Origin of the sequence: Azospirillum sp. TSH58 (assembly GCF_003119115.1) — a bacterium.
Classification (GTDB): domain Bacteria; phylum Pseudomonadota; class Alphaproteobacteria; order Azospirillales; family Azospirillaceae; genus Azospirillum.
Genome location: NZ_CP022367.1, coordinates 973,320 through 1,029,296, shown reverse-complemented (window position 1 = coordinate 1,029,296; position 55,977 = coordinate 973,320). Strand labels below are relative to the sequence as shown.

At 69.8% G+C, this 55,977-nt stretch carries 52 protein-coding genes, 1 tRNA gene and 1 riboswitch (2 of these 54 running past the window's edge); of the genes, 16 read left to right on the top strand and 37 right to left on the bottom strand.

The annotated features are described in order from the left end of the window. A protein-coding gene (locus TSH58p_RS26145) for a methyl-accepting chemotaxis protein (RefSeq protein ID WP_109469559.1) crosses the window boundary here: on the top strand, positions 1-143 show its 3' portion. It extends 1,945 nt beyond the left edge of the window; 143 of the gene's 2,088 nt are visible here — the last part of the coding sequence; the start codon falls outside the window, past its left edge; it ends in the stop codon at positions 141-143. A gap of 112 nt (positions 144-255) precedes the next feature. Here the strand turns inward: TSH58p_RS26145 and TSH58p_RS26140 are convergent, their stop codons facing one another. The 3 genes from TSH58p_RS26140 to TSH58p_RS26130 all read right to left on the bottom strand — a co-directional run bounded on the left by TSH58p_RS26140 (position 256) and on the right by TSH58p_RS26130 (position 1,926). Beyond that, complete coding sequence (locus TSH58p_RS26140; protein WP_109069134.1) at positions 256-717, bottom strand: SH3 domain-containing protein; 462 nt, start codon at positions 715-717, stop codon at positions 256-258. A 145-nt stretch (positions 718-862) separates the two neighbouring features. Beyond that, positions 863-1,186, bottom strand: coding sequence for an AzlD domain-containing protein (locus TSH58p_RS26135; protein WP_109069212.1), 324 nt, complete (start codon positions 1,184-1,186; stop codon positions 863-865). Positions 1,187-1,197: 11 nt separating this feature from the next. After that, entirely contained in the window at positions 1,198-1,926 is a 729-nt protein-coding gene (locus TSH58p_RS26130; protein WP_109069135.1) for an AzlC family ABC transporter permease, read from the bottom strand. Between the two features lie 225 nt (positions 1,927-2,151). On the opposite strand from TSH58p_RS26130, the gene TSH58p_RS26125 reads away from it, so the two are divergent. Further along, positions 2,152-3,039: a phytanoyl-CoA dioxygenase family protein gene (locus tag TSH58p_RS26125; protein ID WP_109069136.1), complete on the top strand. Its 888-nt coding sequence runs from the start codon at positions 2,152-2,154 to the stop codon at positions 3,037-3,039. Between the two features lie 70 nt (positions 3,040-3,109). Further along, positions 3,110-3,766, top strand: a complete 657-nt coding sequence (locus TSH58p_RS26120) for a hemolysin III family protein (RefSeq protein WP_109069137.1) — start codon at positions 3,110-3,112, stop codon at positions 3,764-3,766. A gap of 52 nt (positions 3,767-3,818) precedes the next feature. On the opposite strand, the gene clpB is transcribed toward TSH58p_RS26120, so the two are convergent. After that, entirely contained in the window at positions 3,819-6,449 is a 2,631-nt protein-coding gene (clpB, locus tag TSH58p_RS26115; protein WP_109069138.1) for an ATP-dependent chaperone ClpB, read from the bottom strand. A gap of 238 nt (positions 6,450-6,687) precedes the next feature. On the opposite strand from clpB, the gene TSH58p_RS26110 reads away from it, so the two are divergent. Together TSH58p_RS26110 and TSH58p_RS26105 are read left to right on the top strand one after the other, a co-directional pair. Continuing rightward, positions 6,688-7,242 carry an NUDIX domain-containing protein gene (locus TSH58p_RS26110; protein ID WP_109069139.1) on the top strand — a complete coding sequence of 185 codons (555 nt, stop codon included), beginning with the start codon at positions 6,688-6,690 and terminating at the stop codon, positions 7,240-7,242. Between the two features lie 57 nt (positions 7,243-7,299). Beyond that, positions 7,300-8,094, top strand: a complete 795-nt coding sequence (locus TSH58p_RS26105; protein WP_109069140.1) for an MOSC domain-containing protein — start codon at positions 7,300-7,302, stop codon at positions 8,092-8,094. A 111-nt stretch (positions 8,095-8,205) separates the two neighbouring features. Here TSH58p_RS26105 and TSH58p_RS26100 read toward each other — a convergent pair whose 3' ends face one another. Next, positions 8,206-8,637 (bottom strand): DUF4167 domain-containing protein, encoded by a 432-nt coding sequence (locus TSH58p_RS26100; RefSeq protein ID WP_109069141.1) that lies wholly within the window; start codon positions 8,635-8,637, stop codon positions 8,206-8,208. A 287-nt stretch (positions 8,638-8,924) separates the two neighbouring features. Next, the gene (prmC, locus tag TSH58p_RS26095; RefSeq protein WP_109069142.1) at positions 8,925-9,779 is read right to left on the bottom strand and encodes a peptide chain release factor N(5)-glutamine methyltransferase; all 855 of its coding nucleotides are present in this window, start codon (positions 9,777-9,779) and stop codon (positions 8,925-8,927) included. 119 nt (positions 9,780-9,898) lie between these two features. Between prmC and TSH58p_RS26090 the strand changes: the two genes are divergently transcribed. Beyond that, complete coding sequence (locus tag TSH58p_RS26090) at positions 9,899-10,261, top strand: endonuclease domain-containing protein (RefSeq protein WP_109069143.1); 363 nt, start codon at positions 9,899-9,901, stop codon at positions 10,259-10,261. Positions 10,262-10,271: 10 nt separating this feature from the next. Here TSH58p_RS26090 and prfA read toward each other — a convergent pair whose 3' ends face one another. The 7 genes from prfA to TSH58p_RS26055 all read right to left on the bottom strand — a co-directional run bounded on the left by prfA (position 10,272) and on the right by TSH58p_RS26055 (position 20,322). Next, on the bottom strand, positions 10,272-11,345 hold the full coding sequence (gene prfA, locus TSH58p_RS26085) for a peptide chain release factor 1 (protein ID WP_094305560.1): 1,074 nt from the start codon (positions 11,343-11,345) through the stop codon (positions 10,272-10,274). Then, on the bottom strand, positions 11,320-12,675 hold the full coding sequence (gene hemA / locus TSH58p_RS26080) for a glutamyl-tRNA reductase (RefSeq protein WP_109069144.1): 1,356 nt from the start codon (positions 12,673-12,675) through the stop codon (positions 11,320-11,322). The genes prfA and hemA overlap by 26 nt, the downstream gene beginning before the upstream one ends. Positions 12,676-12,789: 114 nt before the next feature. Then, the gene (gene ispG, locus TSH58p_RS26075) at positions 12,790-13,941 is read right to left on the bottom strand and encodes a flavodoxin-dependent (E)-4-hydroxy-3-methylbut-2-enyl-diphosphate synthase (RefSeq protein WP_109069145.1); all 1,152 of its coding nucleotides are present in this window, start codon (positions 13,939-13,941) and stop codon (positions 12,790-12,792) included. A gap of 118 nt (positions 13,942-14,059) precedes the next feature. Beyond that, positions 14,060-15,403, bottom strand: coding sequence for a helix-turn-helix domain-containing protein (locus TSH58p_RS26070; protein ID WP_247873929.1), 1,344 nt, complete (start codon positions 15,401-15,403; stop codon positions 14,060-14,062). Positions 15,404-15,619: 216 nt separating this feature from the next. After that, positions 15,620-17,920, bottom strand: a complete 2,301-nt coding sequence (gene ptsP, locus TSH58p_RS26065; protein ID WP_109069146.1) for a phosphoenolpyruvate--protein phosphotransferase — start codon at positions 17,918-17,920, stop codon at positions 15,620-15,622. Position 17,921: 1 nt separating this feature from the next. After that, positions 17,922-19,061, bottom strand: a complete 1,140-nt coding sequence (locus tag TSH58p_RS26060) for a nitronate monooxygenase family protein (RefSeq protein WP_247873930.1) — start codon at positions 19,059-19,061, stop codon at positions 17,922-17,924. 25 nt (positions 19,062-19,086) lie between these two features. After that, positions 19,087-20,322: an aspartate kinase gene (locus TSH58p_RS26055; RefSeq protein ID WP_109069147.1), complete on the bottom strand. Its 1,236-nt coding sequence runs from the start codon at positions 20,320-20,322 to the stop codon at positions 19,087-19,089. A gap of 156 nt (positions 20,323-20,478) precedes the next feature. On the opposite strand from TSH58p_RS26055, the gene ubiG reads away from it, so the two are divergent. Continuing rightward, positions 20,479-21,240: a bifunctional 2-polyprenyl-6-hydroxyphenol methylase/3-demethylubiquinol 3-O-methyltransferase UbiG gene (ubiG, locus tag TSH58p_RS26050; RefSeq protein WP_109069148.1), complete on the top strand. Its 762-nt coding sequence runs from the start codon at positions 20,479-20,481 to the stop codon at positions 21,238-21,240. 160 nt (positions 21,241-21,400) lie between these two features. Here the strand turns inward: ubiG and ptsN are convergent, their stop codons facing one another. The 9 genes from ptsN to TSH58p_RS26005 form a co-directional block, all read right to left on the bottom strand. Further along, on the bottom strand, positions 21,401-21,859 hold the full coding sequence (ptsN, locus tag TSH58p_RS26045) for a PTS IIA-like nitrogen regulatory protein PtsN (RefSeq protein WP_014198055.1): 459 nt from the start codon (positions 21,857-21,859) through the stop codon (positions 21,401-21,403). 34 nt (positions 21,860-21,893) lie between these two features. Then, on the bottom strand, positions 21,894-22,490 hold the full coding sequence (hpf, locus tag TSH58p_RS26040; protein ID WP_109069149.1) for a ribosome hibernation-promoting factor, HPF/YfiA family: 597 nt from the start codon (positions 22,488-22,490) through the stop codon (positions 21,894-21,896). Between the two features lie 123 nt (positions 22,491-22,613). Then, a complete protein-coding gene (gene rpoN, locus TSH58p_RS26035; protein ID WP_109069150.1) occupies positions 22,614-24,191 on the bottom strand; it encodes an RNA polymerase factor sigma-54 in 1,578 nt (525 codons plus the stop codon). 16 nt (positions 24,192-24,207) lie between these two features. Then, positions 24,208-25,032, bottom strand: coding sequence for an LPS export ABC transporter ATP-binding protein (gene lptB, locus TSH58p_RS26030; RefSeq protein WP_109069151.1), 825 nt, complete (start codon positions 25,030-25,032; stop codon positions 24,208-24,210). Positions 25,033-25,051: 19 nt separating this feature from the next. Then, positions 25,052-25,951 (bottom strand): LptA/OstA family protein, encoded by a 900-nt coding sequence (locus TSH58p_RS26025; protein WP_109069152.1) that lies wholly within the window; start codon positions 25,949-25,951, stop codon positions 25,052-25,054. After that, positions 25,948-26,685: an LPS export ABC transporter periplasmic protein LptC gene (gene lptC / locus TSH58p_RS26020; protein WP_109069153.1), complete on the bottom strand. Its 738-nt coding sequence runs from the start codon at positions 26,683-26,685 to the stop codon at positions 25,948-25,950. The genes TSH58p_RS26025 and lptC overlap by 4 nt, the downstream gene beginning before the upstream one ends. Before the next feature lie 25 nt (positions 26,686-26,710). Next, the gene (locus TSH58p_RS26015; RefSeq protein ID WP_109069154.1) at positions 26,711-27,727 is read right to left on the bottom strand and encodes an SIS domain-containing protein; all 1,017 of its coding nucleotides are present in this window, start codon (positions 27,725-27,727) and stop codon (positions 26,711-26,713) included. Positions 27,728-27,931: 204 nt separating this feature from the next. Continuing rightward, positions 27,932-28,558 (bottom strand): ribonuclease D, encoded by a 627-nt coding sequence (locus TSH58p_RS26010; protein ID WP_109069155.1) that lies wholly within the window; start codon positions 28,556-28,558, stop codon positions 27,932-27,934. Between the two features lie 123 nt (positions 28,559-28,681). After that, positions 28,682-28,768, bottom strand: a tRNA-Leu gene (locus TSH58p_RS26005). A gap of 228 nt (positions 28,769-28,996) precedes the next feature. On the opposite strand from TSH58p_RS26005, the gene TSH58p_RS26000 reads away from it, so the two are divergent. After that, complete coding sequence (locus TSH58p_RS26000; RefSeq protein ID WP_109069156.1) at positions 28,997-29,986, top strand: complex I NDUFA9 subunit family protein; 990 nt, start codon at positions 28,997-28,999, stop codon at positions 29,984-29,986. 185 nt (positions 29,987-30,171) lie between these two features. Beyond that, positions 30,172-31,347, top strand: a complete 1,176-nt coding sequence (locus TSH58p_RS25995; RefSeq protein ID WP_109069157.1) for an MFS transporter — start codon at positions 30,172-30,174, stop codon at positions 31,345-31,347. A gap of 21 nt (positions 31,348-31,368) precedes the next feature. On the opposite strand, the gene TSH58p_RS25990 is transcribed toward TSH58p_RS25995, so the two are convergent. After that, on the bottom strand, positions 31,369-32,169 hold the full coding sequence (locus TSH58p_RS25990) for an undecaprenyl-diphosphate phosphatase (RefSeq protein ID WP_109069214.1): 801 nt from the start codon (positions 32,167-32,169) through the stop codon (positions 31,369-31,371). A 391-nt stretch (positions 32,170-32,560) separates the two neighbouring features. On the opposite strand from TSH58p_RS25990, the gene TSH58p_RS25985 reads away from it, so the two are divergent. The 5 genes from TSH58p_RS25985 (at position 32,561) to TSH58p_RS33700 (ending at position 40,411) form a co-directional block, all read left to right on the top strand. Next, on the top strand, positions 32,561-34,024 hold the full coding sequence (locus TSH58p_RS25985) for an NAD(P)-dependent oxidoreductase (protein ID WP_109069158.1): 1,464 nt from the start codon (positions 32,561-32,563) through the stop codon (positions 34,022-34,024). A gap of 108 nt (positions 34,025-34,132) precedes the next feature. Then, complete coding sequence (gene gltB, locus TSH58p_RS25980; protein ID WP_109069159.1) at positions 34,133-38,680, top strand: glutamate synthase large subunit; 4,548 nt, start codon at positions 34,133-34,135, stop codon at positions 38,678-38,680. Between the two features lie 187 nt (positions 38,681-38,867). Then, on the top strand, positions 38,868-39,323 hold the full coding sequence (locus TSH58p_RS25975) for a GNAT family N-acetyltransferase (protein ID WP_109069160.1): 456 nt from the start codon (positions 38,868-38,870) through the stop codon (positions 39,321-39,323). A gap of 101 nt (positions 39,324-39,424) precedes the next feature. Then, positions 39,425-40,093 (top strand): glutathione S-transferase family protein, encoded by a 669-nt coding sequence (locus TSH58p_RS25970; RefSeq protein ID WP_109069161.1) that lies wholly within the window; start codon positions 39,425-39,427, stop codon positions 40,091-40,093. A 147-nt stretch (positions 40,094-40,240) separates the two neighbouring features. Next, complete coding sequence (locus TSH58p_RS33700) at positions 40,241-40,411, top strand: hypothetical protein (protein WP_199230076.1); 171 nt, start codon at positions 40,241-40,243, stop codon at positions 40,409-40,411. A gap of 36 nt (positions 40,412-40,447) precedes the next feature. On the opposite strand, the gene chrA is transcribed toward TSH58p_RS33700, so the two are convergent. The 4 genes from chrA to TSH58p_RS25950 form a co-directional block, all read right to left on the bottom strand. Beyond that, positions 40,448-41,839: a chromate efflux transporter gene (gene chrA / locus TSH58p_RS25965; protein ID WP_109069162.1), complete on the bottom strand. Its 1,392-nt coding sequence runs from the start codon at positions 41,837-41,839 to the stop codon at positions 40,448-40,450. 94 nt (positions 41,840-41,933) lie between these two features. Next, positions 41,934-43,307: a sensor histidine kinase gene (locus tag TSH58p_RS25960; protein ID WP_199230077.1), complete on the bottom strand. Its 1,374-nt coding sequence runs from the start codon at positions 43,305-43,307 to the stop codon at positions 41,934-41,936. Further along, positions 43,304-43,963 (bottom strand): response regulator transcription factor, encoded by a 660-nt coding sequence (locus TSH58p_RS25955; protein ID WP_109069163.1) that lies wholly within the window; start codon positions 43,961-43,963, stop codon positions 43,304-43,306. Before TSH58p_RS25955 ends, TSH58p_RS25960 begins: the two co-directional genes overlap by 4 nt. A gap of 5 nt (positions 43,964-43,968) precedes the next feature. Beyond that, positions 43,969-44,349 (bottom strand): PepSY domain-containing protein, encoded by a 381-nt coding sequence (locus tag TSH58p_RS25950; RefSeq protein ID WP_247895547.1) that lies wholly within the window; start codon positions 44,347-44,349, stop codon positions 43,969-43,971. A 151-nt stretch (positions 44,350-44,500) separates the two neighbouring features. On the opposite strand from TSH58p_RS25950, the gene TSH58p_RS25945 reads away from it, so the two are divergent. Next, positions 44,501-44,707: a DUF6494 family protein gene (locus TSH58p_RS25945; RefSeq protein ID WP_109069165.1), complete on the top strand. Its 207-nt coding sequence runs from the start codon at positions 44,501-44,503 to the stop codon at positions 44,705-44,707. Positions 44,708-44,827: 120 nt separating this feature from the next. Here TSH58p_RS25945 and TSH58p_RS25940 read toward each other — a convergent pair whose 3' ends face one another. The 6 genes from TSH58p_RS25940 to TSH58p_RS25915 are packed head-to-tail and all read right to left on the bottom strand — an operon-like array spanning position 44,828 to position 50,664. After that, positions 44,828-45,595 carry a 3-oxoacyl-ACP reductase gene (locus tag TSH58p_RS25940; protein ID WP_109069166.1) on the bottom strand — a complete coding sequence of 256 codons (768 nt, stop codon included), beginning with the start codon at positions 45,593-45,595 and terminating at the stop codon, positions 44,828-44,830. A 17-nt stretch (positions 45,596-45,612) separates the two neighbouring features. Beyond that, positions 45,613-46,590 (bottom strand): ABC transporter substrate-binding protein, encoded by a 978-nt coding sequence (locus TSH58p_RS25935; RefSeq protein WP_109069167.1) that lies wholly within the window; start codon positions 46,588-46,590, stop codon positions 45,613-45,615. Between the two features lie 7 nt (positions 46,591-46,597). Further along, positions 46,598-47,347: an ABC transporter permease gene (locus TSH58p_RS25930; protein ID WP_109069168.1), complete on the bottom strand. Its 750-nt coding sequence runs from the start codon at positions 47,345-47,347 to the stop codon at positions 46,598-46,600. Further along, positions 47,344-48,114, bottom strand: a complete 771-nt coding sequence (locus tag TSH58p_RS25925) for an ABC transporter ATP-binding protein (RefSeq protein WP_204165724.1) — start codon at positions 48,112-48,114, stop codon at positions 47,344-47,346. The genes TSH58p_RS25930 and TSH58p_RS25925 overlap by 4 nt, the downstream gene beginning before the upstream one ends. A 10-nt stretch (positions 48,115-48,124) precedes the next feature. Further along, positions 48,125-49,588, bottom strand: coding sequence for an acyl-CoA reductase (locus TSH58p_RS25920; protein ID WP_247873931.1), 1,464 nt, complete (start codon positions 49,586-49,588; stop codon positions 48,125-48,127). Continuing rightward, complete coding sequence (locus TSH58p_RS25915) at positions 49,585-50,664, bottom strand: long-chain fatty acid--CoA ligase (RefSeq protein ID WP_109069216.1); 1,080 nt, start codon at positions 50,662-50,664, stop codon at positions 49,585-49,587. Before TSH58p_RS25915 ends, TSH58p_RS25920 begins: the two co-directional genes overlap by 4 nt. 76 nt (positions 50,665-50,740) lie before the next feature. Beyond that, a riboswitch (TPP riboswitch) is annotated at positions 50,741-50,870 on the bottom strand. A 127-nt stretch (positions 50,871-50,997) separates the two neighbouring features. On the opposite strand from TSH58p_RS25915, the gene TSH58p_RS25910 reads away from it, so the two are divergent. Next, a complete protein-coding gene (locus TSH58p_RS25910) occupies positions 50,998-52,722 on the top strand; it encodes a DUF5672 family protein (protein WP_109069171.1) in 1,725 nt (574 codons plus the stop codon). Between the two features lie 16 nt (positions 52,723-52,738). Here TSH58p_RS25910 and TSH58p_RS25905 read toward each other — a convergent pair whose 3' ends face one another. The 4 genes from TSH58p_RS25905 to TSH58p_RS25890 all read right to left on the bottom strand — a co-directional run. Continuing rightward, positions 52,739-54,022 carry an acetylornithine deacetylase/succinyl-diaminopimelate desuccinylase family protein gene (locus TSH58p_RS25905; RefSeq protein WP_109069172.1) on the bottom strand — a complete coding sequence of 428 codons (1,284 nt, stop codon included), beginning with the start codon at positions 54,020-54,022 and terminating at the stop codon, positions 52,739-52,741. Positions 54,023-54,095: 73 nt separating this feature from the next. Continuing rightward, entirely contained in the window at positions 54,096-55,100 is a 1,005-nt protein-coding gene (locus TSH58p_RS25900) for a formate dehydrogenase subunit gamma (protein ID WP_109069173.1), read from the bottom strand. 170 nt (positions 55,101-55,270) lie between these two features. Next, complete coding sequence (gene fdh3B, locus TSH58p_RS25895; RefSeq protein ID WP_109069174.1) at positions 55,271-55,906, bottom strand: formate dehydrogenase FDH3 subunit beta; 636 nt, start codon at positions 55,904-55,906, stop codon at positions 55,271-55,273. Between the two features lie 25 nt (positions 55,907-55,931). Then, a protein-coding gene (locus TSH58p_RS25890) for a formate dehydrogenase subunit alpha (RefSeq protein WP_109069175.1) crosses the window boundary here: on the bottom strand, positions 55,932-55,977 show its final stretch. Its footprint extends 2,873 nt past the window's final position; 46 of the gene's 2,919 nt are visible here — the last part of the coding sequence; its start codon lies beyond the right edge, outside the window; it ends in the stop codon at positions 55,932-55,934.

Sequence of the window (55,977 nt, the reverse complement as noted above, 5' to 3'; positions counted from 1 at the left end):
GGCAGGTCGCGCCGGTGCGTTCGGCCGCGCCGACGCCCCGCCCGGCCCGCGCCGCGGCAAAGCCGGCGGCCCGCACGGTTGCCCATTCGGGCGCCGCGCTCAAGCGCAACGTCAGCGAGGACGACGACTGGAAGGAGTTCTGAGGGGCGGGGCGGCCTTGCCCCCACCCTAACCCTCCCCCGCTTTCGCAGGGGAGGGGACTTTTCTCCCTCCCCCGCCCAGCGGGGGAGGGCCGGGGTGGGGGCAATCCCCGCCTCAGTTCGCGATCGGCGTCGCCTCGATCTTGCGGCGCGGGGCGGCCTTGATCGAGGGGCCGGCGTTGTCCTCCGGCTTGGCGACGGTGGTCGTCGTGCCGCGGGCGGCCTGGATGGGGGCGCTGCCGCGCAGGCGCAGCAGATGCATCCGCACATAGGCGGTCGACCCCGCCGCCTGCACCGCCACCCAGTCGGTGCCGCGGGCGCGGCCCAGGACCTTCAGGGGCTGGCCGGGCGGGAAGGTGGCGATGATGGGCGCGCTGTTGCTCGGCTGCGAGCGCAGCGCGGTGGCCTTGTCGGTTTCCCACTCGCCGGAGACGGTGTCGAGCCCGGCCGGGGATGCGGTGGCGGTCCCCTGCACCACGGGCGCGCGGTTGGTCCGCTCGCCCGTCTGGCAGGCGGTCAGCATCACCGTGCAGGCCACGGCGAGAGAGACGGGAACGAGGCGCAGGCGTCTGGTCATCACGGACCCTGTTGGGTAGCCCTTTCGATCGGGCGACCATACAGGATGCGCCCCCGCCCGCGCCACCGCGCCGCGGCAGAACGGCTATGCACTGTTTGTGGCAGGAAAGTGGCGCCGCCAGCTCCGGTCCCCAGGCCTCCAGCCCTCAGGCCAGGACGCCCAGCTGCCAAGCGAAGAAGACGCCCAGCGCCACGGCGATGGTGAGGAGCTGCTTGCCCGTCACCACGCAGGCCAGGACGGCGGCCAGCGCGCCGACCAGCTGCGGGTTCCTCCAGGTCAGCTCCAGCCCCTCGCCGTTCGGGGACAGGATCATCGGCACGATGATGGCGGTCAGCACGGTCACCGGGACGAAGCCCAGCGCCTGCTTCAGCAGCGGCGGGAAGACCACCCGGTCGCCCAGCACGAACAGCGCCGCCTTCACGAAGACGGTCACCGCCGCCATGCCCAGGATCATGACGGTGTTGGTCAGGACGGTCCCGGTCATGCCGCTTCCTCCTCCCGCCGTCCGGCCTCCAGCCCGCCGGAACGCCAGCGCTGCAGGGCCATCCCGACGGCGACGCCGGCCACCACGGCGGCCATCAGCCCCAGCTTGTAGGGCACGTCCTGCCCCAGATAGGCCACGGCCCCCGCCGCCACCGCCGCCGCGAAGTTGGGCAGGCTGGCGAGCTGCGGGACGACGATGGCGATGAAGGTGGCGACCATCGCGAAGTCGAGCCCCAGCGACTGGAGCTGCGGAAAGGCCGCGCCGAACAGCAGGCCGACCAGGGTCCAGAACTGCCAGTTCGCGTACATCGACAGGCAGGAGCCCAGGAAGTACCAGTGACCGAGCGGCGCCCGCGGATGCCGGGCGTAATAGCCGGCCATCACCGCGAAGGTCTCGTCCGTCAGGAAGAAGCCCAGCGTCCAGCGCCAGCGCGCCGGCAGATGGGCGACGTGCGGCAGCAGCGTGGCGGCGTAGAGGGCGTGGCGCAGGTTCACGATGAGCGTGGTCAGCCAGATCACCGCCAGCCCGGCGTGCCCGGCCACCAGCCCCAGCGCGATGAACTGGCTGGACCCCGCATAGACCGACAGGGACATGAGCTGCCCCTGCCACGCCGCCAGCGGCCCGGCGGCCACCAGCGTGCCGAAGATTATCCCGAAGGGCGCCGCGCCGATGACCATCGGCAGGGTGTCGCGGGCGCCGGCGGCGAAGCTGGATCGTCTGGTCATGATCGTTCTGAAGCGTCTTGTCGGACCGTTCCATGGAACAGCGTCGGGTTGCGGACCATAGCGCTGCGACGGGTCGTCCGCTCCCCTTTTATTGTCCGGGAGACAAGTCCTTCCGCCCCGCCCCGCGCAATATGCCGCAAGCGAAGCATCTGTGAATATTTCCCGTTTTTAGTGTAATAACCTGATCATCTCGCACCCATTGCGCTTGCCGGGGAGCTTGTTCGCGTGAAGGTACCGTTCAACAACAAGGCCCGTTGGATCGACGACGTCGTCTGGCATCACATCCCGCGCCTGAAGATCGAGCCGCGGCGCAAGCTCGCCGCCTCCCTGCTGGCGCCCTTCCGGCCCCGCACCCCCGGCTTCAAGCCGTCCGAACAGGCGTTGAGCTTCAAGACGCAACTGGAGACGCGCGGCTACACCGACGCCTTCCGCCTGCTGACCGACGAACAGGTCGCGGCGATGCGGCGCTACTTCGAGGAACAGCCCGGCTTCGACGGCGGCCACCGGCAATATGGCTCCTTCACCATCGACAAGGTGCCGTCGCCGGACATACAGATGGCCCGCTATGTGGAGGAGCAGTTCCTGGCCGCTCCCCACCTGCTGGACACCATCAACCACCCCCTCGTCCTGGAGGTCGCAGAAGCCTTCCACGGCTGCAAGCCGACCATCGACGGCATGTCGGTGTGGTGGTCGCTGGCCCGGCCCAACCCGCGGATCAGCACGCAGAACTACCACCGGGACTACAATCAGATCCGTCATTTCAAGATGTTCCTGTACCTGACGGACACCGACATGGGCGGCGGGCCGCACATCTACGTCCCGGCCTCCCAGCACGGGCAGGAGCTTCTGGAGCGGCGCAATCATTCCGACGCCGAGGTCGAGGCGGTCTACGGCGCGTCGGCGCCCGTCGCGCTGACCGGACGGGCGGGCGACTGCTTCCTGGCCGACAACATCGGGATGCACAAGGCTCTCCAGCCGACGCACAGCGACCGGCTGATCGTCGTCACCGAATACACGCTGCTGCGCAACCGCTTCGGCCCGCTCCAGCCGGTGCTGCCGAATCCGGACCGCCGTTACGACCCCTACATCAACCGGGTCTATCTGCGGAGTTAACGATTCCGGTGGGGCCGGACTGCCGGGGGGAGGGCTTTCCATCCGTCCGCCTTTCCGGCAGGCTGGTCCCATGAAACCCGATTCCTGCTTCGAGTTTCCCGTCCACACGGCGGGGGAGCGTGCGGCGGACGCGGTTGTCCACGCCATCGGCCTGATCGCCGGCCTGATCGGCGCATTCTGGCTGCTGGCGGTGACGGCGGGCCATGCTTCCGCGACCGAGATGGTGTCGCTAGCCGCTTACGGCGCCGGGCTGGTCGGCATGCTGAGCGCGTCGGCCGCCTACAACCTGTCCCCGCCGGGGCGGCGCAAGGCGGTGCTGCGGCGGCTCGACCACGCGATGATCTATGTGATGATCGCCGGCAGCTACACCCCCTTCACCCTGAACCGGCTGGACGGCGCCGCCGGGCTCGCGCTGGGGATCGGGGTGTGGGTGGTCGCGCTCGGCGGGGTGGCGCTGAAGCTGTTCGCCTCCTGGCGGTACGAACGGCTGGGCTTCGTGCTCTATCTCGGGCTCGGCTGGGCCATCCTGTCGGTGGCCGAACCGCTGTGGCGGTCGCTGTCCCCGGCGACTTTGCTGCTGCTGGCGGTGGGCGGGATCGTCTACACGGTCGGCGCCTTCATCCACACGCTCGACCGCCTGCCCTACAACATTCCGGTCTGGCACGGGCTGGTCGTCATCGCGGCCGCCTGCCACTTCGCCGCGGTGGCGCGGGAGTTCGTGACCTGACGGGGGAGGGGCCTCGCGAAAGGCCCCTCCCCCGCAGCGTCAATAAACGGCATCAGTGAACCGTCGTCACCGGCTGGGTCGCCGCGCTGCGCACCTGGGCGGAGACGGGCAGGCCGTTGATGGTCAGCTCGCCGCCTTCCGCCCCCACCTTGACCGTCTGGCCGTCGGCGACGCGGCCCTCCAGGATCATGGTGGCCAGCGGGTTCTGCAGCTCCCGCTGGATCACCCGCTTCAGCGGACGCGCGCCGTAGACCGGGTCGTAGCCGGCCTCGGCCAGCCATTGCGTCGCCGCCTCGTCGACCTCCAGCGTGATGTCGCGGTCGGCCAGCATGCGGATCAGCCGGCCGAGCTGGATCTTGACGATCCCGCCCATGTGGCTGCGGTCCAGGCGGTGGAACAGCAGGATCTCGTCCAGCCGGTTCAGGAACTCCGGCCGGAAGTGGGCGCGCACCACCTCCATCACCTCGTCGCGCACGGCGCCGCTGTCCTGGCCTTCCGGCTGGGCCGCCAGCACCTCGGAGCCGAGGTTCGAGGTCATGATGATGACCACGTTGCGGAAGTCCACCGTCCGCCCCTGCCCGTCGGTCAGGCGCCCGTCGTCGAGCACCTGGAGCAGCACGTTGAAGACGTCCGGATGGGCCTTCTCCACCTCGTCGAACAGGACGACCTGATAGGGCCGGCGGCGCACCGCCTCGGTCAGCGCCCCGCCCTCCTCATAGCCGACATAGCCCGGAGGAGCGCCGATCATGCGGGCGACGGAGTGCTTCTCCATGTATTCCGACATGTCGAGCCGGACCATCGCCGTCTCGTCGTCGAACAGGAATTCGGCCAGCGCCTTGGTCAGCTCGGTCTTGCCGACGCCGGTCGGACCGAGGAACAGGAAGGAGCCGATCGGCCGGTTGGGGTCCTGCAGGCCGGCGCGGGCGCGGCGGACGGCGTTGGAGACCGCCACGATGGCCTCGTCCTGGCCGATCACGCGGGACTTCAGGCGGGTTTCCATCGCCAGCAGCTTCTCCCGCTCGCCGGCCAGCATCTTGTCCACCGGCACGCCGGTCCAGCGGCTGACCACGGCGGCGATGTCGCTGTCGCGCACCTCCTCGTTCAGCATGCGGTTGGCGGCGTGGGCCTCCGCGTCCTTCAGCCGCTTCTCCAGGTCGGGGATGACCCCGTAGGCGAGTTCACCGGCCCGGCCCCAGTTGCCGTCGCGCTGGACCTGCTCCAGCTCGGTGCGGGCCTTCTCCAGATCCTCCTTGATCTTCTGGGCGCCCTGGAGCTGGTCCTTCTCGGCCTGCCACTTGGCGGTCAGCTCGGCGGATTCCTGCTCAAGGTCGGCCAGCTCGCCTTCCAGGTTGGCGAGCCGGGCGCGCGAGGCGTCGTCGGACTCGCGCTTCAGCGCCTCCCGCTCGATCTTGAGCTGGATGATGCGGCGGTCCAGCTCGTCGATGTTCTCCGGCTTGCTGTCCACCGCCATGCGCAGGCGGCTGGCCGCCTCGTCGATCAGGTCGATGGCCTTGTCGGGCAGGAAGCGGTCGGTGATGTAGCGGTTCGACAGGGTCGCCGCCGACACGATGGCCGCGTCGGTGATGCGCACGCCGTGGTGCACCTCGTAGCGCTCCTTCAGGCCGCGCAGGATGGAGATGGTGTCCTCCACCGTCGGTTCCGGCACGAAGACGGGCTGGAAGCGCCGGGCGAGTGCGGCGTCCTTCTCGATGTGCTTGCGGTATTCGTCCAGCGTGGTGGCGCCGACGCAATGCAGCTCGCCGCGCGCCAGCGCCGGCTTCAGCATGTTGGAGGCGTCCATGGCGCCGTCCGCCTTGCCGGCCCCGACCAGCGTGTGCAGCTCGTCGATGAAGACGATGATCTCGCCCGCCGCCGCCTGGATTTCCTGGAGCACGGCCTTCAGCCGCTCCTCGAACTCGCCGCGGTACTTGGCGCCGGCCACCATGCCGGCGAGGTCGAGCGACAGCAGCTTCTTGTTCTTCAGCCCTTCCGGCACGTCGCCCTTGACGATGCGCTGGGCGAGACCCTCGACGATGGCGGTCTTGCCGACGCCCGGCTCGCCGATCAGGACGGGGTTGTTCTTGGTGCGCCGCGCCAGCACCTGGATGGTGCGGCGGATCTCCTCGTCGCGCCCGATCACCGGGTCGAGCTTGCCCTCGCGCGCCGACTCGGTCAGGTCGCGGGTGTATTTCTTCAGCGCGTCGTAGCCCTGCTCGGCGCTGGCGGTGTCGGCGGTGCGGCCCTTGCGCACCTCGTTGATCGCGGTGTTGAGCGCCTGCGGGGTGACGCCCGCGCGCTTCAGCACCGCGGCGGACGGCGTGCCGTCGGCCATGGCGAGCGCCAGCAGGATGCGTTCCGCGGTGACGTAGCTGTCGCCGGCCTTCTTGGCGACCGCCTCGGCCTGCTCGAACACGCGCGACAGTTCCGGGGTCAGATACACCTGCCCGGCGCCGGCACCCTCCACCTTGGGCTGCTTGTCCAGCTCGGCGTCCACGCCCGACAGCGACAGGGCGGGGTCGCCGCCGGCCGCACGGATCAGGTTGGAGGCCAGCCCTTCCTTGTCGTCCAGAAGGGTCTTCAGCAGGTGTTCCGGCGTCAGCCGCTGGTGGCCGCGCCGCAGGGCCAGGGTCTGCGCCGCCTGCACGAAGCCACGGCTGCGCTCGGTGTATTTTTCGAAGTCCATGTTGTGCTCCCTTCATCGCCGACCGTCCGCGAGGCAGCCCGGTCAGTCCGATCCACGTTACCAGTGCGATCCGCAAGGATGCATGCGTCGCCGTAGATGTGGGAGAGGCCCATCCGTATGCAAGACCCCCCGGTATGCGTGGTTATTGCTTTTGTCGGACCCGCGCCGAAAGGGTGGCTTTCCGCGGCCCGACGGAAAAGGCTAGGGTTTTGCGCCAATGCCACGGACTCCCGCCTTCATGACGGCCACGCCCACCAGCACCCCGCCCGGCACCCCGCGCGACCCTTCGCCCAAGGCCCTGCGGCCCGCCCTGACCACCCCCCTGATGCGGCTGGCCTGGCACGGCCGCAACATGTGGCATTGGGTGGCGCGCCCGCTGACCATGGGGGTGCGGGGGATCATCCTGGACGACTCGGGGGCCGGGGGCGGTCCGGCCTCGGTCCTGCTGATCCGCCACAGCTATATCGGCGGCTGGCATTTTCCGGGCGGCGGAGTCGGAAAAGGGGAGTCCCTGGTGGAGGCCATGAAGCGCGAGGTGCGCGAGGAGGTCGGGTTGACCGTGGAGAGCGGCCCGCAGCCCTTCGGCGTCTACGCCCGCTTCCGGCACGGGGCGAGCGACCATGTGGCCGTCTTCGTCGCGCAGGGATGGTCGGGGACGCTGCGGGCCGACGGGGTGGAGATCCTGGAGGCGCGCTTCTTCCCGCTGGACCGGCTGCCGGAGGACACCTCCCCCGCGACGCGGCGGCGAATCGCCGAGTTCCAGGGTCGGGAGCCTTTGGCCGAGCGGTGGTGACGGTTTTCGATTGCGACGGTTGACAGAAGCGAACCGGTCCCACCATTGTGCGATGCAATGCCCGCGACCGTCGCCGCCATACGCCGCTACCCCGTGAAGGGGCTGAGCGGCCAGGATCTTCCCGCCGTTGACCTCGTCACCGGCCAACCCATTCCTTTTGACCGGCGCTTCGGCCTGCTGCACGGCCCGGCGGCCCTGACCCCGGATGTCGAGGGCTGGCGCCCGAACGAGGATTTCTTCACGCTCGACCGGAACGAGAAGCTGGCGCTGCTCGACACCGAGTTCGACGAAGCCACCCAGTCGCTGATCATCCGGCGCGGCGGCAAGCAGGTGTCGCGCGGGCGCCTGGACCAGCCGATGGGCCGGATGCTGGTGGAGCAGTTCTTCGCCGCCTATCTGGCCGGCGCGGCTCCCGGCCTGCCCAAGCTGGCCGAGGCCAGGCATCCGGCGCAGGGCGGCGGCTTTTCCTTCACCGACCGGGAAGAGGCCGCGGTCTCCATCCTCAATCTCGCCAGCGTGCGCGATCTGGAGGAGCGGGTGGCCAAGCAGCCGGTCGATCCGCGGCGCTTCCGCGCCAACCTGATGATCGACGGGCTGGAGCCCTGGGTGGAACGCCAGTGGATCGGCGCGCTGCTGACCATCGGCGAGGTCACCCTGCGCATCTGCGACCACAAGGACTGCCGCCCCTCCAGCGAGGTCAACCCGGCGACCGGGGCGCGGGACCTCAACACGCTTCCCATTCTGGAGCGCGGTTACGACCACACGCAGTGCGGCGTCTATGCCCGCGTGGTGCATGGGGGCCGGATCGCGGTGGGCGACCCGGTGGCGCTGGCCGAAGACCTGCCAGCCTGAAAACTCATCCGGCCTGAAGACTTGCGGCCTGAAAACCTGCAGCCGGAAACCGGCCAGTCCTGAAACCGGGAGTCGCCGGCTTCAGGACTGGCGGACGTCGGACATTCCGTATCAGGCGCTCATCGGGGTGCGTTCGTCGGCAGCGGCCTCGGACTCGTCGCCCATCTCGCCGCCGTCCTCGTCCTCCGCCGAACCGCCCATGCTGGGCTGCGGGCCGAGGCCGGCGGCGCCGGCGTTGCCGCGCTGGCGGTTCTCGGATTCCTGGATCTGGTTGATGATGCGGAAATAGTGCTCCGCATGCTGAAGGTAGTTTTCCGCCTGGACGCGGTCGCCGGACGAGGAGGCGTCGCGGGCCAGCGCCAGATACTTTTCATGGACCTGCCACGCGTTGCCGCGGATGCGCACGTCCGGACCATTGCTGTCGAAGGTCTGGTGACGCAGCGGAACGTTCTGCCGGCGGTTGCCACCGCCGCCCCCGCCGCCGCCACCTCCGCCGCCGTTGCCACGACCGCGCGAGCGCCTGGAGTTCGGTCCTTGTCTCATTTGGCTCTTATGGCCCCATGTAAGAGAAGTGCAATCCCGCGAACGCCCTGGCTGACCATCCGGTCGCCGGGCCCGCCGCGGAACCAACCGCGGATGGGTCGCAGGGATCAAATCGACGCGCCCAACCGATCAACCGGTCTGCCTTCTCGGACGTCCGCCCAACCGCGCGGGGTTTCCGGAGGCCATGGGTACACCCTGGGATGATCGTCCCCGGGCCATCGTCGTCCTTGCACCCTACTGGGGACCGCGCGTCAATCCAACCTTTTTTTTGGGGGGATGGGGCGAAATCACGCCCTCTTCCGCCCCAGGACACAGCGTTCCACGCCGCCCAGATCGCGGAAGACGCCCGCCGGCTCCAGCCCGGCGGCGGCCAGCAGCCCCGCCACGTCCGCCGCCTGCCCCTGCCCGACCTCCAGCCCGGCCAGACCGCCCGGCAGGAGCAGGTGCGGCGTCTGCGCGGCGATGATCCGGTAGGCGTCCAGCCCGTCCGCCCCGCCGTCCAGCGCGCGCAGCGGGTCGTGCTCGCGCACCTCCGGATCGAGCGCGGCGATGTCCGCGCTGGGGATGTAGGGCGGGTTGGAGACGACGACGGCGAACCGCTCGGCCAGCCCGGCGCCCCAGTTGCCGGTCTGGAAGCGCGCCCGCTCCGCCAGCCCGTTGCGCGCCGCGTTCTCCGTGGCGGCGGCCACCGCGCCGGGGCTGAGATCGACGCCGAGGCCGGTGGCGTTGGGCAGTTCCGCCAGCAGGGCCAGCAGGATGCAGCCGGTCCCGGTGCCGAGGTCGAGCAGCCGCAGCGGAGCGGTCCGGTCCGGCAGCGCCTTCAGCACCGCCTCGACCAGCGTCTCGGTATCCGGCCGGGGTTCCAGGGTATCGGGGTTGAGGGCGAGGTCGATCGTCCAGAACTCGCGATGGCCGAGGATGCGTCCCACCGGCTCCCGCGCCGCCCGCCGCTCGACCAGGGCGCGGAGGCGGGCCGCGTCGGGCTCCGGAACGGGATCGTTGGCCCGGGCGAACAGGTCGGAGCGGGTGAGGCCCAGCGCGTGCTCGACGAGCAGGCGCGCGTCGAGGTCGGGCGTGTCCACCCCGGCCTCGCGCAGGCGGGCCTCGGCGGCGCGGCGGAGTTGGTGAAGCGTGATGGTCATGGTTCCCCCACCCCGACCCTCCCCCGCTGGGCGGGGGAGGGAGATCGATGCGGCCCCTTGTCCCCTCCCCCGCCCAGCGGGGGAGGGTTAGGGTGGGGGTCTACGGTAACAGGCGCATCATGGCCAGAAACCCGACCCTCAAACGTCACGCCCGCGACATGCGCACCCAGCCCACGGATGCCGAAAGGACGCTGTGGCGCTATCTGCGCCACGGCCAATTGGGCGGGTGGAAATTCCGCCGGCAACATCCGCTGCCTCCCTACATTCTCGATTTCGCCTGCCTTGATGTGTGTGTCGCCATCGAAGTCGACGGCGGCCAGCACGCCGACTCCGCCTACGATTCCGCCCGGGATGAGCATTTGCGGCAACACGGCTGGAGAATCCTGCGCTTCTGGAACAACGACGTGCTGAACAACCCGGAGGGCGTGGCGGCGACGATCCTCGCCGCCATCGGCGGCCCGAAACTCCCCGAAGGAGATTGACGGAACCGCCCTACTGCAGCTCCGACAGCCGCGCCGCCTCGTCCTCCGCCGTCAGCGCGTCGATCAGCTCGTCCAGCGCTTCCCCCGCCATCACCTTTTCGATCTTGTAGAGCGTCAGGTTGATGCGGTGGTCGGTCACCCGCCCTTGCGGGAAGTTGTAGGTGCGGATGCGCTCCGAGCGGTCGCCGGAGCCCACCTGGCTCTTGCGGTCGGCGGCGCGGGCCTTGTCCTTCTCGGCGCGCTCCCGTTCGTAGAGGCGGGCGCGCAGCACCTTCAGGGCCTTGGCCTTGTTCTTGTGCTGGCTCTTCTCGTCCTGCTGGCTGACCACCAGGCCGGTCGGCAGGTGGGTGATGCGCACCGCGCTGTCCGTCGTGTTCACCGACTGGCCGCCGGGACCGCTGGAGCGGAACACGTCGATGCGCAGGTCCTTCTCGTCGATGTGGATGTCCACCTCCTCCGCCTCGGGCAGCACCGCGACGGTGGCGGCGGAGGTGTGGATGCGCCCCTGGGTCTCGGTCGCCGGGACGCGCTGCACGCGGTGGACCCCCGATTCGAACTTCAGCCGGGCGAACACGTTGCGGCCGGTGATGTTGGCGATGGCCTCCTTGTAGCCGCCGATGCCGGTCTCGCTGACCTCCATCGTCTCGAACCGCCAGCCCTGGAGCCCGGCGTAGCGGCGGTACATCTCGAACAGCTCCGCGGCGAACAGGGCCGCCTCGTCGCCGCCGGTGCCGGCCCGCACCTCCAGGATGGCGTTCTTCTCGTCCGCCTCGTCCTTGGGCAGCAGGGAAATCTGCACCCGCCGCTCCAGGGCGGGAATGCGGCGGGTGAGGTCGGCGAACTCCTCCTCGGCCAGCGCCTTCATGTCGGCGTCGCCCGCCGGGTCGGCGATCATGCCGGCGAGGTCGGCGGCCTCGGCCTTCGCCTTCTTCAGCTCCGCGATGGCCTCGGCCACCGGGGTCAGGTCGGCGTATTCCTTCGACAGCCGGGCGAAGTCCGCCGGGTCCACCGTCCCCGCCGCCATCGCGTCCCGCAGCTCGTCATGGCGGGCCACGACCCTATTGAACTTCTCGTCCAGGCTCACGTCGCTCGTCCTTATCCAAATCACTCCCGGCGCCAAGGCCGGCACCCGGGCCAGCGCCCAGACCGGCTCCGCCGGACTCGTCCAGCCGGAACAGCCGGAACAGCAGCCGTTCCGCCGCCGCCCGCTCCGCCATCCCGGCCCCGTCCGGGTCCGCCGCCATGGCGCGCAGCGCCTCCGACGGGCCGTGCAGCAGCCGGTTGACCAGCAGCCGCGTCGCCGACGCCGCGTCCAGCCCCCGCTGCTCGTCCAGCAGGCGCCGCCGCTCCGTCTCGAAATGCGTCCGCAGCGCCGCCACGGCGGGCACCGCGGCGCGCTCGGCCCGGTGGCGGGCGAAGGCCGCCAGGGCCTCGTCCACGATGGTCCAGGCCGCCTGGGTCGCCGCCTCGCGCCCGACCCGCCCCTGCAGCGCCACGCGCTCCAGATCGGCGAGGTCGTAGACGAAGGCCTCGTCCAGCCCGGCGACGTCCGGGTCCACGTCGGCGGGGATCGCCGCGTCCACCACGAACACCGGGCGCCGGCGGCGGCGCTTCAACGCCGCCCCCAACTGCGGCGCGGAGAGGATATAGCGCCCCAGACCCGCCGCGGTCACCACGATATCCGCGCTGGTCAGCGCCGAATCGAGATCGGCCCAGGGCGCGAAGTGGCTGTCCATGCGCCGCGCCGCCGCTTCGGCCCGGCGGTCCACCGGGGCGGCGACGATCAGCCGGCCCAGCCCCGCCTCGCGCAGGCCCTCCAGCACCAGGGCGCCCATGTCGCCCAGCCCCATCAGCAGGCCGGTGCAGCGCCTCAGGTCGCCGTGCAGGTCGCGCGCCACCTGGACCGCCGCGGCGACCAGCGAGGTGGCGCCCTCCGCGATCGGCGTCTCGCGGCGCACCCGCTTGGCCGCACCATAGGCGGCCTGGAGAAGCACTTCCAGCTCCGGGCCGGACAGGCCGGCGGCGGCGGCGTGGCGGTGGGCGGCCTTGACCTGCCCCAGGATGTGCGGTTCGCCGATGATCTGGCTGTCGAGCGAGCAGGCGACGGCGAAGACGTGGCGCACCGCCGCCGCGCCGGTCAGGGTGTAGAGCTGCCCGGCGAGGTCGGTCTCGGTCAGCCCCACCCGCTCCGCCATGATGCCGGCGATGGTCAGCGCGGCCTCGTTCGGGCGCTCGTGGACCGCCTGCACCTCGACCCGGTCGCAGGTGCTGAGCCACATCGCCTGGGCGATGCCGGCGGCGCTCAGCCGCTCCAGCATCGCCGGCACCTCCGCCTCCTCCGTCGTCAGACGGTCGCGGATCGCGCCGGAGCAGGACCGGTGGCTGGCGCCGATGACGAAATAGGAAGCGGTCACTCTGACTCTGGCCCAGGCCGCGGCACGGCCGACAAGGATGGTACGGTTGCCGCGGATTTAAGCACGGATGGCGCGGGGCGTCCTCATTTCAATCGTCCGCCCGCGCCGCTTCCGTCACTCGGCGGCCGTCTCCGCCGCCTTTTCGGCGGCCTTGGCCTCTTCGATCTTGGCTGCCTCGATCTCGGCGGCCTTCTTCTCGACCAGCCCGACGAGGTGGTCCACGATGTTCTGGTCCTTCAGCCGGTGGTCGGTGACGCCGGACAGATAGACCTGATGGGTGTTGTTGCCGCCGCCGGTCAGGCCGATGTCGGTCTCGCGCGCCTCACCGGGGCCGTTGACCACGCAGCCGATGACCGACAGGGTCAGCGGCGTGGTGATGTGGGCCAGCCGCGCCTCCAGCGTCTCCACCGTCTTGATGACGTTGAAGTTCTGCCGCGCGCAGCTCGGGCAGGAGATGACCGTGACGCCGCGCCGCCGCAGGCCCAGCGACTTCAGCATCTCGTAGCCGACCTGGACCTCCTCCGCCGGCTCCGCCGACAGGGACACGCGGATGGTGTCGCCGATGCCCGACCACAGCAGCATGCCCAGCCCGATGGACGACTTCACCGTCCCGGCGCGCAGGCCGCCGGCCTCGGTGATGCCGATGTGAAGCGGATAGTCGCAGGCCTCGGCCAGGCCCTGGTAGGCGGCGACCGCCAGGAACACGTCGGAGGCCTTCACCGAGATCTTGAACTCGGTGAAGTCATGGTCCTCCAGGATCTTCGCGTGGTTGAGCGCGCTCTCGACCAGCGCCTCCGGGCAGGGCTCGCCGTACTTCTCCAGCAGGTCCTGCTCCAGCGAGCCGGCGTTGACGCCGATGCGCATGGAGCAGCCGTAGTCCTTGGCCGCCTTCACCACCTCGCGCACCCGTTCCGCCGAGCCGATGTTGCCGGGGTTGATGCGCAGGCAGGCCGCCCCGCTCTGCGCCGCCTCGATGGCGCGCTTGTAGTGGAAATGGATGTCCGCGACGATCGGCACCGAGACCTGCGGGACGATCTGCTTCAGCGCCAGCGCCGATTCCTGGTCGGGACAGGAGACGCGCACGATGTCGGCGCCCACCCGCTCCGCCGCCTGGATCTGCGCCACCGTCGCCGCCACGTCGGCGGTCGGCGTGTTGGTCATCGTCTGCACCGAGATCGGCGCGTCGCCGCCGACGAGCACGTTGCCCACCCGGATCTGGCGGGACTTGCGGCGAAGGATCTGGCGGTAGGCGCGCACGCTGCTCATGGGCTGTGGCCTCGGGGCATGAATCGGGTCCGGCGCGTCTTATAGCGCAGCCGGCGTCACGCCTGAAGTGCGGTCCGCCGCGCCGGATTCAAGGGAAAAAGCCGTGAATACCCCGTCCTCAATGGGCGGGGGCGGCGCCGCGCAGGGTCGGCGCGTGCTGGTCCAGCGACACGTCGCGCAGCACCTGCCCGACCGCACCCATCGGCGCGCCGTCCACCCCGTCGGTGACGACGACCAAGCCGCCGGCGTTGCCGGTGCGCACGCGGATGCCCGAGCGGTCGGGAACGCGGTAGACGTCGCCCGGCTTCAGCACGCGGGTGAAGATGATCTCGCCGCTGTTGTCGCGCACCTGGATCCAGCTGTCCTGCGTGGCGCGGAGCTGGATGCGCGAAGCGGCGTTCTGCGTGCCGTAGACCTTCGACGGCAGAGCCCCGTCCGCGGCGGGCGGCGGCGCCGCGGGAGCGGCGGGCGGCAGGCTGGCGATGGCCGGGGCGGCGGGGGTGAGCGGGGTCGGCTCCTGCGTGGCGCCTTCGGACTCGTCGTCCTCGGCCGGAGGCGGCGGAACGTTCACCATGGCCGATGGAGCGGCGGACGGAGCGGGCGTTGGCGCCGCCGCGGGAGCGTTCGGCTTGGCGGGAGCGGCCGGAGCCGGCTGGGCGACCACCGCAGCGGGGGCCGGGGCGGGCTTGGCCGGAGTTGCGGGAGCCTGGGCGGTTGGCGGTTGGGCGGCCGGCGGTTGAACGGCCGGCGGTTGAACGGTCGGGGTCGGAGCGGCGGGAGCCGGTGCCGCCGGGGCGGGCACCGCCGTGGACGCGCCACCGGCCGCGGGCGGGGCGGCCAACGGGGGAACCGCCGGGGCGGGCGGAGCCTCCGCCATCACGGTCGGGACGGAGGCCGGGGCGGCGGGCGTTTCGGTCGGCGCCGGCACCGCGCCGTTCTGGCCACCCGTCTGGCTGGCGTTGAAAGGCAGCGTGTCGAGCAGCGAGACCAGCCGGTCGGGCAGGGTCGGGACCAGATCGACCATCGACCGGTCGGTCGCCGACAGATAGTACCAGCCGCCATAGACGATGCCGGCCAGCACCATCGTGCCGAGCAGGACCGTGCCGCCGGGGATGCGGCCTTCCGGCACCGGGGTCGGGAAATAGAGCTGCTGGCTGCGCGTGCGGCCCGCCGCCTCGTCCTTGTAGCGGGTGAGGATGGTGTCGGGGTCGAGCCCCAGGCATTCCGCGTAGGAGCGCAGGAAGCCGGCGGCGTAGGTGGTGCCCGGCAGGTCCTCGAACCGGCCGGCCTCGATGGCCTGCAGGTAGGGGTAGCGGATGCGCAGCATCGTCGCGACCTCGCGCAGGTCGTAGCCGAGGCTCTCGCGCGTCTCGCGCAGGGTGTCGGACACGCTGGGGCCGGTCTGCGCCGGGCCGTCCTGCGCGGGGTCGTAGGAGCCGAAAACCTTGCGCTTGGCCATCATCTCAACCGTACCGTCGCCTCGGATGACTTGTGGTCGCACCCCCGGCATGGGTACGCCAGCCGCGGGGGCGGCGCAACCGGGAAAGACCGTGATCCTGCCATCTTGTATACGCCCTTCGCCCGAACCGCTGTAACAAAACGCCGCCGCGGCGGGCGGCGGCGCCGGATATGTCTCCAGGGTGGAGGAAGCGGCCTTGGAGGCGCCTCGGGCGGGGCCTCAGATGAGGACGCCGTGGTCCTTGGCGAAGCTGCGCAGCTTGTCGCGCAGGCTGTGGTCGCCGCGCAGGTAGAGCCCGTTCATGTACTGGCGCAGCGCCGCCACGTCGAGCGAGCGCAGCATCGTCTTCACCGGCCCGACCGAGGGCGGCGACATCGACAGGGTGCGGAAGCCGATGCCGATCAGCGCCATGGCGTCGAGCGGCCGGCCGGCCATCTCGCCGCAGATGCTGACCGGGACGTTGGCGTCGCCGCAGGCCTCGACCAGCCGGCGCAGCAGGCTGAGCATGGCCGGCGACAGCGGGTCGTAGCGGCCGGAGGTGCGCGGGTTGCCACGGTCGCTGGCGAAGATGTACTGGGTCAGGTCGTTGGAGCCGACCGACAGGAAATCCACCCGCGGCAGCAGGGCGGGCAGCTGCCAGAGCAGCGCCGGCACCTCGATCATCGTGCCGACGCGCACGCGGCTGGGCGGCTCGCCGCCCTGGCTCGCCAGCCGGGTGATCTCCAGGTCGAGCAGGCGGCGGGCGGCGTCGAATTCCGCCACCTCCGCGATCATCGGGAACATCACCGACAGCGGACGCCCGGCGGACGCCCGCAGCAGGGCGCGCAACTGCTGGCGCAGCAGCGACGGGTGGTCCAGCCCGATGCGGATGGCCCGCCAGCCGAGCGCCGGATTCTCCTCCCCCTCGCTGGCCGCGATGTAGGGCAGCATCTTGTCGCCGCCGACGTCGAGCGTGCGGAAGACCACCGGCTTGTCGTCGGTCTGGTCGAGGATGCGGGAATAGAGGTCGGTCTGCGCGTGGACGTCCGGGTAGGTGGAGCGCACCATGAAGGGGATTTCGGTGCGGTAGAGGCCGATCCCCTCCGCCCCGCTGGCCTTCAGATGCGGCAGGTCGATCAGCAGGCCGCAGTTCAGCTGGATCGAGATCGGCACCCCGTCACGCGTCACCGAGGGCAGCGCGCGGATCGCCTCGTACATCTGCTCCTTGCGGGCGCGCAGGGCCACGGCCTCCGCGAAGGCCATCTGGATGTCCTCCGCCGGGCGGACGAAGGCCTGCCCGTGGTCGCCGTCGACGATCACCGGGTCCAGCGGCTCGATCCGGTTCAGCGCGTCGGGCGCCTGCACCACTGGGATGTTCAGCGCGCGGGCCACGATGCAGACGTGGCTGGACGGCGAGCCTTCCTCCAGGATCACGCCGCGCAGGCGGCGCTGGTCGTAGTCGAGAAGCTCCGCCGGCCCCATGGACCGCGCGACCAGGACGATGTCCTCCGGCAGCGTGCCGCCGTCGGCCTCCGACTTGCGCCCGGCGAGGTGCTGGAGCAGCCGGTTGGTCAGGTCCTCCAGGTCGAGCAGCCGTTCGCGGATGTAGGGGTCGGTCAGGTGGCTCATGCGGGCGCGGGTGTCGTTCTGCACCTGCTGCACCGCCCCTTCCGCCGTCAGCCCCATGCGGATCGCCTCGCGGATGCGCGACAGCCACCCGCGGTCCTCCGCGAACATGCGGTAGGTTTCCAGGATGTCCTTGGGCTCGCTCAACCCCGCCAGCGCCGCCGCGTTCAGCAGATCGTCGATGGCGCTGTGCATGGTGGCGATGGCCGCGTTCAGCCGCGCCAGCTCGCTCTCCGCATCCTCGGAGACCATCTGGCGGATGGTGAGCTGCGGGCGGTGGATCACCGCCAGCCCCATCGCCAGACCGCTGGCCAGCGACGTGCCCGACAGGCGGGCCGGCAGCAGCGCCGGGTCGCCGGTGGAGGCGACCTCCTGCGGGTTGACCAGCTCGCCCTGGGCGACCAGCTCGGCCACCACCATGGCGATGGTCTGCAGCGTCTCGACCTCGACCTCGGTGTAGCGGCGGCGGTCCTTGTGCTGGATGACCAGGACGCCGCGGACCTTGCCGCCGCGCAGGATCGGCACGCCGGCCAGCGACAGGAACGGGTCCTCCCCCGTTTCCGGGCGGTAGGCGAAGCTGGGGTGCGACGGGGCGTTGTCCAGCGCGATGGGCCGCGCGTGGCCGGCGATGTCGCCGACGATGCCCTCGCCCACGCGCAGGCGGGTGTTGTGCACGGCGTCCTGGTTCAGGCCGAGCGTGGAGAACAGCTCCAGCACCTCGCCCGCCCGCATGACGTAGCAGGAGCAGACGTCCGCCCCCATCTCCATGCCGATCAGCGTGACGATCTTGTCCAGCCGCTCCTGGCCGGAGCCGGAGCCCGCCATGACGTCGCGCAGCCGCGCCAGCAGGCGGCGCGAGGCGGCGCCGTCGAAGCCCGGCGAACCGGCGGGGATGTCGCCCACGACGCCGTTCATCTCATGCCGCCCCCAGTATGGCCGGTTGCTCGCCCGCACCCGGCGATTGGCCGGGCGATTGGCCGGGCGATTGGTCGGCCCCCCGGTCGGCCCCCTGGTCGGAGGATGGCGGGCAGCGGGCGGCCAGCGCCAATTCGGCCTGGGCGATCAGGTCGCCGATGATCTCGGCCACCGGCTGCTCGCGGGTGACCAGCCCGACGCTCTGCCCGGCCATCAGCGAGCCGCTTTCCACGTCGCCGTCGATCACCGCGCGGCGCAGCGCGCCGGCCCAGAAATGCTCGATCTCCAGGATGCCCGCGTCGCGCGTCGTCTCGCCGCGGTCCACGCGGCCGATGACCTCGCGCTGAAGCTCCATGAATCGCTTGGACCCGGCGTTGGCCAGCGCCCGCACCGGGATCACCGGGAAGCGCGGGTCGATCTGCACCGACGCCTGGGCGTCGCGCGCCGAGGCCTTGATGAAGACCTGCTTGAAGCGCGGGTGCGCGATGGATTCGGTGGCGCAGACGAAGCGGGTGCCGATCTGCACGCCCGCCGCCCCCTGCTCCAGATAGGACAGGATGGCCTCGCCGCGCCCGATGCCGCCGGCCACGAAGACCGGGACCTCGCGCAGGTCGGGCAGGATCTCCTGCGCCAGGACGGTGGTCGAGACGGGGCCGATGTGGCCGCCGGCCTCCGTGCCCTCGATCACCAGCGCGTCGATGCCGAGCTTGACCATCCGCTTGCCGCTGACCAGCGTCGGGGCGAAGGCCATGGCGCGGGCGCCGCCGTCCTTGATGCGCTTGATGGTGGCGCCGCTGGGGAAGCCCCCGGCGATCACCACGTGGCTCACCGCCAGCTCCCGGCAGACGTCGATCAGACGGTCGAGGTCCGGGTGCATGTTGATGAGGTTGACGCCGAAGGGCTTCGCGGTCAGTGCCCGCGTGGCGGCGATCTCCGCCGCCAGCAGGTCCGGCGGCATCGAGCCGCAGGCCAGCACGCCGAAGCCCCCGGCGTTGGAGATGGCGGAGACGAGGTGGCGTTCCGACACCCAGCTCATCGCACCGCCCATGATGGCGGTGCGCGTGCCGAGGAAGGCGCAGCCACGCTCCCACAGCCGGTCGAGTCGGGCGCCTGCGACCGCGTCGGACCTGGCGTCGGTCATCGCCGCCCCCCTCCCGTCACCCGGCTCAGGCCGCGTCCAGCCCGTAGGCGGTGTGCAGCGCGCGCAGCGCCAGCTCCGCATACTCCTCGGCGATCAGGACGGAGATCTTGATCTCGGAGGTGGAGATGACCTGGATGTTGATGCCCTTGTCGGCCAGCGCCTTGAACATGCGCTGCGCGACGCCGGCGTGGCTGCGCATGCCGACGCCGATCACCGACACCTTCACCACGTTGGCGTCGGAGACGATGCGCTGGTAGTTCAGCTCGGCCTTGGCGTCCTCCAGCACCTTCACGGCGCGGGCGATGTCGGCCTTGCCGACCGTGAAGGTCATGTCGGTGGACTTGCCGTCTTCCGACACGTTCTGGACGATCATGTCGACATTGACGGCGGCGTCGGTCAGCGGACCGAAGATGCTGGCCGCCACGCCCGGACGGTCGGCGACGCCGATGAGGGTGATCTTCGCCTCGTCGCGGCTGTAGGCAATGCCGCTCACAACTTCCTTTTCCACGATCTCGTCCTCGTCAACAACAAGGGTACCGGGAAGCGCGCTGCCGGCGGCCTCCTCGAAGCTCGACAGAACCTGCACGCGCACGCGGTGGTTCATCGCCATCTCGACCGAGCGGGTCTGCAGGACCTTCGCCCCCTGCGACGCCAGCTCCAGCATCTCCTCGTAGGTGATCTTGGAGAGCTTGCGCGCCTTGGTGACGATGCGCGGGTCGGTGGTGTAGACGCCGTCCACGTCGGTGTAGATGTCGCAGCGGTCGGCCTTCAGCGCCGCCGCCAGGGCGACCGCCGAGGTGTCGGAGCCGCCGCGGCCCAGCGTGGTGATGCGGCCGGTTTCGGTCACGCCCTGGAAGCCGGCGACCACGGCGACCTCGCCGGTGTTCATCCGCTTGTCCAGCTCCGCCGTGTCGATCGACACGATGCGCGCCTTGCCGTGCGTCTCGTCGCTGTAGATCGGAATCTGCCAGCCGAGCCAGGACCGGGCCTGGATGCCGAGCGACTGCAGCGCGATGGCGAGGAGACCGGAGGTCACCTGCTCGCCCGAAGCGACGATGGCGTCGTACTCGCGCGCGTCGTGCAGCTTGTCGATGTCGTTGCAGTATTTCACGAGCTGGTTGGTCACGCCGGACATCGCCGACACGACGACGGCGACCTGATGCCCCGCCTTGACTTCCTGCTCGACCTTTCGGGCCACGTTCTTGATGCGGTCGATGTCGCCGACCGACGTGCCGCCGAACTTGAGGACGATCCGCGCCATACCTCACACCATGTCTGGGCCGGCAAAAAAGCCGGCAGTCCGCGCCCCCGCTCTACCGTTGCCGGCGCGGGGCGGCGTATCCATACTCTGTCGCTCACAGCGAGGCAAGTTCGCCCCGCAATTGTTCTCGCAATCCAAGCATACGGGATTTCTTTCATGACCGCGACCGCCGGAACCGCAGGCACCGCAGGCACTGTCGACCCTCAGGACATCGCCCGCTTTTCGGCCATCGCCGCGGAATGGTGGGACCCCACCGGCAAGTTCCGGCCCCTGCACCGGCTGAACCCGCTGCGGCTGGCCTACATCCGCGACACGCTGTGCCGCCGCCTGGGCCGCGACCCGCTGGCGGCGGAGCCGCTGAAGGGACTGCGCATCGTCGACATCGGCTGCGGCGGCGGCCTGCTGTCGGAGCCGGTCGCCCGCATGGGCGCCACCGTGGTCGGGGTGGACGCGGCCGAGCGCAACGTCCGCACCGCCGCCGCCCACGCCGCGGAGACCGGCACCCCCGTCGACTACCGCGCCACCACCGCCGAGGCCCTGGCCGCCAGCGGCGAGCGCTTCGACGCCGTGCTGGCGATGGAGGTGATCGAGCATGTCGCCGACGTGCCGCTGTTCGTGAAGTCCTGCGCGGAGCTGACGGCGCCGGGCGGCGCGCTGTTCCTGGCGACGCTGAACCGCACGCCGAAATCCTTCGCGCTGGCCATCGTCGGGGCGGAGTACATCCTGCGCTGGCTGCCCCGCGGCACCCACAACTGGCGCCAGTTCCTGCGCCCCGGCGAGGTCGCCGCCGCCCTGCGCGCCGAGGGGATGGCGATCCGCGACCTGACCGGCATCACCTACAACCCGCTGTCGGACGAGTTCCGCCTGAACCCGCGCGATCTCGACGTGAACTACATGGGCTGGGCCGAGCGGGCCTGAACGTACAGGGCATCGGGGGACGTACGTACAAACGTACGCCCCCTGCTCCTGCCTGACGACGCGATGGCCTCGGGATGCCGCAGGCTTCGGGATGCCGCAAAACGAAAAACGGGAAGGCCGCCGGCCCTCCCGTTTTTTCGTGTTCGCAAGGAAACGCGCCTTACGCCGCGTGGCTGGCCTCGTGCTGGGTCAGGAGCGCGTAGATCGCGTCCGCCGAGTCCGAACCGCGCAGCTTCTCGCACATGGACTGGTCGCGAAGCAGGCGCGACACACGGGCCAGCGCCTTCAGATGGTCGGCGCCGGCATGATCCGGAGCCAACAGCAGGAAAATCAGGTCAACCGGTTGCTCATCGATCGCATCGAAGTCGATGGGCCGCTCCAGCCGGGCGAAGACGCCATGGACGCGGTCGAGGTTGGGCAGCTTGCCGTGCGGGATGGCGATGCCATGACCCACGCCGGTGGTGCCCAACCGCTCGCGCTCCAGGAGGACGTCGAAGATCGCCCGTTCGTGCTGGCCGGTCAGCTCGGACGCCTTGCGCGCCAAGTCCTGCAGGGCCTGCTTTTTGCTGCCGGCCTTCAGGTTCGGGAGAATGGCGTGCGGCGTGATGAGATCGAGCATGACGCTATGGGTGTGGTTGGAACAGAGACCGGACTCAGGCGCCGGCCTTCTCCGCCGGGTCCACCCAACCGATGTTGCCATCGGCGCGGCGGTAGACCAGGTTCAGGCGGCCATGGGCGCCGTTGCGGAACATCAGGGCCGGAGCATCGGCGAGTTCCATGCGCATCACCGCCTCGCTGACCGCCAGGGTCGCGATGGTGGTTTCCATTTCGGCGATCACCATGGGCTGCGCCTCCTCGGCGGCGGCCTCTTCGCTCTCCACATGGGCCTCGTCCTTCTCCGCTTCCAGGATCTGGTAGCGGGCCGGGAAGGCTTCCTGCGCCGGGGCTTCGACGCTGTGGTGGTCGCGCAGGCGGCGCTTGTAGCGGCGCAGGCGCTTGGCCAGCTTTTCGCACGCGGTGTCGAAGGCGGGGTACGGCTCGGTGGCCTCGGACGCGCTCTGCAGGACGATCCCACGACCGACATGGACCTGAATGTCGGCCTTGAACAGATGCGCTTCGCGCGTCAGGACGACGTTGGCCTCGATCGGCTTGTTGAAATACTTGCCGACGATGGCGTTCAGGCTGTCCGCGACGTGGCTGCGCAGAGCGTCGCCAACGTCAAGCTGCTTGCCTTTGACGGTCAGTTGCATTTTGGGATGTTTCCAATCTGGTCCGCGATAGACATAGGACGACGGAAGGCCGCCACGTGCGGACGGGGACCATAGTGACGGCGGTATGGGCTGTCAATCAAGGACGGCCCCCTCCCGGCCCGGTTACATGCGTGACATCTTGGCACGGCGTCGCTGCACCGATGACGGAATGCGCATCGCTTCACGATACTTCGCGACCGTCCGGCGCGCAATGTCGATCCCTTCCCCACGAAGGATTTCGACGATTTTATCGTCCGACAGCACGTCTTCGGGCTTCTCGGCGTCGATCATCGCCTTGATGCGGTAGCGCACGGCCTCCGCCGAGTGGGCCGCCTGCCCGTCCGCCCCCTGGATGGCGGAGGTGAAGAAATACTTCAGCTCGAACACGCCGCGCGGCGTCGCCATGAACTTGTTGGTTGTGACGCGGCTGACCGTGCTCTCGTGCATGCCGATGGCCTCGGCGATGTCGCGCAGGATCAGCGGCTTCAGGTGCGAGACGCCGTGGATGAAGAAGGCGTCCTGCTGCCGGATGATCTCGCTGGCCACCTTCAGAATGGTGGTGGCGCGCTGGTGCAGCGACTTGACCAGCCAGTTGGCCGATTGGAAGCGTTCGGTGATGTATTCCTTGTCCGCCTTGTTGCGGGCGGTGCCGGAGATGCGCGCGAAATAGCGGTGGTTGACCAGCACCCGCGGCAACGTGTCCGGGTTCAGGTCGATGAGCCAGCCGCCGCCGGGATTGGCGCGCATCAGGATGTCGGGGGTGACGAGCTGGGCGGGCGTGTGGTCGAAGCTGAGCGCCGGCTTGGGGTTCAGCTTGCGGATCTCCGCCACCATGTCGGCGATGTCCTCGGCGTCCACGCCGCAGACCTTCATCAGCGCCGGCAGGTTGCGCGCCGCCAGCAGCTCCAGATGGTCGAGCAGGGCGGCCATGGCCGGGTCGAAGCGGTTCTTCTCGCGAAGCTGGATCGCCAGACATTCCTTCAGCGAGCGGGCGAAGATGCCCGGCGGATCGAAGCGCTGGCAGGCGGCGAGAACCCGCTCCACCCGCTCCGGCGCGCAGCCGAGCTGCCCCGCCAGGCTCTCGACCTCCAGCCCGGTGATCCAGCCGGCCTCGTCCAGCATGTCGATCAGCGCCAGACCGATGAGCTGGTCGCCGAGGTCCGGCAGGTCGATCTTCAGCTGTTCGGTCAGATGGTCGCGCAGGCTCTTCTGGCCGGTCAGCGTGGCTTCCAGGTTGGACTCGTCGTCCTCGAAGCCGCCGCGCCCGCCGCGCTCCTGCCAGGAACCGTAGACGTCGCTGGAGCCGTCCGTCCCGTCGGAGAAGCGGTCGTCGGAATAGACATTCTCGAAATCGGTGTCGAGCGGCGCGTCGGACGCCGATCCCATCGTCTCCGACGATGTCATCTCCACCGTGTCGCGGGTCCGCCCGTCGGTCATCGGCGGCTGGCGCTCCTCCGGCGCGGCGAGGTCCACCACGCCGGGCTCGCCCCGGCTCTCACCGGCACCGTCGCCCCCGGCCTCGCCCCCTCCTTCGCCGGAGCCGCCGTCGCGCTCCAGCAAGGGGTTCTGCTCGATCTCGCGATCCACGAAGTCCGACAGTTCGATGTTCGACAGCTGCAGCAGCTTGATGGCCTGCTGCAGCTGCGGAGTCATCACCAGGGACTGGGTCTGACGAAGATCGAGGCGTTGGCTGAGCGCCATGGGCAGGAAAACCGCACTAGAGGCTGAACCGGTCCCCGAGGTAGACCCGGCGCACATCCTCGTGCGCCACGATCTCGGCCGGCTCTCCCTCCATTAGTACCACACCATCGTGCAAGATGTATGCCCGATCGACGAGGTCGAGCGTTTCACGCACGTTGTGGTCGGTGATGAGCACGCCGATGCCGCGGTCGCGCAGGTGGCTGACCAGCTCGCGGATGTCGTTCACCGCGATCGGATCGATGCCGGCCAGCGGCTCGTCGAGCAGGATGAAGTGCGGCTGGGAAGCCAGGGCGCGGGCGATCTCCACGCGCCGCCGCTCGCCACCCGACAGGGCCAGCGCCGGGGCGCGGCGCAGGTGGGTGATCGAGAACTCCGCCAGCAGTTCGTCCAGCATCTGCTCGCGCGTGTCGCGGTTGGGCTCCACCACCTCCAGCACGGAGCGGATGTTGTTCTCCACCGACATGCCGCGGAAGATCGAGGCCTCCTGCGGCAGATAGCCGATGCCCAGCCGCGCCCGGCGGTACATGGGCAGCGCCGTGATGTCCTGCCCGTCGAGCAGGATGGTGCCGGAATCGGCGGCGATCAGCCCGGTGATCATGTAGAAGCAGGTCGTCTTGCCCGCCCCGTTGGGGCCGAGCAGGCCGACCGCCTCGCCGCGCTGGACCGTCACGGTCACGTCGCGGACGACCGGGCGCTTCTTGTAGGCCTTGCCGAGATGCAGGGCCACCAGCCCCTCGCTCGGACGCGCGTCGGTGGCGGATTGGCCCGCCGGGAGACCCGACGGGTTCGAGGCGGAAAGGGTCGGGCCGCCGAGGTCCCGGTCTTCGATGTCCATGGCCATTGATTCGCTGCCGGGTCGGTCAGGGCTTAGCGCCGGGCGTGCCGCCCGATTGGGCGGGGGGCTTGCCGCCCGCCTGCGCGGTGGGCTGGCCACCGGGGGCGCCCGGCTCCTGGCCGGGGATCAGCAGGCCCATCACCCGCCCGCCGGTGGCAGGACCGGCGATCACCCGGTTGACCTTGGTCTTCATGTTCATCTCGGCGGCGTCGCCGTTGAGCTGGTTGTCGTTGCGGGTGATCTTGACGTTGCCCAGCAGCACCGCCGTCTCGTCGGCCACCGAATAGACCAGCTTGTCCGACAGCGCCACGTCGGTCGCGGTGGTCACCACCACGCTGCCGGCGCCATCGATGCGCTCCATCTGGGTCGAGCCGTCCGGCATCTTCTTGAGCTGGCCGATCAGGATGTCGGCGCGCAGCCGGTCGCCGTTGGCGATGCGCACGGCCACGGCGTCGCCGCGGGCCACCGTCAGGTTCCTCGCCTCGTAATATTCCAGCGTGTCGCGCGCCGTCACGATGTCGGTGCGGGTGACCAGCTTGAGGTTGCGCCCCGTGACCACCGCCACCTGCTTGTCCACGTCGTAGACGCCGCGCTCGCCGAAGACCTCCTGGGTCGGGCTGACGATGCGCACGTTGCCCTCGGCAAGAAGCTGGAACACCTCGTTCCCCTTGCCGGGCACCTCGCGGTAATAGGCGGTCAGCACGTCGGCGTAGACGGTGCTGTCGCTGCGCTTGGCCGAGGCGTTGCCGCGCGCCACATAGGCGCGCACGTCCTGGTGCCATTCGATGGCCTGGTCGGCGTCGACCTCGACCGGGTTGGGGCCACCGCCGAGGCCGGGCAGCCCCTGTGCCGCCGCCGGGAGGGACGCTCCCGACAGCAGGAGGAACGCGGCCAACAGCGGGGCCGCAAAGGTGGCTGCACTCAACGCGTCTTTCCTCCCGGGCTTTCGGCGGCCTGGACGTCGGCCTTGGACTGGTTCAGGAACACCATCGTCTTGCCACGGTCGGACAGGCGGAACCCCTCGGCGTTGATGACGCCCTGCGGCCCCTGGCCCACGACATGGACATCGCCCCAGGCGGTGCCCTTGCGGATGTCGGAGTCCGCTTCCTCGGTGGTGAATTCGTTGCCGTCGTCGCGCATGACGCGGACATGGCCCCGCATCTTCAGGATGCCGGTGACCTGGTTGTACCAGCCCTTGTCGGAGCGGATGGTCACCCAGGTGCCGTCGGTCTGGGTCATCTCGGCTTCCGGCTGGTCGAGCAGGACGATGTCCGGCTGGTCGGCGATGCGGTCGGCCTTGACCGCCACCAGCGAGAAGGGCTGGTTGTCCTCGTCCACCGCGATGTAGCGCGGCTTGATCATCTCAAGCTGGCCCTTGTCGGCGGAGATGCGCAGGGTCGGCAGCTCGGTCAGCGACGGCCAGACGGCGATCAGCGCCATCACCGCCAGCGCCAGCGCCGGAAGCGCGAACTTCATTCCGGTGACGAAACGGCTGTAGACCCGGCTGACCGGGCGGATTTCCCGGCGCCGGTGGACGCGCTTGGCCGCCTCGCCGTCGGGCGCGGCGTCCGGCATCGCCATGAGCTGCGCGGCGAGGGAAGGCGCATCCGTGCGCCGCTCCTGCGTGTTCACCGTCCGATCCTTCAGGTCGCTGTCCATGGCGTCACCGTCCTCCGGTTGCCCGTCACGCCGCCCCGGCGCGCAGGCAATCGTGAATGTGCACAACACCGAGCGGCCGGTCCGCCTCCACCACGAACAGGCTGGTGATCTGCTTCGCGTTCATTTCCCGCAGCGCCTCCTCGACCAGCGCCTTGGGGCGGATCGTCTTGGGCCGCGGCGACATGATGCTGTCGGCGCGCTCCGCCCACAGCTCCGGCGTCAGGTGGCGGCGGAGATCGCCGTCCGTGATGACGCCGGCCAGCGCGCCGGCGGCGTCCAGCACGCCGACGCAGCCCAGCCGCTTGGCCGTCATCTCGAATATGACGGTGGAAAGCGGCGTATCCAAGGCGCACAGGGGCATGTCGTCGCCCTTGTGCATCACGTCGGTCACCTTCAGCAGCGCCCGGCCGAGCTGGCCGCCGGGGTGGAACTGCTTGAAATCCGCCGCCGTGAAGCCGCGCCGCTCCAGCAGCGCCACCGCCAGGGCGTCGCCCAGCGCCAGCATCATCGTGCTCGACGTGGTCGGGGCCAGACCCAGCGGGCAGGCCTCCGGGGCCGGCGGCAGCACCAGCGCGACGTCCGACTGCTCGGCCAGGGAGGAGCCGGCGCGCCGGGTGATGCCGATCAGCGGAATGTCGAAGCGGCGGGTGTAGGCGACGATGTCCGACAGCTCGTGCGTCTCGCCGGAATTGGACAGGGCGATCACCGCATCCTGCCGGGCGATCATGCCGAGGTCGCCGTGGCTCGCCTCGCCCGGATGGACGAAGAAGGCCGGCGTGCCGGTGGAGGCCAGCGTCGCGGCGATCTTGCGCGCCACATGGCCGGACTTGCCCATGCCGGAGACGACGACGCGCCCGGCGATCCCGGCCAGCCGGTCCAGCGCGCGCACGAAGGCGCCGTCCAGCCCGTCCGCCAGCGCGGTCAGGGCCTCGGCCTCCATCCGCAGGACGCGCCGGGCGCTGGCGATATCGCGATCGGCCGCGGCGTCGGCCGGGCGATCGATCAGGCTGGATGCCAGGCTGGATGCGGTCAGGCTCGTCAAGGCGGTGCTTGCCTCTTCTGGTTGGCCCATGGGGCCGAGAAAGGGTACTCCGGCTGGCGGTGCGGGTATCCGCGACAACGGGCCAGCCGCCGCGCGGGCAGTATGCCCACCCGCGCGCTTCCGGTCAAATCAACGTCCGGAGGGCTTGACCTATTCCACCGGGGCTCCTGTCCCGGCGCCGGCCGTCGATGCGACAGCCCTCGATCAATGCGACAGAATGTCCGGCTGCTCCCAGCCGCCGAGGTCCAGTTCCCCGCGGGCGGGCAGGAAGTCGAAGCAGGCCTTGGCGAGATGGGTCCGCCCCTCGCGCGCCAGCATGACGTCCAGCTTCTCCTTGAGGTCGTGCAGGTGCAGCACGTCGGAGGCGGCGTATTTCATCTGCTCCGGCGTCAGCTCCGCGGCCCCCCAGTCGGAGGACTGCTGCTGCTTGGACAGCTCCACCCCCAGCAGGTCCTTCACGAGATCCTTCAGCCCGTGCTTGTCGGTGAAGGTGCGGACCAGCTTGGACGCGACCTTGGTACAGTAGACCGGCTGGCAGGCGACGCCGAGATAGGCCCGCATCACCGCCACGTCGAAGCGGGCGAAATGGAACAGCTTGGTGACCTCGGGGTCGGCGAGCAGGCGCTTCAGGTTCGGCGCCTCGTACTGGCCCTTGCGGAACTGGACCAGATGGACCGTGCCGTCACCGGGGGAAAGCTGGACCAGGCACAGCCGGTCGCGGTGGGGGTTCAGCCCCATGGTCTCGGTGTCGATGGCGACGGCGCCGCCGCGGGCGAGGGACTTCAGATCGAGACCGTCCGGCAGGTCGCCGTCATGGAGGTCGATGGGCATTGGGTGGCTTCCCGCTCAGTAGGACGGCCCCCGGCCACGGACCCCAGAAACGACGAACGCCGCTCTGCTACCTTTCCGTCCCGCTGGGGGAGGTCCGTAGCATGCGGCGCAGCCGGGTAGATATGGTGCCCAGGAGAAGACTCGAACTTCCACGACATTTCTGCCACAGGTACCTGAAACCTGCGCGTCTACCAATTCCGCCACCTGGGCTCGGTGTGGGCCGCTTATGTAGCCGTCCGGCGGAGACCCGTCAACAGCTTTTTTTCACTTTCGCGCGGAAAGCGCTGCCGGACGCGAAATGGGCCGCGGGCGGCGCGTCAGGCCCTAGCCTCCCCCCGGAGGTTTCTATATAAGCAACCCCCGATCCGGTCGCCCCGCCTCGCGGGCTGGCGGCCCGGAGGGAAGAATTTGCGGGCCCAACGGCACGGGAGAAGGTCGATGTCCTATCGCTCTGAAGTGGTCACGGTGTTCGGCGGTTCGGGATTCGTCGGCCGCCACCTCATTCGCCGCCTCGCCAAGACCGGCGCCATCGTGCGCGTGGTGTCGCGCCATCCGAACCAGGCCAATTTCCTGAAGACCGCCGGCTCGGTCGGCCAGATCGTGCCGATGGCCGCCGACGTGAAGGACGACCAGTCCGTCGCGCGGGCCATCCAGGGCGCGGACACCGTCATCAACCTGATCGGCACGCTCTACGAGCGCGGGGCCTGGAACTTCCAGACCGTGCACGTCGACGCCCCGGCGCGCATCGCCCGCATCGCCAAGGCCAGCGGCGTGCGCCATCTCGTCCATGTCTCGGCCATCGGCGCCGACGCCAAGTCGGCCTCCGCCTACGCCAAGTCCAAGGCGGCGGGCGAGCAGGCGGTGATGCAGGCCTTCCCCGGCGCCGCCATCATCCGTCCCAGCATCGTCTTCGGGCCGGAGGACGGCTTCTTCAACAAGTTCGCCGCCATGGCGCAGGTCTCCCCGGCGCTGCCGCTGATCGGCGGGGCGACGAAGTTCCAGCCGGTCTATGTCGGCGATCTGGCCGACGCCATCGCCGCCGCCGCGACACTCGATTCGGCGGCCGGCCGGACCTTCGAGCTGGGCGGCCCGCGCGTCTACAGCTTCAAGGAGCTGATGCAGCTCATGCTGCGGGAGATCCGCCGCAAGCGCTTCCTCGTCCCGATTCCCTGGAACGTGGCGGAGACGCTGGGCGGCCTGCTGGAGAAGGCGCCGCCGATCATCGCCCCGCCGCTGACCCGCGATCAGGTGGAGATGCTGAAGACCGACAACGTCGCCGCCCCCGGCGCGCCGGGCTTCAAGGAGCTGGGCATCACCAACCTGTCGAGCTGCGAGGTCGTCCTGCCGACCTACCTGTCGCGCTTCATCGTCGGCGGCCGCTCCAACACGACGCCGCGCGACGCCGGCAACCATTCCGGCGCGCACTGACCCCGCAGGCCCCGCGCCATCGAAGCGAAAGCCCCGGCCCCGCCGGGGCTTTCGTCGTTTCGGGGGCCTGCCGCCCCGCAGGACGGCGCCGCGCAAGGGTGCCCTGCGGCGGGCGGCCTTGATTCCCGCGCGTCGCTGCCGCATCTGGCCCCTTCATCGGGACGACGGAGGGGGTGCGGGACGTCATGCAGGCCGCAACGCAGGATTTCACCATACGGGAATTCGCCGACCGCGCGCCGGGCGCCCGGCTGGCCTCCCTGACGGCCTTCTTCGTCAATGGCTCCGCCTTTGGCGTCTGGGCCACCCAGATCCCGGCGATCAAGGACCACCTGGACCTCAGCCCCGGCGTGCTCGGCGTCGCCCTGCTCTGCCTTGCCGCCGGGGCTCTGACCGCGATGGTCGGCACGGGCGCGCTGCTCGGCCGCGTCGGAAGCGCCCCGGTGATCCGGTTCACCGCCGTGGCCTTCGCCGCGATCCTGCCGCTGCCGGCGCTGATGCCGGATCTGCTGTCGCTGTGCGCGGTGCTGTTCCTGTTCGGGGCGGCGGGCGGCACCATGGACGTGGCGATGAACGCCCACGGCGCCCTGGTGGAGCGCCATCTCGGGCGGCCCATCATGTCGTCGCTGCACGGCATGTGGAGCCTGGGCGGCCTGTTCGGCGCCGGCGTGGGCGGCCTGCTGCTGCAAATCCTGCCGCCTTCGGTCCAGGCGTCCATCCTCGCGGCGGCGCTGTTGCTCCTGTTCTTTGCGCTGCACCGCCGCCTCCTGCCCGGAAGCGCCGACCGGCGGGCGGAGCCGGCGGGCCTCGCCCTGCCCGACCGCGGCACGCTGCTGCTGGGATCGCTGACCTTCCTCGCCTTCATGAGCGAGGGCGCGATCCTGGACTGGAGCGCCGTCTATCTGCGCGAGGATCTGGGGGGTGCGGCGTCCATCGCGGCGCTGGGCTTCGCCGTCTTTTCCGGCGCCATGGCGGTGGGCCGCTTCTGCGGCGACCGGCTGCGCCAGCGCTTCGGCGGGCCGGTTCTGGTCCGCGCCGGCGCCGTGCTGGCCTTCGCCGGCCTGGCGGTCGCGCTCACCGGCGGCGGGCCGGTGGTGGCGGTCGTCGGCTTCGGGTTGACCGGACTCGGCCTGTCGAACGTGGTGCCGGTGCTGTTCAGCGCCGCCGGCGCCAAGGCGGAGGAGGAAGCCGGCCAGGCCATCGCCGCGGTGGCGACCCTCGGCTACGCCGGCGTGCTGACCGGCCCGGCCCTTCTCGGCTTCGTGGCGGAGGCCAGCACGGTGGGCTTTTCCTTCGCCCTGGTCGCCGCGCTGGCGCTGGTCATCGCCGCGGCCTCCTCGCGCGCCGTCGCCCAACAGGGCTGAGGCGCGCGGGAAGCCCGCCGCTTACAGGTAAAGAAACGCCAGCATCCCCGACCCGATGGCGATGCGGTACCAGGCGAAGGGCGCGAAGCCGTAGCGCCCGACGAAGTCCACCAGCACCTTGACCACCAGCGCCGCCGCGATGAAGGCGGTGACGAAGCCGACGCCGATCAGCAGCGCGGAGTCGACGGTCATCAGGCTCCAGTTCTTGTAGAGGTCGTAGACCGTGGCGCCGGCCATGGTCGGGATCGCCAGGAAGAAGGAGAATTCCGCGGCGGTCCGCCGGTCCACCCCCATCAGCAGCGAGCCGAGGATCGTGGCGCCCGAGCGCGACACGCCGGGCACCAGCGCCAGGCACTGGCACAGGCCGATCTTCAGCGCGAGCGGCGCCGGGAAGCGCTCGATCTGGTGGTAGCGCGGGACCGGGACCAGCCGTTCCGCCATCAGGATCGCCACGCCGCCCAGGATCAGCGCGACGCTGACCACCGTCGGGTTGAACAGCACCGCCTTGATGACGCCGTGCAGCGCCGCTCCCAGCACCATCGCCGGCAGGAAGGCCAGGATCACCGCCATGGCGAAGTGGCGGGCGCCCGGATCGTCCTTCAATCCGGTGACCACCTTCCACAGCCGGGCGAAATAGACCGTGCAGATCGCCAGGATCGCACCGAGCTGGATCACCACCTCGAACACCTTGCCCGGCGGGCCTTCGAAGCCCAACAGGGTGTCGAAAATGATCAGGTGGCCGGTGGACGAGACCGGCAGGAATTCGGTCAGCCCTTCGATCAGGCCGAGCAGAGCGGCGTCCAGATATTGGTCGATCAACATGCGGCGCGGGGCCTCTGGCAGGATGGCGGTGGCAATGTCCGGCTTATAGCAGCGCAACATGGCGAAGGCGACGACCCATGGGGCGATACCCCGAATTGGGCGATAGTCCCGGATCGGACCTAATTTTCTTGCTTGTTTTTGGGGCACTCCCGCCGTCTACGGAGGCATCCGCGACATCGAGTCACGGTTTGGTCAGTCATGCTGTCCTAACGGTGAAAATATGCTCGCGCGGCGCCTTCTCTTGCGGTATATGACGTTCAGACCGCGTGACCGCGGGCTTTCGTTTTCACTGCGGCCACGCCCCTCGCCATGCCCCCACCGGCACGAAAAGGGTCGCCCGGCCGCCGGCGCCGTCCCCATGCACGGGACACGGGAAGAAGGAGCAGGCGTTATGGCGAACCAGAGGATGTTGGGCTTCGTGCACACCGCGCAGCGGATGCCCGACAAACGCCCGGCCGCGGAGCGCCGCCAGGATTTCGCCGAGATCTACGCCCGCTTCAGCGACGAGCGCGCCAACGAGCAGGCCAACCGCTGCTCGCAGTGCGGCGTTCCCTTCTGCCAAGTGCACTGCCCGGTCTCCAACAACATCCCCGACTGGCTGAAGCTGACCTCCGAAGGCCGGCTGGAGGAGGCCTATGAGGTCTCCCAGGCCACCAACAACTTCCCGGAGATCTGCGGCCGCATCTGCCCGCAGGACCGCCTGTGCGAAGGCAACTGCGTCATCGAGCAGTCCACCCACGGCGCCGTCACCATCGGGTCGGTGGAGAAGTACATCAACGACACCGCCTGGGATCAGGGCTGGGTGAAGCCGCGCAAGCCGTCGCGTGAGCTGGGCGTCTCGGTTGGCATCATCGGCGCCGGCCCCGCCGGCCTCGCCGCCGCCGAGGAGCTGCGCGCCAAGGGCTACGAGGTGCATGTCTACGACCGCTACGACCGCATGGGCGGCCTGCTGGTCTACGGCATCCCCGGCTTCAAGCTGGAGAAGTCGGTGGTCGAGCGCCGCGTGCAGCTGCTGGCCGACGCCGGGGTGGTCTACCACCCGAACTTCGAGGTGGGCCGCGACGCCTCCCTGCCGGAGCTGCGCCGCAAGCACGTCGCCGTGCTGGTCGCCACCGGCGTCTACAAGGCGCGCGACATCAAGGCGCCGGGCTCGGGCCTTGGCAACATCGTGGCGGCGCTGGACTACCTGACCACCTCCAACAAGGTCAGCCTGGGCGACAGCGTGGAGGCGTACGAGAACGGCTCCCTGAACGCCGCGGGCAAGCATGTGGTGGTGCTGGGCGGCGGCGACACCGCCATGGACTGCGTGCGCACGGCCATCCGCCAGGGCGCGGCGTCGGTCAAGTGTCTGTACCGCCGCGACCGCAAGAACATGCCGGGCTCGCAGCGCGAGGTCGCCCACGCCGAGGAAGAGGGCGTGGAGTTCATCTGGCAGGCCGCCCCGGAAGGCTTTGTTGGTGAAAATCGGGGGGGCGACTCGGTGGTGACCGGCGTGCGCGCCGTGCGCATCCATCTGGGCGTGGCCGACGCCACGGGCCGCCAGACCCCGCAGGTGATCGAGGGGTCGGAGTTCACGGTCCAGGCCGATCTGGTCATCAAGGCGCTCGGCTTCGAGCCGGAGGACCTGCCCACCCTGTTCGGCGAGGCGGAGCTGAAGGTCACCCGCTGGGGCACGCTGCTGGTCGACCACCGCAGCAAGATGACCAACCTGGAGGGCGTGTTCGCCGCCGGCGACATCGTGCGCGGCGCCTCGCTGGTGGTGTGGGCCATCCGCGACGGCCGCGACGCGGCGGAGGGCATCCACGCCTACGCCAGGGCGAAGGCCGAGACGCCGGTCGCCGTCGCGGCTGAATAAGTCAAACCAATCCATAATTCCGCGGGTTCCAGGGGTCCATTTCGGCCCTTGGCGGGGGTGAAGGGGCGAAGTCCCCTTTCCGAACAGACTGATTGAAAGGGTCCACCGATGACCACCGAGTTGAACCAGGGTGAGCAGTTCGTCGCCGACTTCCGCGCCAACGCCGCGGCGCTGACCACTGCCAACGCCTACAACCCGGAGGATGAGCACGACGCCTGCGGCGTCGGCTTCATCGCCGCGATCGACGGCAAGCCCCGCCGCTCGGTGGTCGAGAAAGGCATCGAGGCGCTGAAGGCCGTCTGGCACCGCGGCGCCGTGGACGCCGACGGCAAGACGGGCGACGGCGCCGGCATCCACGTCGCCGTGCCGCAGAAGTTCTTCAAGGACCATGTGAAGGTCATCGGCCACCGCGCGCCGGACAACAAGCTGGCCGTCGGCCAGGTGTTCCTGCCGCGCATCAGCCTGGACGCGCAGGAAGCCTGCCGCTGCATCGTCGAGACCGAGATCCTGGCCTTCGGCTACTACATCTACGGCTGGCGTCAGGTGCCGATCAACGTCGACATCATCGGCGAGAAGGCCAACGCGACCCGTCCGGAGATCGAGCAGATCATCGTCGGCAACAACAAGGGCGTGTCCGACGAGCAGTTCGAGCTGGACCTCTACATCATCCGCCGCCGCATCGAGAAGGCGGTGAAGGGTGAGCAGATCAACGACTTCTACATCTGCTCGCTGTCGGCCCGCTCGATCATCTACAAGGGCATGTTCCTGGCGGAGCAGCTGACCACCTTCTACCCGGACCTGCTGGACGAGCGGTTCGAGTCCGACTTCGCCATCTACCACCAGCGCTATTCGACCAACACCTTCCCGACCTGGCCGCTGGCCCAGCCCTTCCGCATGCTCGCCCACAACGGCGAGATCAACACGGTCAAGGGCAACGTCAACTGGATGAAGGCGCACGAGACCCGGATGGAGCATCCGGCCTTCGGCACCCACATGCAGGATCTGAAGCCGGTGATCGGCGTCGGCCTGTCGGACTCCGGCTCGCTGGACACCGTGTTCGAGGTGATGGTCCGCGCCGGCCGCACGGCCCCGATGGTCAAGATGATGCTGGTGCCGCAGGCGCTGACCAGCTCGCAGACCACGCCGGACAACCACAAGGCGCTGATCCAGTACTGCAACTCCGTCATGGAGCCGTGGGACGGCCCGGCGGCGCTGGCCATGACCGACGGCCGCTGGGTCGTCGGCGGCATGGACCGCAACGGCCTGCGCCCGATGCGTTACACCATCACCACCGACGGCCTGATCATCGGCGGGTCCGAGACGGGCATGGTGAAGATCGACGAGGCCCAGGTGATCGAGAAGGGCCGCCTCGGCCCGGGCGAGATGATCGCCGTCGATCTCCAGGCCGGCAAGCTCTACCGCGACCGCGAGCTGAAGGACCATCTCGCCACGCTGAAGCCGTGGGACAAGTGGGTGCAGAACACCACCCACCTGGACGAGCTGGTCAAGACCGCCTCGCTGAAGGGCGAGCCGTCGGACATGGACAAGGCCGAGCTGCGCCGCCGCCAGCAGGCCTTCGGCCTGACCATGGAAGACATGGAGCTGATCCTGCACCCGATGGTGGAGGACGGGAAGGAGGCCATCGGCTCGATGGGCGACGACAGCCCCATCGCCGTGCTGTCCGACAAGTACCGCGGCCTGCACCACTTCTTCCGCCAGAACTTCTCGCAGGTCACGAACCCGCCCATCGACTCGCTCCGTGAGCGCCGGGTGATGAGCCTGAAGACGCGGCTCGGCAACCTCGGCAACATCCTGGACGAGGACGAGACGCAGACCCGCCTGCTGCAACTCGAGTCGCCGGTCCTGACGACCGCCGAGTTCCGCGCCATGCGCGACTACATGGGCGACACGGCGGCCGAGATCGACGCGACCTTCCCGGTCGACGGCGGTCCGGAGGCCCTGCGCGACGCGCTGCGCCGCATCCGCCAGGAGACGGAGGACGCCGTTCGCGGCGGCGCCACCCACGTCATCCTGACCGACGAGGCGATGGGCCCGGCGCGCGCCGCCATCCCGGCGATCCTCGCCACCGGTGCGGTGCACACGCACCTGATCCGCTCCAACCTGCGCACCTTCACCTCGCTGAACGTGCGCACGGCGGAGGGTCTGGACACCCACTACTTCGCCGTGCTGATCGGCGTCGGCGCCACCACGGTCAACGCCTATCTGGCGCAGGAAGCCATCGCCGAGCGCCACCGCCGCGGCCTGTTCGGTTCCATGCCGCTGGAAAAGGGCATGGCCAACTACAAGAAGGCCATCGACGACGGCCTGCTGAAGATCATGTCCAAGATGGGCATCTCGGTCATCAGCAGCTACCGCGGCGGCGGCAACTTCGAGGCCATCGGCCTGTCGCGCGCGCTGGTCGCCGAGCATTTCCCGGCGATGGTCAGCCGCATCTCCGGCATCGGCCTGAACGGCATCCAGAAGAAGGTGCTGGAGCAGCACGCCACCGCCTACAACGAGGAGGTCGTGGCCCTGCCGGTCGGCGGCTTCTACCGCTTCCGCAAGTCGGGCGACCGCCACGGCTGGGAAGGCGGCGTGATCCACACGCTGCAGCAGGCGGTGACCAACGACAGCTACACCACCTTCAAGAAGTACAGCGAGCAGGTGAACAAGCGCCCGCCGATGCAGCTCCGCGACCTGCTGGAGCTGCGCTCCACCAAGGCCCCGGTGCCGGTGGACGAGGTGGAGAGCATCACCGCGATCCGCAAGCGCTTCATCACGCCGGGCATGTCCATGGGCGCCCTGTCGCCCGAGGCGCACGGCACGCTGAACGTCGCCATGAACCGCATCGGCGCCAAGTCCGACAGCGGCGAGGGCGGCGAGGACCCGGCGCGCTTCCGCCCGGACAAGAACGGCGACAACTGGAACAGCGCCATCAAGCAGGTGGCCTCGGGCCGCTTCGGCGTCACCGCCGAGTATCTGAACCAGTGCCGCGAGCTGGAGATCAAGGTCGCCCAGGGCGCCAAGCCCGGCGAGGGCGGCCAGCTCCCCGGCTTCAAGGTGACCGAGATGATCGCGCGGCTGCGTCACTCGACGCCGGGCGTGATGCTCATCAGCCCGCCGCCGCACCACGACATCTATTCGATCGAGGATCTCGCCCAGCTCATCTATGACCTGAAGCAGATCAATCCGGATGCGAAAGTGACGGTGAAGCTGGTCAGCCGTTCCGGTATCGGAACGATTGCCGCGGGCGTGGCGAAGGCCAACGCCGACATCATCCTGATCTCCGGCAACAGCGGCGGCACGGGTGCCAGCCCGCAGACCTCGATCAAGTTCGCCGGCCTGCCCTGGGAGATGGGCCTGTCGGAGGTGCATCAGGTCCTGACGCTGAACCGCCTGCGCCACCGCGTGCGGCTGCGCACCGACGGCGGCCTGAAGACCGGCCGCGACATCGTGATCGCCGCCATGCTGGGTGCCGAGGAGTTCGGCATCGGCACGGCCAGCCTGATCGCCATGGGCTGCATCATGGTCCGCCAGTGCCACAGCAACACCTGCCCGGTCGGCGTCTGCGTGCAGGACGACAAGCTGCGCCAGAAGTTCGTCGGCACGCCGGAGAAGGTCGTCAACCTCTTCACCTTCCTGGCGGAAGAGGTGCGCGAGATCCTGGCCGGCCTGGGCTTCCGCTCGCTGAACGAGGTGATCGGCCGCACCGACCTGCTGCATCAGGTCAGCCGCGGCGCCGAGCATCTCGACGACCTCGACCTGAACCCGCTGCTGGCCCAGGTCGATCCCGGCGAGAACGCCCGCTACTGCACGCTGCAGGGCCGCAACGAGGTGCCGGACACGCTGGACGCCCGCATCGTCGCCGACGCCCGCCCGCTGTTCGAGGAGGGCGAGAAGATGCAGCTCGCCTACAACGCCCGCAACACGCAGCGCGCCATCGGCACGCGGCTGTCCTCGATGGTGACGCGCAAGTTCGGGATGTTCGGGCTGCAGCCCGGCCACATCACCATCCGCCTGCGCGGCACCGCCGGCCAGTCGCTGGGCGCCTTCGCGGTGCAGGGCATCAAGCTGGAGGTGATGGGCGACGCCAACGACTATGTCGGCAAGGGCCTGTCGGGCGGCACCATCGTCGTCCGTCCGACGACCTCCAGCCCGCTGGAGACCAACAGGAACACGATCATCGGCAACACGGTCCTCTACGGTGCGACGGCGGGCAAGCTGTTCGCCGCGGGCCAGGCCGGCGAGCGGTTCGCCGTCCGCAACTCCGGCGCCACCGTGGTGGTCGAGGGCTGCGGCTCCAACGGCTGCGAGTACATGACGGGCGGCACGGCGGTCATTCTCGGCCGCGTCGGCGACAACTTCGCCGCCGGCATGACGGGCGGCATGGCCTACGTCTACGACCTGGACGACAGCCTGCCGCTGTACATCAACGACGAGAGCGTGATTTTCCAGCGCATCGAGGTCGGCCATTACGAGAGCCAGCTCAAGCACCTGATCGAGGAGCATGTGGCGGAGACGCAGAGCCGCTTCGCCGCCGAAATCCTCAACGATTGGGCGCGTGAGGTGACCAAGTTCTGGCAAGTCGTCCCGAAGGAAATGCTGAACCGCCTGGAAGTGCCGGTCCATCTGCCGAAGGCCATCTCGGCGGAGTAAGACCCAAGCAATAAGTCTCAGGTCGATTGTGCATACGCGAACGGCGGTCCGGGGTAACCGGGCCGCCGTTTTTCACGCCGGCAACGGCACGGGCGTCCTTTTCAGAGCGCCGGTTCTTGGAATAATCTGGTGCGGCACGGGTTGTTAGGACCGCCTGGGGGCATCCGCAACCACACGGGAGGGCGTCATGCCGGCAGAGGACGGCTTGCGCATCAACATTCGCTTCGCCACGGCGGCCGACGGGCCGCGCTGCGCCGACATCTTCCTGCACGGGCGCCGCGCCGCCTTCTCCTGGCAGCCCGAGGACCGCTTCGGCCTGGACGACTATTACGACTGCGTGGACGGGGAAGAGGTGCTGGTGGCGGAAGCCGGCGGCGGCGTGGTCGGCTTCATCTCCGTCGATGTGGCGGACCGCTTCATCCACAACCTGTTCATCGCCCCGCTGTGGCGCGGGCGGGGCATCGGCAGCGCGCTGCTGCGCGAGGCGCTGACCCTGCTGCGCGGCTCCGCGGAACTCGCCTGCGCCTCGCGCAACGCGGCGGCCCGCGCCTTCTACGAGCACAACGGCTGGACCCCGGTCCCCGCCGCCGAAAGCGGAGGGGATGCCGACCCCCTGGTGGTCTACCGCAAATCCGCCCTTTGACACCCTCTCGGCACGGTTAATCCATAAGCCGAAGGAGCGGCGTCACAGGCCAAAGCGCAGACTGTTTTCCACGCTCCCCATACGCTACAGTCCGGCCCGGCATGCGGACACTCCATCACCACCCCCTCCATCCCTTGTCCCGCGTCGCGCGGGTGATGCTGGCCGAGAAGGGTCTCCCCTTCGAATCGGTCATCGAGAAGCCGTGGGAACGGCGCGAGGATTTCCTGATGCTCAACCCCGCCGGCGAGCCGCCGGTGCTGGTGGAGGAGGACGGAACCGTCGTGGCCGGCGGGCTGCCCGTTCTGGAGTATCTGGAGGAGGCCTATCCCGACGTGGCCCTGATGCCGCGGGAGGTGGCGGCCCGCGCCGAGGTGCGCCGGATCGTCGACTGGTTCACCCGGACCTTCGACCGCGAGGTGACCGAGAATCTGGTCGGCGAGAAGCTGATCAAGCGGCTGTCCGGCCAGGGCCATCCCTACGCCCCGGCGATCCGCGCCGGTCTGGCGAACATCCAGTACCACATGGAATACATCGCCTTCCTGTCGGAACGCCGCCCCTGGCTGGCCGGCTCCAACTTCACGGTGGCCGACATCGCGGCGGCGGCGGCGCTGTCCTGCGTCGATTACGTGGACAACGTCCCGTGGGACAAGGTGCCGGAGGCGAAGGACTGGTACGCCCGCATCAAGTCGCGCCCCAGCTTCCGCGGCCTGCTGTCCGACAGCATTCCCGGCTGCCCGCCACCCCGCCATTACGCCGACCTGGATTTCTGACTTTTCCCACGCTCTCTGCGGGAAAATCCATATCAGGGCTCTCGCGACTCGATCTGTCCGAGCGGGATAGGCCCCGCCAGAAGGTGGAACCCCATCCGTACCGGTCTGTTTCGCTTTGGTTGCAGAACGGTTGAGGAGGATGGGGGCATGGCCCAACACGACTACGTGCGTCACACGCTCGATTGCCTGGAGGAGGCGCAAGCGGCCCTGCGGCTTGCCCAACGCAAGGGCCAGATCGCGCCGGAGGACGAGGTCCAGCTGTCCCGCCGCCTCGAAGGAATCACCGAACGCATCGCCCAGGTTCAGGAGATGCATTGAACCGGACCCGGCGTAGCCTGCGGCGACTCCGTCGCCTCAGGCTACGCCCGCCATGCGCAGCGCCACGCCGGCCAGCGCGCAGGCGCCCAGGGTGGGCAGCATCCCCGCCTTGAAGCGGAACACCGCCAGCACCGCAGCGACGGTCAGCGCCAGGGCGGGCAGGTTGACACTGGCGAGAACGGGCAGGTCCAGCCTCATCCCGGCGACGGACACCGCTTCCAGGCGGGCGAACAGCGTGTGCAGGGCGAACCACAGCGCCAGATTCAGGATCACCCCGACCACCGCCGCGGTGATCGCCGACAGGGCGGCGCCGAGCATCCGGTTGCCGCGCAGCGCCTCGACATAGGGCGCGCCGAGGAAGATCCACAGGAAGCAGGGCACGAAGGTGACCCAGGTGGTCAGCAGCCCGCCCAGCACCCCGGCCAGCAGCGGCGGCAGCGCCCCCGGATCGCGCAGCGCGCCGAGGAACCCCACGAACTGCACCACCATGATCAGCGGCCCCGGCGTCGTCTCCGCCATGCCCAGCCCGTCCAGCATCTCGCCGGGATAGAGCCAGCCATAGGTCTCCACCGCCTGCTGCGCCACATAGGCCAGCACGGCGTAGGCGCCGCCGAAGGTCACCACCGCCATCTTGGAGAAGAAGACGGCGATGCCGGTGAAGGTGTTGTCCGGCCCCAGCGTCAGCAGCAGCGCCAGCACCGGCCCCAGCCACAGGGCGAGGCACACCGCCCCGACGCGCAGCGACCAGCCGGTCGAAGGGCGCGCGTGGTCCGGCGTCCCCTCCCCCAGCAGGCTGGTCCGGTTGGCGGACGGGCCCGGCCCGTGCGGCACCGGCCGGAAGGCGGAGACGCCCAGCCGCGCCCCGGCCAGCCCGATCAGGGCGGCGGTCAGGATGATCAGGGGGAACGGGACGTCGAAGGCGAAGATCGCCAGGAAGGCCGCCGCCGACAGGGCGACCATCGCCCCGTTCTTCAGCGTGCGCCGCCCGACGCGGACCACCGCCTCCAGCACGACGGCCAGCACCGCCGCCTTCAGCCCGAAGAACAGCCCCTGCACCGGCCCGGTGTTCCCCAGCGTCGCGTAAAGGAGGCTGAGCGCCATGATGGCCAGCGCGCCCGGCAGAATGAACAGGATACCGGCGATCAACCCGCCCACCGTCCGGTGCATCAGCCAGCCGATGTAGACGGCCAGCTGCTGCGCCTCCGGCCCCGGCAGCAGCATGCAGTAGTTCAGGGCGTGGAGGAACCGCTCCTCCCCGATCCACTTCTTCTCGTCCACCACGACGCGGTGCATCATGGCGATCTGGCCGGCCGGCCCGCCGAAGCTCAGCGCCGCGATCCGCGCCCAGACGCGCACCGCCTCCCACAGGCCCACCCCATGACCGGTGGCGTCCGCACCGGTTCCGTTGGCGCTGTCCACCGGGGTCATCCGTCGTCTCCTAGGACCGGCAATTGGGGCAGCATTCAGACCATAACGAACGGCCCGCCGCCAGCGGGGAGATGTGACAGGATTGTTGCGCGGGTCAGGGCGGTGGCGCCGCCGGCAGCACCAGCTCCACCCGCAGGCCGCCGAGCGGCGAATTGCCCAACCGCAGGTCGCCGCCGTAGAGCCGCGCCACGTCGCGCACGACGGCGAGGCCGAGGCCGCTGCCCGGCGTGCTCTCGTCCAGCCGCACGCCGGGGGCCAGCACGGCGTCCCGCCGGTCGGCGGGCAGGCCCGGCCCGTCGTCCTCCACCACCACCGCCAGCATGCCGCCCGCCTCCAGCCGCGACGCGACCTCCACCCGCGACCCTGCCCACTTGAAGGCGTTGTCCAGCAGGTTGCCCAGCATCTCGTCGAGATCCTCGCGCTCCCCGGCGAAGACATGCTCGCGGGGGACGCGGACGGTGACGGCCACCCGGCCTCCACCCTGAAGCTTCTCCATCACCCGCGCCAGCGCCGCGGCGCTGGCGGCCACCGGTGTGGCGACGCCGGGCAGGCCGCGGGCGGCGGCGGCGCGGGCGCGGGCCATGTGGTGGTCGATGTGGCGGCGCATCTCCGCCACCCGCCGGGCGATGGCCTCCCCCTCCGCCTCGTTCGCCAGCACGGCGAGGTTCGTCTTCAGCGCGTGGGCGAGGTTCCCGGCCTGGAGCCGAGCCCGCACCACCACCTCCTCCGAATGGTCCAGCAGGGCGTTCAGGTCGTCGAGCAGCGGCTGCACCTCGCGCGGGGAGTCGCCACCGAAGCGCTTCCTGCGCCCCGCCCGCACGGCGGCCAGCTCGGCGCGCAGCCGCACCAGCGGGCGCAGGCCCACCGACACCTGGACCACCGCCGCACCGATCAGCGCCAGCGCCAGCGCCCCCAGCGACAGCCACAGAACCCGGTTGAAGTCGGCCACCACCGCCCGCAGCTCCGCCTCGTCCTGCGCCACCGCCATGCGCAGCGGCGCGGTTCCGTTGGGGAAGGTCACGGCGCGCTCCAGCACCGACAGGTGGCGCCCGGCGGGGCCGACGACGCTGTGGCGGTGGATGTCGCCGTCCGCGACCTCGTCCGGCGGCAGGGCCAGCGCCTCGTCCCACAGGGAGCGGGAGCGCAGGAGCGGTGCATCCCCCGGCCCCACCTGCCAGTACAGCCCCGACAGCGGCCGGCGGAAGCGCGGGTCGCCGAGCGGCTGGCGCAGCACCGGCGCGCCGTCCGCCCCCAGCTCGGTCAGCGCGGCGAGCTGGTCGAGATGGTTGGTCAGCTCCGCCTCGAAACGGCGGGCCACATGGTCGCGGAACAGGCCGGACAGCACCAGCCCGGCCAGCGCCAGGGCCAGCGCGATCCACACCGCCGCCCCGGCCAGCAAGCGGAAGCGCAGCGATCCGGTCAGTCCTCCCCCGCCCCGGATGGTCCTGCCCCGGACGGCCCCGCTCACGGAGCCTCCAGCTTGTAGCCCAGCCCGCGCACGGTCTTGATGAGGTCGGCGCCGAGCTTGCGGCGCAGGCGGCCGACGAAGACCTCGATGGTGTTGGAATCGCGGTCGAAATCCTGGGCGTAGATGTGCTCGGTCAGCTCCGTGCGGGAGACGAGCTGGCCCTTGCGGTGCATCAGGTAATCGAGCACCCGGAACTCGTGCCCGGTCAGGTCCACCGGGCGCCCGTCCAGCGTGACCCGGCCCGAGCGGGTGTCCAGCACCACCCCGCCGCAGGCGATCTCCGCCGAGGCGTGCCCCTTGGAGCGGCGGATCAGCGCCCGGATGCGGGCCAGCAGCTCCTCCATGCTGAAGGGCTTGGCCAGATAGTCGTCGGCCCCGGCGTCGATGCCCTGGACCTTCTCCGTCCAGGCGCCGCGGGCGGTCAGGATGATGACCGGTGACGCGATCCCCTGCGCGCGCCAGGAGCGCAGCACCGTCAGCCCGTCCACCCGCGGCAGGCCGAGGTCGAGAACAATGGCGTCGTAGGGTTCGGTCTCGCCGAGGAACTGGCCGTCCTCCCCATCGGCGGCGCGGTCCACGGCGTAGCCCTCGCCCTCCAGCCGTTCGGCGAGCTGGCGGGCGAGCGCCGGATCATCCTCGACGACGAGCAGACGCATGGCGCTCACCTCTTCCCATGATGGCCGCCCTCGCCCTTCCCGTTGCGCCCCCGCACCCGCAGCAGGTCGCCGGTGGCGGCGTCGTACTTCAGCTTCAGGACGCGGCCTTCGGCGGTGATGGTCTTGATCTCATAGACGATCTGCCCGTCCTCATCCTCGAACTCGACATCCAGGATGTCACCGGGGAAATCGGCCTGCGCGCGGGCCACGATGGCCTCCAGCGGCAGCGCCCGGCCTGAACGGAACGCCTCCCGCGCCCGCTCATGGTCGCGGTCGTCGTCGGCCGCCGCCGGCAGAGTGACGCCAGGGAGGGCGGCGCCAAGGAAGGCCAGGGACAGCAGGACGGCGCGGGCGGCGTTCATGGTCGGAACCGGCAATCGGGGCACGGGAAGACAGGTCCAGTTAGCACAAAGCCGCCTGAACGGCACCTGAATGGACCGCAACCGGCGGCCATGGCCGGCGGGGTGCGACAAGGACGCGGGACAAAGCGTTGCCGCGACGGTTGTCTTCGGGAGCGATCAGAGAGGGAGGAGCATCATGGATCACGACACCTTCAACATGGGCATCCGGAAGTACCTGAAGGTCGTCGGCGTCACCTCACAGCGCGAGATCGAGCGCGCCGTGACCGAAGCGATCGAGGCCGGAAAGCTGAAGGGCAACGAGACGCTCCAGGCCCGCGTCGTGCTGACCATCGAGGGCATCGGGCTGGAGCATGAGATCAAGGGGGAGATCGCGTTGGAATAGGGGGGCGCCAACACAGGTTCCCCCACCCAACCCTCCCCCCGCTGGGCGGGGGAGGGCTCACAAAACCTCCCTCCCCCGCCCAGCGGGGGAGGGCCGGGGTGGGGGCAACGGCGCCCGCACTCACCCCATCACCAACCCGCCATCCACATACAGCACCTGCCCCGTCATGAAGCGGCTCCAGCCGGACGCCAGGAACAGCACCGGGCCGGTCACGTCCTCCGGCGTGGCGATGCGGCGCAGCGGGGTCTGGGCGACGATGGCGTCCTTCACGTCCTCCTTCGTCGCCCGGCTGGCGTCGGTGGGGTAGACCAGCCCCGGCGCCACGCAGTTGACGCGGATGCCCAGCGGCCCCAGCTCCGCCGCCAGATTGCGGCTGAATCCGACCAGCGCCGCCTTGGCCGTGGTGTAGTCGTGATAGGGCACGGTGGGACGGGCCACGAGGTCGGTCGCCATGTTCACGATGCTGCCGCCGGGCCGCCGCCGCATCACCGGAAGCACCGCCCGGCAGACGTTGTAGGTGCCGAGCAGCGCCCCATCCACCTGCCCTCGGTAATCCGCCCACTCGGTGTCCCAGAACAGCTTGCGCTTCTCCGGGTCGAAGGCGTAGGGGCGGAAGGCGTTGTTGACCACCACGTCGATCTTGCCGAACTCCTCCGCCGTGCGCTCCACCATGCGGTTCACCGCCTCGGCGTCGGTCACGTCGGCCTGGACCGCCCAGGCGTCGCCGCCGGCTTCCCGGCAGGCCGCCGCCACCGCCTCGGCGGCCTCGGCGTTTTGCAGGTAGTTGACGGCGACGGCCGCCCCCTCCGCCGCGAAGGCCCTGGCGATGGCGGCGCCGATGCCGCGGCTGGCGCCGGTGACGAGGACGGTCTTGTCGCGGAAATCCATGGTGGGCCAAGCCTTCCTTACTCGGGGATCAGGTCGGACCGGACCAGCTTGGACATGTCGAGGTCGGTCCCGATCAGGCCGAGTTGCTTGAAGGTGTCGGCCCCCTTCTGCATCAGGTCCGGATCGAAGTGGCCGAGTCCCTTGGCCTTGGTCGTCTCCGACACGCTGGAGGCGTTGCGCAGCTTGATGATGGCGAGGTTGGTGGCCTCGTCGCGGCCGTTGATGGCGCGGGTCACGGCGAGGCGGGCGGCCTCCTCCGGCTCGGCGATCATCCAGGCGGCGCTGTCGCGGTAGGCGGCGAGGAAGCGCTTCAGCACGTCCTTCTTCGTCCGGTAGGTCTCCTCCGTCACCACGAAGATGTCGGAGGGCAGGTTCAGCGTGTCCTTGACCTCGATGACGTTGATGTCCTTCAGCCCCTTCTGCATCCCGACATGGAGGCCGGTGTCGGTCGCCGCGGTGGCGTCCACCTGCCCCTGGATGACGGGGGCGAAGTTCAGCAGCCCGGTCACCTCCATGGTCACGTCGCTCTCGCTCAGCCCGACCTGATGCAGCAGCACCTGGAGGTTCTGGCGGGTGCCGCTGGACAGGCTGTAGACGCCGATGCGCTTGCCCTTGAGGTCCTCGGGCCTGGTGATGTTGCGCTCCTTCGGCGACACCACGTTGAAGACGTTCTGCGGGTAGATGTTGTAGATGGCGATCAGCTTCTCGCCCTTGTCGAGGGCGAGGTAGAAGGAGGCCGGGTCGGTGAAGGCCACGTCGGCCTGACCGGTCAGCATGTTCTGGATGGCCGAGCCGCCGCCGGTCCCCGGCACATAGCCGAGATCGATGCCCTTGGCCTTGAAGAAGCCCTTGTCCGGCTCGGCCAGCAGGTTGGTGATCTCGCTGATCGGCTGGCTCCAGCCCGCCACGGTCACCTTGTCGAGCGCCAGCGCGGGGGAAGACAGGAGCAGGGCGGAAACGGCGACGGCACCCAGGGTGCGCAGGAACCCGAACATCGTGTGATTATCCTTTCCACGGACGGCGCAGCAGCCACCGCTCAAGCCCGGCGGCGGCCTGATAAACGATCATGCCCAGCACCGTGATGACGATGAATAGGGCGAACATCATGGTCGAATCCATCATCCCCTGCGCCGCGATGATCGAGGCGCCCAGCCCCTGCCGGCCCCCGATGAACTCGCCGACGACGGCGCCGACCAGCGCCAGCACCACGGCGACGCGCAGGCCCGCCAGGATCACCGGCAGGCCGGAGGGGATCTTCAGGCGCAGCAGGGTTTGCAGGCGCGTCGCCCGCAGCATCCGGAACAGCTCCCGCTTGTTGGGATCGACCTGTTGAAGGCCGGTCATGGTGTTTTCCAGCAGCGGGAAGAAGCAGATCAGCGCCGTGATGACCACGGTGGAGGTCATGCCGAAGCCGAACCAGACGATGAACAGCGGCCCCAGCGCCAGCTTCGGCACCACCTGGCTGGCGAGGATGTAGGGGTAGAACAGGCGGCGCAGCACCGGCACCTCGGCCAGCAGCACCCCGGCGAGGAAGCCCACGGTGCAGCCGGCGGCGAGGCCCATCGCCATCTCCGCTGTGGTCACCCAGAGGTGCGGCAGCAGATAGCCGCCGGCCAGCCCGTCCCACAGCGTGCGCAGCACCGCCGAGGGCAGCGGCACGACCAGGGCCGACACCCCCGCCGCCCGGCAATAGACCTCCCACCCCGCCAGAAACAGGATAAGCAGCAGGGCGGAGGCGAGGCGGACCCTCACGACGCGCGCTCCAGCGCCACGCCGGGTTCCGCGCCGTCCATGGCGCGGCGAAGCTCCAGGCACAGGGCGTTGAAGCGCGGGCTGTAGCGGACGTCGCGCCCGCGCGGGCGGGCCAGCGGCACCGGCAGGGCGTGGCGCAACCGCCCGCCCTCCATCACCGCCACCCGGTCGGCCAGATAGACCGCCTCCGCGATGTCGTGGGTGACGAACAGCACGGTGGTGCGGTGCCGGGCGCAGAGCTTCAAGAGGTCGTTCTGCAGCTCCTCCCGCGTGATGGCGTCGAGCGCGGCGAAGGGCTCGTCGAGCAGGAGCAGCGGCGGCTCGGTGACCAGCGCGCGGGCCAGCGCGACGCGGCTCTGCTGCCCGCCCGACAACTGGCTGGGGTAGCGCCCCTCGAGTCCGGTCAGGCCGACGAGGTCCAGCAGCTCCTCCGCCTTGCGGCGGTCCGCCGGCTGCGGGCGGCGCGTCAGCGAGACGGGCAGCAGCAGGTTGTCGAGCACCGTCCGCCAGTCCAGCAGCGTCGGCGCCTGGAAGACGAAGCCGACCTGGGCGCCCGGCCCCCGCACCGGCTCCCCCTGGATGCGGACGGTTCCGGTCGAGGGGGCCAGCAGCCCGGCGACCAGCTTCAGCAGGGTCGTCTTGCCGCAGCCGCTGCGCCCGACCAGCGCATGGAACTCGCCCTCCCCGATGGTCCAGTCGATCCGGTCCAGGATGGTGCCGCCGCTCGGGACGCCGTAGCCGGCCTGTTCGATGCTGACGAAGCTCATGGCCGGCGCCTCAATCCGTGTAGGGGGCGAAAGCGTCCGCCGCCCGTTCCGCCGAGCCTTCGATCTCGGTCATGGTGACGAGGTCCAGAAGGTTGAACCGCCCGTCATGGTGCCAGCCCGCCTCCGGTGCGGTCATGCGCCCCAGCGCGCAGAGGCGCGTCACCCCGACCGCCCCCAGCGCCCCGGCCAGCGCGAACAGCTCCTCCGGCGGCGCGGCGATGCCCACGGTCTGAAGGAAGGCGCGGTAGGGCGCAAGCCCCGGCACCGCGTCGGCCAGCCGGTCCACCGCCACAACCGTCACCGTGCGGTTCAGCCCGCAAGGCGACAGCCCGTCCGCCGCGTCGGTGTAGGCGACCGCCCAGCTTCCCGCCGGATCGCCCAGCAGGGCGCGGCCGGGGTCGGCGAAGCCCTTCGTCTCCTCCGCGTTGCGCCAGGACGCGACGCTGCCCGCCTCGCCCATCGACAGGGCGCGGCGCGGGAACTTGCTGCCGATGGCGTCCAGCTCATGCGCCAGAAAGCCGGCGAATTCGCGCGGCGACACCCGACCGCCGCGCTCCACGAAGAAGGTCTGCGGCGAGTAGCAGCCCTGCTGGTCGTAGCGCGCCACGTCGTAGGCCGCCTGCCGGGCCACCGCCCCCGCCTTCCCGGCGTCCAGCGCGGAGCGGGCGACCATGCCGAAGCTGATCTTGTGACCGTAGGGCAGGAAGCGCGTGGTGACCGGCACCCGCGCCCGGATGGCCTCAAGCGCATCGTTGCCGCCATAGGCGACCACCGTGTCGGCGCGGCCCAGCCACGCCCGCTCCGCCGCCTCGTCGCCGCCCTTCCACCAGACGATGGCGATGCAGTCGGCCAGGTCCGGGTCGATCTCCGCCAGGATTTGCGCGAACCAGCCGGCGAACAGCGGCTCGGCGCTCGGCAGCTTGCCGACCGTTCCGGCCTTGACCAGCAGGCCGGAAATCAGGCTCCACAGCGGCAGGCCCGGCACGTTGCCCGCCCAGACATGCAGCAGAAGCTCCGGCCCGAAGGCGCGGGCGAAGCCGCCCTTGGGCATCGGCTGGAAATCGTCGAGCACCGCCGGATTGGCGAAGTCCTCCGCGACGAACTTCCGAAGCTCCGGCCCGCGGAAGGTCTTCAGATAGCCGGTCAGCCCCAGCCGGACCATCTCCGCGTCGTAGCCGGTGACCAGCGGCAGCAGCCGTTCCGCCTTTTGCCGCCACGGGTCGTCGCGGTCGAGCAGCCGGGCGACGGCGCGGTCGATGGCGGCGGCGATCTCGGCGACGGTGCGGCTTTTCAGACAGGCCCGCGCGTTGGTGCGCACCCGCGTTGCCAATTCGGCGACCTGTGCCTCTCTCAGCACCGGCACCGCGACGTCGAGCGTCTCGGCGCCGCGCCGGAAGGTCAGCGTCCGCCAGTCCACCGCGTCGGCGGACAACCCCGGCAGATGCCCGGCGCGCTCCATCAAGCCTACGGTCATGGGGCCCGCGCCGCTCTGAGGAAGTCCTCGACCGCCATGGAGCAGCCCTTGGCGTCCGCCCCGTCCGCCCGGCCCAGAAGCTGGAAGCCGCCGTCCACCTCAACCCCGGCGTCCTCGGTCAGGATGGCCGACGCGCAGTTGAAATGGGCCAGATCGTGATGGACCAGCACGCCGACGCTGCCGCGCGGCACCTCCTGCCCGGTCAGCGGGTTGATGACCCGGCTGCGGATCCAGTGCGGGCCGGACTTCACCGACGGGCAGGTCTCGTTGCCGTCGTCGTAGAACTGGGTGCTCAGCTCCGTCATGCCGTACATGTTGATGCACAGCCGGCGCGGCACGCCGAAAGTGGCGGACAGGCGGCCGTAGAACTCCTCCGCCGCCATCTCCCGCGACTGGCCCTTGAAGCCGCCGGTGTCGAGGATGCGGCTGCCCGCCGGCAGGGCGAAGCGCCGCCCCCGCTCGGCCAGCGCGTCCATCAGATGCACGACGCTGAAGCTCGCCCCCAGCAGGGCATAGGGTTCGCCGGTCGCCTCGGCGCGCGACAGCGCCTCGATCGCCCCGTCCACGTCCAGCCCGGCGTCGGAGACGAAATACCGGCTCTCCGCCGTCCCGAATTCGCTCCTGGCCAGCGCCAGATAATGGGCGAGCGAGGAGTTGGGCATCGCCTGTTCGGTCGGGAACAGGATGCCCATGCGCAGCCGTTCGACGTCCCCCATGAAACGGCGGCGGAAATTGACGGTCATGGAGCGGTCGTAGACCGCCAGCGTCGGGTGGTGGCTCTTGCCCCGCACGCCCTTGGTGGTGCCGCTGGTCATGAAGACGTGCGGGCATTCCTCCGGCGGCCGTCCGCTCAGCGTCAGGTCCTTGAAGGCGCTGATCGGCACGGCGGGCACGTCGCGCCAGCTCTTCACCGTGCGCAGGGTGCGCGCCCGCTGGGTGGCGAAGCGGCGGTAGGGGACGTTGGTCTCGAACTGGTGGGCGAAGACGGCCAGCGCCATGCGGTTGAACGCCTCCTCGTCCGCCTCTCCGGCGGCGATGAAGGCCAGCAGGTCTTCGACAAGTCGGGCTTCGGTCACGTCCGCACACACCTTTTGCAGCGCCAACAAACTGTTGCCGGAGCAAGCGGTGTCTGGATGGAATGGGGGTACGCCGTGCCGCCCTTCAGTCCCGTCCCTACGCCGGTATGACCCGGATCAGGTTCGATGGGTCACCGCGTTGTCCGGATGAAAGCGCCGGACCGGCGGAGTCTCAGCCTCCTAGCGAGGCCCCCCAGGGAACACTTCGCAAGCTAAGGGACCGGCCCCCGCCCGTCAAGGATGACCGGCGCGCCGCCCGTGGCACCCCCACAACCGCCGTGATAGGATCCGCGCCCGCGGGCGGCCGACGCCGGCGGCAGAACGGGGAACGGCATGGTGAGGATCGAGGACTGCACGCTGGTGTTCGCCGACACGGCGAACAACGCCCTGGTCGAACTGGCCATACGGGACAGCCTGTCCGCCTGCCGCTTCTCCAGGGTCCTGCTGCTCTCCGACCGCGACCCGAAGATTCCGGGCGTCGATTTCCACCGCATCGCCCCGATCCACAGCATCGACGACTATTCGGACACCATCAACGTCCGCCTGCGCCGGCTGGTGACGACCGGTCATGTCCTGATCGCGCAGTGGGACGGCTTCGTCGCCGACCCGCGGGCCTGGACGGAGGAGTTCCGCGCCTTCGACTACATCGGCGCCCGCTGGGGCTGGTACGACGACGGCATGACGGTGGGAAACGGCGGCTTCTCCCTGCGCTCCGCCGCCCTGCTCGACCGGCTGCGCGACCTGCCCTTCGAAGCCGGCATCCCCGAGGACCACGTCATCTGCCGGACCGAGCGCCCGGCGCTGGAGAAGGCCGGCATCCGCTTCGCCCCGGAGGCCGTGGCCGACCGCTTCGCCTTCGAACGGACACCGGTGACGGGACCGGCCTTCGGCTTCCACGGCCTGTTCAACTTCGGCAAGGTGCTGGGGGACCGCGCGCTGGAGGAACGGATCGAGGTGATGGACGGTCCGCTTCTCGACAAGCGCGAATACACCGACCTGATGACCGGCCTCGCGCTGTCCGGACGCAAGGCCCCCTTCGCCTCCATGGTCCGCAAGCTGGTGGCGCGGCGGGACGAGACGTTCCTGCGGTCCCAGATCACCGAATGGACCGGCGGCGCGGCGCGGGACTATGTGCTGGCTCTGGCCGATGCCGTGCAGACGACGGCGGCGCCGGGGTCGCGCTGGCCGGCGGTGGCCGCGCCGCAGCGCCGCCAGCCGAAGATCTACGACTGCTTCACCTTCCACAACGAACTCGACCTTCTGGAGCTTCGCTTCCGCGAGCTGTACGACACGGTGGACCAGTTCGTGATCGTCGAGGCCAAGCAGACCTTCGCCGGCGCGCCGAAGCCGCTGCATTTCATGGAGGAACGCAACCGCTTCCTGCCCTTCCTCGACAAGGTGAAGCTGGTCGTCGCCCCCGATTTCCCGGAAACCGACAATCCCTGGGTGCGCGAGCGGGCACAGCGGAACGCCATCGCGCTCGGGCTGGACAAGGTGGAGCCGGACGACATCGTCATCGTCTCCGACGTGGACGAGATCCTGCGCGCCCGCTCCGTCGCGTCGCTGCGCGACAGCACGGCGATGATCGCCGGGTTCCGCGTGCCGCTGTTCTACTTCAAGGTCAACTTCATGAACGTGGAGGGCGAGAACTTCTCGGTCTTTCCCGTCGCCGTCCGCGGGCTGATGGCCCGGATGACCACGCCGCAGCAGATCCGCGAAAGCCGCGGCACGCTGGACCGCTACACCCCCGAGACCCGGCCCGCCTATGTGGACATCCTGCCCCATGCGGGCTGGCATTTCTCCTACATCGGCGACGACGACGCCATCCGGCACAAGATCCAGAGCTTCTCGCACCAGGAACTGAACCGCGACGACATTCTCGACGGCATCGACGTGCCGCGCTTCCTGGCGGAAGGCAGCGACATCTTCAACCGCCCCGGCTACCGCTGGCAGGCCGTGGAGCTGAACGACTACTTCCCGCCGGCCCTGCTGGCCGAGCGCGAACGCTGGGCGGACTTCATCGCCGAGGAGGTCGGCGGCCGGGTCACCTGGAAATAGGCGGCGTTCCTTCCCCTCACACCTCCCGCCGCAGCAGCGAGAGGGCGGCCATCGCCATCACCTGCGCGGAATGCACCATGTCGTCGATCCCCACATACTCGTCCGGCTGGTGGGCGAGGTCGAGGATGCCGGGGCCATAGGCGATGCAGTCCTTCAGATGGCCGACCCGCGCGATGTGCTTCTGGTCGTAGGTGCCGGGGGACACCACCTGCGCCGCCGGGCGGCCCAGCACCGTCTCGATGGCCGCCCCCACCGCCCGCACCACCGGCGCGTCGGCGTCGGTCAGGGTGGGCAGGAAGGCCAGCACCTCGCGCAGCTCGTAATCGAAGCCGGGGCGCTCGCGGCGCAGATCCTCCAGGATGCCGACGATCTCCGCCCGCACCTCCTCCGGGTCCTCCTCGATCAGGTAGCGGCGGTCGATGACCATGCGGCAGCGGTCGGGCACCATCGGGCTGGGCAACCCGCCATGGTCCTCCGGCTGGCCGCCGTGGATGGCGTTGATGTTCAGGGTGGACTGCCGCGCGCCCTCCGGCACCACCGGCATGGCGGTGCGCTTGGCGGCCAGCCGGGGGATCAGCTCCGTCTCGATCCGGTGCAGCACGGCGCCCATGTGGCGCACCGCGCAGTTGCCGAGGAAGGGCATGGAGCCGTGGGCGACGCGGCCCTTCGTCTCGATCTCCGCCCACCAGACGCCGCGGTGGCCGATGCACACGCGGTCCACGTTCAGCGGTTCCGGAATGATGACGTGGTCGACCCGCGGGCGGGAGAAGTGGCCGAGCGTGGCGAGATGCCCGACCCCGCCGTAGCCGCCGGACTCCTCGTCCACCGTGCCGGAGATCTCCAGCGCGCCGGGGAAGGGGATGCCCGCCTCCAGGATTGCCTCGACGGCGATGATCGACGCGGCGATCCCGCCCTTCATGTCGCAGGCGCCGCGGCCATAGACGCGCCCGTCCTTCACCACCCCTTCGAAGGGATCGACCGTCCAGCCCTGGCCGGCGGGCACCACGTCGATGTGGCCGTTGAAATGCACGCAGGGGCCGGGCTCGCGCCCCTCGATGCGGGCGATCACGTTTGTGCGCGGGTAGCGGTCGCTGTCGCCCGGCGCGCCCTCCGCCCGCACATACTCCACGGCGAAGCCGCGCCCGGCCAGCCGCCGCCCGAGGAACTCCGCGCAGTCGGTGTAGACGTCGCCGGGCGGGTTCACGGTGGGGATGCGGATCAGGTCGCGGGTCAGCGCGACAAGCTCGTCGCGCCGCTCCGCGATGCGGCGGAACAGCGACTCCCGTTGGTCGAGCGGCATGCATCCCCCTGCGCACAATTGGTTGCGCGGAAGGATCGGTCATGCCGGCCCGCCTGTCGAGCGGTTCCGCACCTCACTCCGCCGCATGATGCCGCAGCCGACCGTCCTGATTGGCCTGGCCGTTGCGGAGCTGCTCCTCGTACCAGCGGCGGTGATGGTCCTTGGCCCAGTTCTCGTCCACCACGCCGCTGCCCATGGCGTCGAAGGCGCCCTCCATGCCGATGGTGCCGATGTAGATGTGCCCGATGATCAGCGCGATCATCAGCGCGGCCACCACCCCGTGCGCCACGTGCAGGATCTGCATACCGCCGATCCCGGTGACCGCGAAGGGCATCATCAGCAGGAAGCCGCTGAGCGACAGCGCGAAGCCGCCGAACACCACCGCCCAGAAGACGCCCTTCTGGCCGGCGTTGAAGCGCCCCGCCTCCGGATGCTCGCCGGATTTGCTCAGCACGCCGCCGAGCGTCTTCAGCCAGACGAGATCGGCCTTCTCCGGGATGTTGTCGCGCACCCACAGCACGAAGATCATCACCAGCCCGAGCACGAAGGGCACGCTGAAGAAATTGTGCATGTACTTGCTGGCCTCGGCCAGCATCGTGAAGTTCGGGTGGCCGATCAGCGGGATCAGCAGCAGGCGCCCGAAGGTCATGATCAGCCCGGTCACCGCCATCAGCAGGAAGCTGACCGCCGTCGTCCAGTGGGCGAAGCGGTCCACGCCGCTGAAGCGCGGCACCAGACGACCCGACCGGCCGCCCTGGATGCGGATGGAGCCGCGGATCAGGTAGAAGATCGCCAGCACCGCGATCGGCCCCAGGATCAGCGCGCCGGCGATGATCTTCAGCCAGACCATGCGGAACTCGCGCCACTCCCGCCCCTCCGGCTGGACCAGGACGCCCAGCTTCTCGTCGGGGATGCTGATCCGCCCGGTCAGCTTGCCGTCCGGCGTCTGGTAGAGCTGCACCTCGTCCTTCGAGGTCGGCGAGGTCGGCCCCGGCGTCTGGTAGAACTGCGCCTGCACCGCCGGGGCGGCGAGCAGCAGAACGAACAGGACCAGCAGGGGGCGCAGGAGCTTCGTCATGGTGCGTCCTTCCCTAGAGAATGTGCGCTTTGCGGGGTGCTTGATCGGGGGACGCTTGCCCCCACCCCGGCCCTCCCCCGCTTTGCAGGGGAGGGAGTTTCGTCCCCTCCCCTGCGGCAGCGGGGGAGGGTAAGGGTGGGGGCAAAACCCCGGAGAGACCCCCCACCCGCTCAGCTCCCGCCGGTGCCCTCGCGGCCCGGGCCGAAGGCGCGGCCCCGGTCCTCGCGGCCGTAGGCGGTGGTCCAGCCCCAGGCGCCGGAGCCGTAGCCGCGGCGCACCGTCCGCTCCTTGTAGATGTCGGCCAGAACCTCGCCGTCACCGGCCATCAGCGCGCGGGTGGAGCACATCTCCGCGCACAGCGGCAGCTTGCCCTCGGCCAGCCGGTTGGTGCCGTATTTCTGGTACTCCTCCATCGTGTTGTCCGCTTCCGGACCGCCGGTGCAGAAGGTGCATTTGTCCATCTTGCCGCGCCCGCCGAAGTTGGTCGCCTGCGGATACTGCGGCGCGCCGAAGGGGCAGGCGTAGAAGCAGTAGCCGCAGCCGATGCACAGGTCCTTCGAATGCAGCACCACCCCGTCCGCCGTCTGGTAGAAGCAGTCCACCGGGCAGACCGCGGCGCAGGGCGGGTCGTTGCAATGCATGCAGGCCATGGAGATGGAGCGCTCGCCCGGCACGCCGTCCTTCAGCGTGATGACCCGGCGGCGGTTGATGCCCCAGGGGATGTCGTGCTCGTTCTTGCAGGCGGTGACGCAGGCGTTGCATTCGATGCAGCGTTCCGCGTCGCACAGGAATTTCATGCGGGCCATGAATGTCTATCCTCCCTGGGGCGCGTCAGGCCGGTTCGACGCGGCACAGCGTCACCTTGGTTTCCTGCATG

Excerpts from the sequence above, each read along its gene's own strand:
- TSH58p_RS26140 (WP_109069134.1), bottom strand. The coding sequence starts at position 717 with ATGACCAGACGCCTGCGCCTCGTTCCCGTCTCTCTCGCCGTGGCCTGC.
- TSH58p_RS26130 (WP_109069135.1), bottom strand. The coding sequence starts at position 1,926 with ATGACCAGACGATCCAGCTTCGCCGCCGGCGCCCGCGACACCCTGCCG.
- TSH58p_RS26120 (WP_109069137.1), top strand. The coding sequence starts at position 3,110 with ATGAAACCCGATTCCTGCTTCGAGTTTCCCGTCCACACGGCGGGGGAG.
- clpB (WP_109069138.1), bottom strand. The coding sequence starts at position 6,449 with ATGGACTTCGAAAAATACACCGAGCGCAGCCGTGGCTTCGTGCAGGCG.
- TSH58p_RS26110 (WP_109069139.1), top strand. The coding sequence starts at position 6,688 with ATGACGGCCACGCCCACCAGCACCCCGCCCGGCACCCCGCGCGACCCT.
- TSH58p_RS26105 (WP_109069140.1), top strand. The coding sequence starts at position 7,300 with ATGCCCGCGACCGTCGCCGCCATACGCCGCTACCCCGTGAAGGGGCTG.
- TSH58p_RS26100 (WP_109069141.1), bottom strand. The coding sequence starts at position 8,637 with ATGAGACAAGGACCGAACTCCAGGCGCTCGCGCGGTCGTGGCAACGGC.
- prmC (WP_109069142.1), bottom strand. The coding sequence starts at position 9,779 with ATGACCATCACGCTTCACCAACTCCGCCGCGCCGCCGAGGCCCGCCTG.
- TSH58p_RS26090 (WP_109069143.1), top strand. The coding sequence starts at position 9,899 with ATGGCCAGAAACCCGACCCTCAAACGTCACGCCCGCGACATGCGCACC.
- ispG (WP_109069145.1), bottom strand. The coding sequence starts at position 13,941 with ATGAGCAGCGTGCGCGCCTACCGCCAGATCCTTCGCCGCAAGTCCCGC.
- TSH58p_RS26070 (WP_247873929.1), bottom strand. The coding sequence starts at position 15,403 with ATGATGGCCAAGCGCAAGGTTTTCGGCTCCTACGACCCCGCGCAGGAC.
- ptsP (WP_109069146.1), bottom strand. The coding sequence starts at position 17,920 with ATGAACGGCGTCGTGGGCGACATCCCCGCCGGTTCGCCGGGCTTCGAC.
- TSH58p_RS26060 (WP_247873930.1), bottom strand. The coding sequence starts at position 19,061 with ATGACCGACGCCAGGTCCGACGCGGTCGCAGGCGCCCGACTCGACCGG.
- TSH58p_RS26055 (WP_109069147.1), bottom strand. The coding sequence starts at position 20,322 with ATGGCGCGGATCGTCCTCAAGTTCGGCGGCACGTCGGTCGGCGACATC.
- ubiG (WP_109069148.1), top strand. The coding sequence starts at position 20,479 with ATGACCGCGACCGCCGGAACCGCAGGCACCGCAGGCACTGTCGACCCT.
- ptsN (WP_014198055.1), bottom strand. The coding sequence starts at position 21,859 with ATGCTCGATCTCATCACGCCGCACGCCATTCTCCCGAACCTGAAGGCC.
- hpf (WP_109069149.1), bottom strand. The coding sequence starts at position 22,490 with ATGCAACTGACCGTCAAAGGCAAGCAGCTTGACGTTGGCGACGCTCTG.
- rpoN (WP_109069150.1), bottom strand. The coding sequence starts at position 24,191 with ATGGCGCTCAGCCAACGCCTCGATCTTCGTCAGACCCAGTCCCTGGTG.
- lptB (WP_109069151.1), bottom strand. The coding sequence starts at position 25,032 with ATGGCCATGGACATCGAAGACCGGGACCTCGGCGGCCCGACCCTTTCC.
- lptC (WP_109069153.1), bottom strand. The coding sequence starts at position 26,685 with ATGGACAGCGACCTGAAGGATCGGACGGTGAACACGCAGGAGCGGCGC.
- TSH58p_RS26010 (WP_109069155.1), bottom strand. The coding sequence starts at position 28,558 with ATGCCCATCGACCTCCATGACGGCGACCTGCCGGACGGTCTCGATCTG.
- TSH58p_RS26000 (WP_109069156.1), top strand. The coding sequence starts at position 28,997 with ATGTCCTATCGCTCTGAAGTGGTCACGGTGTTCGGCGGTTCGGGATTC.
- TSH58p_RS25995 (WP_109069157.1), top strand. The coding sequence starts at position 30,172 with ATGCAGGCCGCAACGCAGGATTTCACCATACGGGAATTCGCCGACCGC.
- TSH58p_RS25990 (WP_109069214.1), bottom strand. The coding sequence starts at position 32,169 with ATGTTGATCGACCAATATCTGGACGCCGCTCTGCTCGGCCTGATCGAA.
- TSH58p_RS25985 (WP_109069158.1), top strand. The coding sequence starts at position 32,561 with ATGGCGAACCAGAGGATGTTGGGCTTCGTGCACACCGCGCAGCGGATG.
- gltB (WP_109069159.1), top strand. The coding sequence starts at position 34,133 with ATGACCACCGAGTTGAACCAGGGTGAGCAGTTCGTCGCCGACTTCCGC.
- TSH58p_RS25975 (WP_109069160.1), top strand. The coding sequence starts at position 38,868 with ATGCCGGCAGAGGACGGCTTGCGCATCAACATTCGCTTCGCCACGGCG.
- TSH58p_RS25970 (WP_109069161.1), top strand. The coding sequence starts at position 39,425 with ATGCGGACACTCCATCACCACCCCCTCCATCCCTTGTCCCGCGTCGCG.
- TSH58p_RS33700 (WP_199230076.1), top strand. The coding sequence starts at position 40,241 with ATGGCCCAACACGACTACGTGCGTCACACGCTCGATTGCCTGGAGGAG.
- chrA (WP_109069162.1), bottom strand. The coding sequence starts at position 41,839 with ATGACCCCGGTGGACAGCGCCAACGGAACCGGTGCGGACGCCACCGGT.
- TSH58p_RS25955 (WP_109069163.1), bottom strand. The coding sequence starts at position 43,963 with ATGCGTCTGCTCGTCGTCGAGGATGATCCGGCGCTCGCCCGCCAGCTC.
- TSH58p_RS25945 (WP_109069165.1), top strand. The coding sequence starts at position 44,501 with ATGGATCACGACACCTTCAACATGGGCATCCGGAAGTACCTGAAGGTC.
- TSH58p_RS25940 (WP_109069166.1), bottom strand. The coding sequence starts at position 45,595 with ATGGATTTCCGCGACAAGACCGTCCTCGTCACCGGCGCCAGCCGCGGC.
- TSH58p_RS25935 (WP_109069167.1), bottom strand. The coding sequence starts at position 46,590 with ATGTTCGGGTTCCTGCGCACCCTGGGTGCCGTCGCCGTTTCCGCCCTG.
- TSH58p_RS25925 (WP_204165724.1), bottom strand. The coding sequence starts at position 48,114 with ATGAGCTTCGTCAGCATCGAACAGGCCGGCTACGGCGTCCCGAGCGGC.
- TSH58p_RS25920 (WP_247873931.1), bottom strand. The coding sequence starts at position 49,588 with ATGACCGTAGGCTTGATGGAGCGCGCCGGGCATCTGCCGGGGTTGTCC.
- TSH58p_RS25910 (WP_109069171.1), top strand. The coding sequence starts at position 50,998 with ATGGTGAGGATCGAGGACTGCACGCTGGTGTTCGCCGACACGGCGAAC.
- TSH58p_RS25905 (WP_109069172.1), bottom strand. The coding sequence starts at position 54,022 with ATGCCGCTCGACCAACGGGAGTCGCTGTTCCGCCGCATCGCGGAGCGG.
- TSH58p_RS25900 (WP_109069173.1), bottom strand. The coding sequence starts at position 55,100 with ATGACGAAGCTCCTGCGCCCCCTGCTGGTCCTGTTCGTTCTGCTGCTC.
- fdh3B (WP_109069174.1), bottom strand. The coding sequence starts at position 55,906 with ATGGCCCGCATGAAATTCCTGTGCGACGCGGAACGCTGCATCGAATGC.